This window comes from Kluyvera ascorbata (genome assembly GCF_023195735.1).
GTDB classification, from domain to species: domain Bacteria; phylum Pseudomonadota; class Gammaproteobacteria; order Enterobacterales; family Enterobacteriaceae; genus Kluyvera; species Kluyvera ascorbata.
In genome coordinates, this window is the sequence record NZ_CP096201.1 from 1494991 (window position 1) to 1552661 (window position 57671).

A 57671-nucleotide genomic window follows, 5' to 3' on the forward strand; every position below is an offset into this window, starting at 1 on the left:
TACAGATTATGATGGCAATCAACTTTTGGTCGATAAAATGATTGCTGCTTTAGGTGTTGAGCAATGTCCTGATGATCTTAACGAACTGGATGCCAGGCTAAGTCAGCTCTTTTTTGCGTTGACGGGGAAAGAGATATCAACGGCTGAAGCCATTCACTTTGATGTAGCAGAAGGTTTTACATACACGGTAGAGGCTGATTTTTTCAGGCTGATATTTTTCCCGTTGGTACATCAAGTAGCGGCAAAAAAGATTAGCTTTCTGGAACGCGAATGGGCCGTTGTATCAGACTTGTTTGACCCGGCCCCATCTCAATGGGGATCGCGTGGGAGCCTCTTCTTATGGCTGGAGATGCGCAAGGCATTATGTCAGGTAAGTATCTCGGAAGATGAAGACGAGTTGGCAAATATCATTGCGGCGGCATTTCAGGCATTGACTGGAAGATCATTAATTCATCGGGTAGGGGAAGATGAGTTTTTTGTAAAACGGTTTAGCCGTGGCGGCGGATCTTCAGGCTATGTTTCCTCCTTGTATTGGCTGAATAATGTCATCCCCCAGTTGCAAAAAAGACTGACCTGGATGCAGGCTGTTTGGTTGACCTTACCTCGTGAGGCTTAGTGCTTTTTTTTATTAAGTGCTGAAAGTTGGTTTTGTTGTTTTAGATGGTTATCTCATCGCTGCAAATTTGCAGCATTTACTGATTTTTTGAATCGTTTGAGAGAAAATTATGAACACAGCAGAATTAGGGCAGTTAGCGGTATTGCACAAATTAACCAGTCTTGGGGCCAGAAATGTTGCCATTCAGAAGGAAGGCAACAAGTCTTTCATCCTATTTGAGGCCCCCAACGGTAAAACGTGCAAAGTGACGACTCGTTCGAAAAAAGCGGGAACATGGCAAACCACAACCAACTATGCTGCCCAATGTACACTTGATAAAAAAGATAATGCGTTTTGGGTGTTTGTTGATCTCGGACAAGAGCCGAATACTTTCTATATCACGCCGCTGTCATGGATCAGGAATGATATTTATGAGGCTCATGTGGAATATCTGGATAAACACGGTGGGCACCGTGCGCAGAATGATGAGTCAACGCATCATTCTATTTCGGTAAAACGCATTGCTGGCTGGAAAAATGCTTGGGGAGAAATGGGCTTGAGTGAGTCTGTAAATAATTCTGCATAACTGGCATCACCTGAAAGGTTACGTTGAGCAGCTATCAGCCATTCGTATGCTGAAATCTGTGTGGCCATTTTTCAAAGCCGTCATATCTCATCTGACTTTTACTGATAGTAAGCAGAATAGGGCTGGTTCCGTTGGTTTAGTCGGTTCAATGCCCGCCAGACCTTGCCAACACCGGGTTTTGCTGAACCAACATTGGTGATGTTGAGCTGGTTCAGCGGGACTTTCTGTTGGTTTACTGCCTGCCAGAGTGAATGTCAGTATTACCAATTGTTGGTTCAAACGGGTATTTGTTGGTTCAGCGCTGGTTCAATATGCGAATTAAAATCCTTATAAAACAATGAGCATTGCATATTGAACAGACTGAGCTAACTGAACCAACACCCTTTTTACGTATGTGAAAAATGCTATTCCTCAGATGCGGCGTAGTCCTCTGTCTGGAAGGTCAGGACGTAAACGTTAATCTGCCTTCCGTCGATACGAGGTGATTTGCGCTGGTAACCTCGCCCGCTCGTAGGAGGGGTCAACATCCCTGAATTTTTCAGAACTTCAGCGAACTGCTTCGGGTTAAAGTTCCGGGCGATTTCATTTTCAAATGTGCCCCGGAAGGTGTAGTAGATTGTCGGATCGTTTTCGTGCTTCCCTTTCTGACGATACCCCGCCAGATCCTTAATCGGCATATCGGCTGAGCTATAGGGGAACGGTGCAAACCGGCTGAATCCATAGGCATTCAAAAACGCCTCGCACTGTTCAATTATTTGCTGGTGTTCTTTGTTGCCGGTGCCGAACTCGCGTAGCCACGCGTTGTAACTGTGCTGTATTGCATCACGGCAGGTCTGTGCATCCCATCCCGTGACCGCTTCACTCAGCTGTAACGCAGCCTCCAGAATGGCAAATCGTGCGGCCACACGATGCACCTGCTCGCCATAGTCGGCAGGAATAAGATTGCGCCAGTGTGCTTCACACTTACGCACGGTATCAATCGCCTGTTGCGAGTGGTCTGCCAGCCATTTTAACCACGACCTTCCAGCAGAACCGTGATGGTGCTGGTATGCTTCTTTGAGTGCGTCGGCATGTTGCTTGCCGTTCGCGTACTCGTGAAAGCGCACAGCTTTACTCAGCGGTATATTCAGTAGGCGCACCAGTTGCCCCGCTTTGGTTTTGCGCCCCGCACTGGCTATGAATGTTTCTAAATCCATTTCGCCTGTACTGATAGCCACGGTTCGCCAGCGTTTTAAATCGCGGTTGCCGCCTTCCTTCGCACCCTGTAATTTCCCTACACCGTTAAATAGCGCATAGGCAGACTGCGATACGCTCACCGGATCAGCCCCCTGTCCGACTTCATCCAGTGGCATCAAGCCGTCATTGTGGGCGGCGGCTTCGTTTGCCAGCCCCAATGCCGTTCCGTACCACGTCAGGCGTAATAAATCCGGATCGCCGTATAAGCTGCTCGCCACGTTCGCGGTGGTGGTTTTGCCTGCGCTCGACTGTTCATAGAAGTGAATGCCGAATCCGTCTGCACCCGTCAGGCCGATTAATGGCGCTGCCAGTGCGGCAGCGACGCCGGTCATCATTGCATAGTTGCCGTATGCCAGACGCGCCACACTGCCACGCCAGCTCTCAGTCGTGCCCTGTACGGCATAACCTGCACTTGCAGAGCTGCGACCGCTGAATAAAACAGGTCTGGCAGGTGTGCCGATGATTTCTCCGTCTGGCATGATATATGCCCCGCACTGCCAGCCAGTAGCATAGGTAACACGCCATAGCTCACGTGAGCTGTTGCACTGTAACCAGTCGGCCAGAATTGCTCTCATATTACTTTTAGCTGTGACTTTAACCCCGCCAGCTTTCAAAGCACGCCAGCCTTCTCGCTCTCCAATATCCGCCAGGGGAATGGCAGCTGTCGTCGGTACGTCTGAGCCAAAGGCCAGCCAGCGTAATATCAGATACTGGTCTTTATCGTCGCGTCCGGAGCCGATCACGTCCATTGCTGACGCCAGCCAGTTTTCGTTATTGATAATATTACCGCTTTCTTTGTCCACCTTTGGCACAATCCAGTACACACCATCCTCCCGACTCTCGATACGCGGTTTTAACGGGTCTCTTTCTGGAGGGCTAGATTTACCTTCCTCAATGGCCTGCAACTCTGGTTTCACGCTTTCCCCCTGTGTCTTGTACATCGAATCGGTAAACATGCGGGTGGCCTCAGTCAACCCGTATTGCTGGTGGATGTCGTTCCAGTCGGCTTTATGCTCCCCCGGCGGAAGAGCCACCCATCCAGCGATCAAAAGCGCCGCTTTATCTGCGGCCTCTTTCCCGGTGTTCGGCTGGTTGTTGTGGTGGTCGTTATCAGCGGCAATAATTATTTTTGCTTGTGGATACTGCTGACGCATCTGGATGGCGACGTGTAACAGGTTCCCGGCATCGACTGCACACACGGTCAGCGCATCCGGTCGCATTAAATTAACGGATAAGGCCGTTGCCAGTCCTTCAGCAAGGATCACTTCCTGCGGTTGCTCAGGTGCGTTAACGGCGTAGAATGCTCCGCGTTTGGCTGAATCCACTACAAGGCGCTTTTCCCCGCTCGAGGTAATGGTTTGTGCGGCAGTGACCGCACCGGTGTTATCCACCAGCGGCAGCAGGATCGCGCCATTAGTGAGAAGCGGATAGGTGAGGCCGTTCAGCCCCTTTGATTTCAGATAGTCAGATTCACCCTGTGTCACGTTCTGGCGCATCGAAGCATAGCGGCGAGCAAAGGCTAGGCGACGGTGCTCTGTGTCCTGTGCGGTCTGCCCCTGTCGCGTCTCCTCACGTTGCAGGCGCTCTGCCTCAAGGAATGCCCGGCGCTCGATAGCAGCGCTTGGATCGGTTTGCGTTGTCCGGTAATCAATACCTAGCACTTCCGCCACCAGCTGCGCGGCCTCTGTCGTGCCACAGTTATTCACTTTCTTAATCAGGTCGAGGCCATCGCCAGCGCCACACTGATTGCAGATATGCTTCCCGTGTTCGTTGTCGTCGAACCGGAAGCGATCTGTTCCTCCGCACGCGGGGCAGGCGGTATGCGTGAGCGGTGAACTAGGCACGGCTATATTCAGGCCAGCCAGAACGGATTGCCATTGCCCGGCAGCGGTATGAGTCACTTCGCGGATAAAGTCGATATTACGCATCGGATTTATCGCTCAAATGTTTGCTAATGATAATTAGCTGGTCACTTTTTTTAACGTGAGTTTGGCCACTGGCAGTTAAGCCAGAATTTTCTAATTTCATGGTTTTTACTCCAGGGGGTTAGCTGTGCTTCTTCGAATCCAGCCAGGATCGGATCTCTGCAGCGTCGTAGACAGTGACGCGTTCAGAAAGACGAATGGACTTCGGGAAATCGGGTTTGCTTGCTTCCCAGCGCCAAAGAGTGACTGTACTGACTTTGAGAAAATCAGCAGTAGCTCGTGGACGGGCATGCCCAGTTTGAGGGTAGGGATGTGTGGTCATGTGTTCTTACCTGCCATGTTGTGTTGCTTGTGTAATCGACATGGCAGATGTTAGGTGGGGCATTGAATGATTTAAATACAGGGTAAGCTTACACAGTAGCAGGGTAAGTTTACTCTGCATTATGTTGAGTAGTTTCCTCTTCCTGCATTTCTTTGAGTATTTTACTAATTCCTCTTTGGCTCGAATGAATAAATCCACCATAATTGTTTCTATATTTCAATGTGGCTGAAGCCCATTTTGTAAAAACCAATTTACCGCTTTTGTCGACACATTCATTCCGGTGGTTTGTGAGTACCTTTTTAGCAGCAGATTCGAGTCTCTGCCTATTTTTATCATGCCTAGCACTTTGTGTTAGCGATACAGGGTTTGGAAGAATAGGTTTATCTTCTCGAGGCTTACCCGTAAAGTAGCTATCCATAGGCTCGCCAAGGATTGTAGCTGCCCAGATTTTTTCGATATCTAACCTTGTTATGAAAAGCTCACTCAATTCAAGTGAAAACTCTTCTTCTCCTTTGTAAATAAAAAAGGTAGAGCAAATTTCATCGGATCTACTAACAGGGTGAAATAAACTATATCCTTTTCGGTTTTTATTTGTTATGAACACTCCATTGTTTTCATTTATAACTCCGGAGCTAACAATCCACAATCCATTAATGTACCCTGAGAAATTAAATCCATAACGGGATTGATGAAAATAAACACCTTCTTTATGTCCTCGCTTAGAATTAAAAACTGAACCATAAAAACGCAAATCGGCTGTGATATTGTACGAGAGGTTGTATCTTTCGATGTTATCAGCGGCATTTTCGTAAAAGCTAACAGACAAATCACCAGCTAGATTTTTTGGCTCAAAAGCTATTGAGATAGCACCTATTTTATTCCAGTGAATTAAGTCTTCACATTCGCAATTGAGCAATTTAGCCGCTCTTTCGAATGAGCAGTATTCTAAAGGCGCAATTCGGTTCTCTTTCCAGACGTTGCTATCCATCACCTCACCCTCGTGCTCACCTGATGAAAACTGAGGCAGGCGACAGGTGTTAATGCTTATCTCCTGACCGGGCTAGCCTCAGCCTCTTCGTTTAACTACCAACAACCCGTAATTTCTTCATGTCATATGGTGCAATATGTTGATCAGAGTTTGCTTCAAGATAGTCCGACCACCACTGCATCATTCGGCGGCGCTCTTGCATGTGCTGCGCCAGATGAACATAAGCCGCACGTACCTCATTACGTTCCTGATGGCTCATTTGTCGCTCTACTGCATCCCGTGACCACAAACCTGATTCGGTAAGAGCAGAGCAGGCCATTGCCCGGAAACCATGTAGACAAACATCGACCTGAGTATCATAACCCATAGTACGGAGCGCTTTATTAACCGTGTTCTCACTCATAGGCTTATAGGGGTTGCTATCGCCAGGAAAAATCAGCGTGTATTCATTGCTGATGTTTTTAATCGATTTCAATACGTCAATTGCCTGCGAAGATAGTGGTACTGCATGCCCACTGCCCATTTTAGCCCCACGTTCAGAAAATTTTACGCCTGCAATTTCTTCTCGCTGACCAGGGATTGTCCACATGGCAGTTTCAAAATTTATCTCGTCCCAGCGAGCATGTCGAAGTTCGCTGGAGCGAACAAACGTATGAAGAGATAGTAATACTGCGAGTTTGGTGAGAGATCTGCCTGTGTATGTTGCAGTTTTCGTCATCAATTCTGGCAGGCGATCCAGAGGAAGGGCGGGGCGGTGTTTAGTTTTAGGACTCGTCAAAGCACCTTTCAGGTCGTGAGCTGGGTTGTACTCGACTATTCCACGCTGAACCGCATAGCGGAATACGCTGCTCATCGTTGTCTTTACTCTTCCTGTCGTAGCACCAATACCTTGTTCGTTCATGCTGATAAGCAAGGGTAGCAGATCCCGTGTTTTTAAGTTGTCGATGGGTTTGCTACCGATGAGAGGAAATATGTGGTTTTCCATTTCCCTCAATATTTTCTTACGGGTGATCTCTTTCCACTCAGGATGTCCCATCGTTCCGCCGTGCCACTCACGGGCTATAGCCTCGAAAGTCGGTGACGTTGGTTCAGTGCTTTCAGCTTTTTTTGATTCACGTGGATCTCTGCCGTCGGCAAGAAGCTGTCTGGCTTCGTCTCTGCGTTTACGTGCCGTTGTCAGTGGAACATCTGGATAGACTCCCAACGCTAATGTCACCTGCTTACCAGCAAAGCGATAATTCATGCGCCAGTATTTGCCACCCGTTTTTTTGACCAAGAGATACAGACTGCCACCATCGGTTATTTTGTAATCGGTGTCTCGTGGCTTGGCATTCTCGATCTGTTTGGGTGAAAGCTCGTTTATAGCCATGAATGGCACCCCTCAAGAGGTAATTGATGGTATCTGGATATCGAACTGATGAATACCATCACTTATACCATCAGAGTGCTGTAATGTCATGAAGGTAATTGAACGTTGTGTAAGTGTGGTTTCTGCTGAAAGGGCTGGTATTGCTGATGTTGTGAAGTGAACTGAAGTGGTGTGAAATGACTCAATGGTGTCCCCTGCAGGAATCGAACCTGCAACTAGCCCTTAGGAGGGGCTCGTTATATCCATTTAACTAAGGGGACAAAGTGGCGCCGAGTATAGCGTTTTTTGCCCCCAGGGGTAAGTATGTCGTTGTTTAACTGCTCAAACCGTCGCCACTCAGGGATGATTCTTCTCACCTTTTGGCTGTATTTCTTTCTGTTCTGCCTGTAAACGCGTTTTTTCCTTACGCGCATTGCTCATATCATTGCGAATCTGTGCATGGCTCATCAGGGCGAAAATAAAGGTCCCGCCGCAGATATTGCCCGCAAGGGTTGGCAGGGCGAAAGGCCAGATAAAATCACTCCAGTGCAGCGTGCCGCTGAATACCAGATAGAGTATTTCGACTGAACCGACAACAATATGCGTGGTATCACCCAGCGCGATAAGCCACGTCATGAGGATAATGACCACGATTTTTGCCGCCCCCGCAGAGGGGAACATCCAGACCATCGTCGCAATCAGCCACCCTGATATAATGGCGTTTGCAAACATCTCTGTCGGGGTATTCTTCATCACGTCCATGCCGATTTTGGTGAAGGCATCGCGCGTCGGTTCATCGAAAATAGGCATGTACTCAAATGCCCATGCTGCGATGCCCGTGCCGATAATATTCCCAAGAAGTACTACGCCCCAAAGTCTCATCAGTAAGCCAACATTCCCCAGGGTTGGTTTTTGCATCACGGGCAGTACGGCGGTGACGGTATTTTCGGTAAAGAGCTGTTGGCGGGCCATAATGACGATGATAAAACCGAATGTATAGCCAAGATTCTCAAGAAGAAAACCGCCGGGCACGCCGTCTAGCTGAACATGAAAAATACCTTTTGCGAGTAACGATGCCCCCATCGATAGCCCCGCGGCGATGGCGGACCAAAGCAATGCCATCGCATCGCGTTCCATCTCCTTTTCTCCTTCCTGGCGAATATGTTCATGAATCGCCATGGCGCGGGAAGGGAGCCGGTCTTCATCTACTTCTATTTTTTTCCCTTGCTGTTTTTCTTCGCTTTCTACTGCCAGGTCATCATGGTGGCTAACCATGGTCTCTTTTTTGATTTCGTCCATCGCGGTGGCCCTGAATAAGCACGTATAGCCTAAGCGTAGCGGGTTACAGACAATGCAGGGTTGGCGCTATTCTGAAATACTGGCATGACTGCATAGATTTAATTGGTTTAGTCAGGCGTGGCACCCCACAGCCTTGTCTTTGCCAGGCTATGATAAAAACAACAAAACTTGGCTATATAGACATCGACCGATGGGCTGTTACAATCGCTCACATCTAAACAGGCGGATACGTAAACGTGCCGCATGGATGGCAATCTGCGATAGCCATAATCAACAGGGAGACATTTATGAAGCTTCGCCTGTCGGCGCTTGCGCTCGGGACGACACTGCTGGTGGGCTGTGCGAGTTCCGGTACTGAACAGCAGGGGCGTTCAGACCCCTTCGAAGGTTTTAACCGCACGATGTACAGCTTCAACTTCAACGTGCTGGATCCTTATGTCGTTCGTCCAGTGGCAGTAGCCTGGCGTGACTACGTTCCTCAACCAGCGCGTAATGGCCTGAGCAATTTCACCAGTAACCTGGAAGAGCCAGCGACGATGGTGAACTACTTCTTACAGGGTGATCCGTATCAGGGGATGGTTCACTTTACTCGCTTCTTCCTCAACACCATTCTGGGGATGGGCGGCTTTATTGATGTGGCCGGTATGGCTAACCCGAAACTGCAGCGCGTTCAGCCGCACCGTTTTGGCAGCACGCTGGGCCATTATGGCGTAGGCTATGGCCCGTATGTACAATTGCCGTTCTACGGGAGTTTCACGCTGCGTGAAGATGGCGGTGATTTCGCCGATACCACCTACCCGGTTCTTTCCTGGCTGACATGGCCGATGTCTATCGGTAAGTGGGTGGTGGAAGGGGTAGAAACGCGCGCTCAACTGCTCGACTCTGACGGCCTGCTGCGTCAGTCTTCCGACCCGTACATTATGGTACGTGAAGCCTACTTCCAGCAGCATGATTTTATTGCCAACGGCGGCAAGCTGAAGCCTGAAGAGAACCCGAACGCTCAGGCAATTCAGGGTGACCTGAAAGATATCGATTCTGAATAAAGAATCGGCGGCAATAAAAAAGGGTGAACATGATGTTCACCCTTTTTTTATGTCGGTTAACTATCAGAAGCGATAGTTGAAGTTAGTACCGAACAGCCAGGCTTTACCTTCGGATTTGAAGGTGTAACCGCCTTCTTCAATCGTCACGTTCTGGCCGTGCATATAGGATGCGCCGAAGTCGAGAGAAGCATCATCGTTAAAGGCGTAGGTGGTACCGGCGCTAATCCAGAAACGGTCCTGATCCGGAATGGAGATAGAACGGTTATCTGCCGGAACCGGGCTATCATCAAATGCGATACCGGTACGGAAGGTCCAATTTTTATCGTAATAGTAGGTGGTACCCAGAGCGATGCGGTACGCATCTTTAAAGCCTTCTTCTTTATAGAAGAGCTGCTGGCCGTTTGAACCGGTTGCTTTCAGCTCCTGGAATTGACTCCAACTGGTATACGCCATGCTGTAGTGGATAGCCCACTTCGGCGCAACGCGGTTATAACCGGATATTTCCCACATTTCAGGCAAGTTCAGGGTCAGAGAACCTGGGACGGTAGCGCCGTTGGTGCCGTATGGTGCGGCAATGCCCAGGCCTGGGAATGCTACATTTCCCCTGGAGGTAATTGAGCTTCTGTAGTCGCCATCGAAATCGATTTTCACTTCGGAGCGATAGGTCAGACCCCAGCGGTTGTTTTTATCCAGCTCATACAAAATACCTGCGTTCCAGCCGTAGCCCCATTCATCGTCCTTCAGGTGAGCAATCTGGGAGCTAGTTGAAGGGACACCCAGCGCATTTGCAGTTGGTGCACCACCGATAGCGGTAACGGCTGTGCTGATATCACCTGCCGTACGCTCGATTTTCGCTTTGGCATACACTGCATCAAAACCGAGACCGAAGCTCCAGGCGCTATTCAGTCGGTAAGCACCGCTCAGATTCAGGTTGATCGTTTGCAGATCGGTAGTGCCGCCAAACGGACCCGCTGCGTAGTTATCATTAAACTCCGTAGCCAGGCCATAGTTGGAGGTTACAGAAGCCCCCCAACCAAACTGTTCGTTAATAGGCATAACGAAGTGCATGTTAGGAACCCATGCCGTTGGCGCAATATTATCCGCATCGGTGCTTTTTTTGGTTTTTGGCGAAGTGCCTGAAATGTTCACATCAGGATCGATAAACACCGCACCGGCAGAAAACGTCGGGCGGTCGAACATCATAATCAGCGCCGGGTTACGGCTAGCATTACCCGCATCATCTGCGATAGCACCTTCGCCGGAATAGGCACGGCCCAGACCAGAGGCTGAGAATTCATTAAGCTGGAAGCCTGCTGACCAGGCTTGGGTTGAAACAAGTGCCACTGCGACAGCAAGAGCAGACTTCGTATAACGGGTTTTCTGGCTCATGACCATAACCTCATTGAGTTATTTTTATACAAACAATGTTACATGTAGTAACAGAAGCGCGAAGTGTAGGGGCTGGACTACAACAGAGAAATCAGACCAGTGACGAGAGTATAGGTCTGACCAGATGGTATGTTGCAATATTGTTTATTAAGTTTTTCAAAGATGTTGTTTAAAACGAGATCTGGTTGGCAAAAATGCGGGGGTGGTCATAGGGTGTGAAACACCAAATTTGTTTTAGATCATTTTTAATTGTGATTTCGGTCACTTAAGGGTTTAGATCTCATTATCGACTGGAGGCGTAAAGCGGGCGGACGTAAAATAGGCTCATCGTTTATCTGGCACCTTGAGTGCACAAAACAGAGGAAATCTACAATGAGCAAATGTAGTGCTGATGAAACCCCAGTTTGCTGCTGCATGGATGTGGGTACCATTATGGACAACTCCGACTGCACAGCCTCTTACAGCCGCGTGTTCGCAAACCGTGCTGAAGCTGAAGAGACGCTGGCGGCGCTGTCAGAAAAAGCGCGTAGCGTAGAATCTGAACCGTGCAAAATCACCGCTGATTTCAAAGACGTTGAAGGCGGCGTGCAGCTGGATATTGATTTTGTCTTCGCCTGCGAAGCCGAAACGCTGATTTTCCAGCTGGGCCTGCGTTAATCGCGCCTTTCGCACAACGGCTTTAAATAACGCCCCTGTTACCTGCGTAACAGGGGCGTTTTCTTTTGTTCTCAATGTGTTTTAGCTCTCAATTTTTTCTCTCCCCGATTGGCTAAGTGTAATAAATTAGTTAAAACTGTTATCAGGTCAGACCACTTAGATTTATTTCGTTAACAGGGGAGAGTTATGAGTCAGGCGTTACCGCTTATCACCCGTCAGGGCGATCGCATTGCTATAGTCAGTGGATTACGTACCCCGTTTGCCCGACAGGCGACCGCGTTTCACGGTGTGCCGGCCGTCGACCTCGGTAAAATGGTCGTGGGTGAAATGCTGGCCCGTAGCGAAATCTCCCCTGAAGTTATCGAACAGCTGGTATTTGGTCAGGTGGTACAGATGCCTGCTGCACCCAATATCGCCCGTGAAATCGTGTTGGGCACCGGCATGAACGTGCATACCGATGCCTACAGCGTCAGCCGTGCCTGCGCGACCAGCTTTCAGGCGGTGGCGAACGTTGCAGAAAGCCTGATGGCGGGGACGATTCGCGCCGGGATTGCGGGCGGTGCTGACTCTTCCTCGGTTCTTCCCATTGGCGTGAGTAAAAAGCTTGCGCGTACGCTGGTAGATGCGAATAAAGCCCGCACCCTGGGACAAAAACTCAAACTTTTCTCTCGGCTGCGTCTGCGTGACCTGATGCCGGTACCTCCTGCAGTCGCGGAGTATTCCACCGGGCTGCGGATGGGCGATACCGCGGAACAGATGGCGAAAACCTATGGCATCACGCGTGAGCAGCAGGATGCGCTGGCGAACCGTTCGCATCAACTGGCATCCCAGGCCTGGGCGGAAGGGAAGCTGAACGATGAGGTCATGACGGCCTACTCGCCGCCGTACCGTAATCCGCTAGAGCAGGACAATAATATTCGCGCAAACTCTACGCTTGCCGATTACGCCAAACTGCGTCCAGCATTTGACCGCCAGCACGGAACGGTAACCGCGGCGAACAGTACGCCGTTAACCGACGGCGCTGCGGCAGTTATCCTGATGACGGAATCCCGCGCTAAAGAGCTGGGGCTGGTGCCGTTGGGTTATCTGCGCAGCTACGCGTTTACTGCCATTGATGTCTGGCAGGACATGCTGCTTGGCCCGGCATGGTCAACGCCGCTGGCGCTGGATCGCGCAGGATTGACCTTCGCTGACCTTACGCTTATCGACATGCATGAAGCCTTCGCGGCGCAAACGCTGGCCAACATTCAGTGCCTGGCGAGTGAAAAATTTGCGCGCGAAGTGCTCGGGCGCAGCCACGCTACCGGCGAGGTTGACGAAAGCAAATTCAACGTTCTGGGCGGCTCAATCGCTTACGGTCACCCGTTTGCGGCGACGGGCGCACGCATGATCACCCAAACGCTGAATGAACTGCGTCGTCGCGGTGGCGGTTTTGGGCTGGTGACCGCCTGTGCGGCGGGTGGGCTCGGTGCGGCAATGGTCCTGGAGGCAGAATAATGGAAATTAAATCCGCATTTACGCTCATCGTGCGCCCGGACAACGTGGCGGTAGTGACCATCGACGTACCCGATGAAAAGATGAATACCCTGAAGGCCGAGTTTGGCGGTCAGGTACGCGCTATCCTTAAGCAAATCAGAGAAAACAGAGCCTTATTGGGCGTAGTACTGATTTCCGCAAAAACGGATAACTTTATTGCCGGGGCTGATATCAACATGATTGGCCGCTGTCAGAGCGCCCAGGAAGCGGAGTCCCTCGCGCGTCAGGGGCAGCAGGTAATGGCTGAAATTCAGAGCCTTACCATCCCCGTGGTGGCGGCGATTCATGGTGCCTGTCTGGGCGGTGGGCTGGAGCTGGCGCTGGCCTGTCATGCGCGTATCTGTTCGGATGATGGGCGGACGGTGCTGGGGCTGCCGGAAGTGCAGCTCGGCTTGTTACCGGGGTCTGGCGGCACTCAACGTTTACCGCGCTTAATTGGCGTGAGTACGGCGCTGGATATGATCCTCACCGGTAAGCAGCTTCGCGCCCGTCAGGCACTGAAAGCGGGGCTGGTGGATGAAGTGGTTCCGCACTCAATCTTGCTTGAGGCTGCTGCGGAGTACGTGCGCAAGCCGCGCCATGACCATCGCCGCTTGCCGGTTCGCGAACGTATTCTGGCGGGGCCGCTGGGGCGCAATTTACTGTTTAGCATGGCCGCTAAAAAGACCGCGCAAAAGACGCAAGGTAACTATCCGGCAACGGATAAAATTTTAAAGGTTGTTGAAACCGGCCTGGCGCAGGGTCTTAGCAGCGGTTATGAGGCTGAAGCACGCGCCTTCGGCGAGTTGGCCATGACGCCGCAATCAAAAGCGCTGCGTAATATTTTCTTTGCCAGCACCAATATCAAAAAAGATCCCGGCGCTACCGTAGCGCCTGGCCCATTACGTTCTGTGGGCGTGCTGGGCGGTGGGCTCATGGGCGGAGGGATTGCCTACGTCACGGCGATAAAAGGCAAACTGCCGGTACGTATTAAAGATATTAATGCCAATGGTATTAACCATGCGCTGAAATACAGCTGGGATCAGCTTGAACAAAAAGTGCGTCGCCGTCATATGAAAGCGGCGGAGCGCGACGCCCAGTTGGCGCTGATTTCCGGCGGTACAGATTACCGCGGCTTTGCCCATCGTGACCTGGTGATTGAAGCGGTTTTTGAAGATTTAGCCCTCAAGCAGAAGATGGTTGGCGAGGTTGAACAATATTGCGCACCTCACACCATTTTTGCCTCGAATACCTCATCTTTGCCGATTGGCGATATTGCTGCCTTTGCTCAGCGGCCTGAACAGGTTATCGGTCTTCACTTCTTCAGCCCGGTTGAAAAAATGCCGCTAGTGGAAGTGATTCCCCATGCAGGAACCTCTGAGCAGACCATTGCCACCACGGTGAAGCTTGCCAAGAAACAAGGGAAAACGCCGATTGTGGTGGCAGATAAGGCGGGATTCTATGTAAACCGCATCCTCGCTCCCTATATCGCTGAAGCCATGCGCATGCTGGTGGAGGGGGAAAGCGTCGAACATATTGATAATGCGCTGGTTAAATTTGGTTTCCCTGTCGGGCCGATTCAGTTGCTCGATGAGGTAGGAATAGACACAGGGACAAAAATCCTGCCGATTCTTGAAACCGCTTACGGCGAACGTTTTAGTGCGCCTGCAAGTCTGATTCAGGCGATTTTGAATGACGATCGCAAAGGCAGAAAAAATGGTCGCGGTTTCTATCTTTATGGGAAGAAAGGGCGTAAAAGCAAGAAACAAGTTGATAGCGCGGTCTATTCCCTGGCGGGAATGGCGGCTCGGCATAATCAATGCTCCGCAGAACAGGTGGCGGAACGGTGCGTTATGCTGATGCTCAATGAAGCGGCACGCTGCATGGATGAAGGTATTATCCGCAGCGCACGTGACGGCGATATCGGCGCAGTCTTTGGCATTGGTTTTCCACCGTTCCTCGGTGGCCCGCTCCGCTATATGGATTCACTGGGCGCGGGTGAGGTAGTTGCCCGGTTGCAACGATTGGCTACGCAGTATGGCTCGCGATTCACCCCAAGTGAGGCACTTTTACTTCGGGCAGAGCGCAGCGATACCTTTTGGCCAGGTGATGAAACAGATTTACCGAACTGAGGTCAAAGAATGTGATCCCAGATGAAACGCGCGGTTTTTGGTTATTTTGTAAACGGATGTTGACTATACTTACGCCAGTAAGGTAAAAATCAGCGTTTCATTCAGTGAATGGATAAGGCACAATGCCCGGCTACCGCGTCACCGTCATGGTGACGCAGGTGCTTCTGGTCAACAAAAGCGGTGCAATATGCAAGTTTTTATTATGCGTCACGGCGACGCTGCCCTCGATGCAGCCAGTGACTCGGTTCGTCCTCTTACCGGTTGCGGTTGTGATGAATCTCGTCAGATGGCAACCTGGTTTAAAGACCAAAAAGTGGATATCGATCGTGTTCTGGTGAGTCCGTACCTGCGTGCGGAACAGACACTGGAAGTGGTGGGGGAGTGTGTAAACCTGCCAAAAGAGGTGGATGTCCTGCCTGAGCTCACTCCGTGTGGCGATATCGGGCTGGTTAGCGCCTATCTTCAGGCGTTAGCGAATGAAGGTGTTTCATCGGTGCTGGTGATTTCCCACCTGCCGCTGGTTGGCTACCTGGTCGCAGAACTCTGCCCGGGCGAGGTTCCGCCAATGTTTACCACTTCAGCTATTGCCAGCGTCACTCTGGACGCAAACGGACAAGGTGTCCTGAACTGGCAAATGAGCCCATGTAATCTGAAAATGGCGAAAGCGATTTAATCGCTTTTTACCCGGCTTATGGCCGGGTGACGTCGATTTTTCCTGTAGCCCGGACGAGGCGTTCATGCCGACTCCGGGAGTCTGTCAGGGCAGTTCTGGCGGCAGCCACTCTTCTACTTCAATCAGCACCAGCAACGCGGCATCTCCGCCGTACTCTTTTGACGCCTGATGAAACGCCATCACGTGCGGATGCTGAGCCAGCCACAGCGGCGTTTGCTGCTTCAGAATATGTTTGCCGTGCCCGTGCATCACGCAGGCGCAGAACACATGCTCACGACGGCAGGCGGCAATGAGCGCACCCAGCTCCTGCTTGGCCTGCATCTGCGTTAACCCGTGCAGGTCAAGAAACAGCTCAGGGGAATAATCACCGCGGCGCAGTTTTTTCAGTTCAAAATGGCTGACGTCTTCGCGTACGTATTTGACCGGGCCGTTAGTGTTGAGCAACGGCTGGAACTCATCGGAAAAATAGTGGCTATTGTCGGCCTGCTCCTGGAGCAGACGCTTTGGCGGCACTTCGCTGATTTTTTTTCGTACGGGACGATGAACGATAGTGTCCTGCTTAATTTTACGCGTGCCCGTCATGAGCTGCTGGAAGAGTGCCTGATCCTCCTCGCTCAAAGCGTTTTTGTTTTTCATTGATTCTTCTCAATTCATCTTTTCTCCTAGTTTACCTTTTCACGCCGCTCCCTGCAGCGAAAACGCTTTTTTCCCCGCGGCCTACGCAAGAATGCTGATTTATCGCCGCCTTCATGGCAAACTAGCCGCCGAATTTACCCCGACGCATGCCCCTGGAGGACAATGTGGATAAGATTTTTGTTGATGAAGCAGTCAATGAGCTGCATACCATTCAGGACATGCTCCGCTGGGCGGTAAGCCGCTTTAGCGCGGCCGAGATCTGGTACGGTCACGGCACCGATAACCCATGGGATGAAGCGGTGCAGCTGGTACTTCCTACGCTCTACCTGCCGCTGGATATTCCAGAAGATATGCGCAGCGCGCGCCTGACTACCACGGAAAAACAGCTGATCGTTGAACGCGTGATTCGTCGCGTGAACGAACGTATTCCGGTGGCCTACCTGACCAACAAAGCCTGGTTCTGCGGTCACGAATTCTACGTTGACGACCGCGTACTGGTGCCGCGTTCGCCAATTGGTGAGCTGATTAACAACCGCTTTGCGGGCCTGATTAACCATCGCCCTGAGCATATTCTTGATATGTGCACCGGCAGCGGTTGTATTGCGATTGCCTGCGCCTACGCTTTCCCGGAAGCGGAAGTGGACGCGATTGACGTCTCTCCAGACGCATTGGCCGTCACCGAGTTCAACATTGAAGAGCACGGCATGATCCACAACGTCACGCCGATCCGTTCCGATCTGTTCCGTGATGCGCCGCAGCTGCAATACGATCTGATCGTCACCAATCCGCCGTACGTGGATGAAGAAGATATGTCCGATCTGCCGTCAGAATATCGCCACGAACCAGAGCTGGGTCTGGCTTCCGGTGCTGATGGTCTGCACCTGACTCGTCGTATTCTCGGCTGTGCGCCGGATTACCTCACCGATGACGGTATTCTGATTTGTGAAGTGGGTAACAGCATGGTACATCTGATGGACCAATACCCGGATGTTCCGTTCACCTGGCTTGAGTTTGATAACGGCGGTGACGGCGTCTTTATGCTGACCAAAGCGCAGTTGGTCGCTGCACAGGATCACTTCGCACAGTACAAAGACTGAATAATCCAGCACGCAACAACAGAACAACGATAACGGAGTCGTGATGGCAGGAAATACAATTGGACAACTCTTTCGTGTAACGACCTTTGGCGAGTCGCACGGTATTGCGCTGGGCTGCATCGTTGACGGCGTGCCTCCGGGCATCCCGTTAACCGAAGCGGACCTGCAGCATGACCTTAACCGCCGCCGCCCGGGGACATCGCGTTACACCACCCAACGTCGCGAACCGGACCAGGTGAAAATCCTCTCCGGCGTGTTCGAAGGGGTGACCACCGGTACCAGCATCGGTCTGCTGATTGAAAACACCGATCAGCGTTCCCAGGATTACGGCGCGATTAAAGACGTCTTCCGTCCAGGACACGCAGACTACACCTACGAACAGAAATACGGCCTGCGCGACTATCGTGGCGGCGGTCGTTCTTCTGCGCGTGAAACGGCGATGCGCGTAGCGGCTGGGGCGATTGCCAAGAAATTCCTCGCGGCGAAGTTCGGTATCGTTATTCGCGGTTGTCTGACCCAAATGGGCGACATTCCGCTGGTGATCAAAGATTGGGATCAGGTCGAGCAGAACCCATTCTTCTGCCCGGATCCGGACAAAATCGAGGCGCTGGACGAACTGATGCGCGGCCTCAAGAAAGAGGGCGATTCCATTGGTGCGAAGGTCACCGTGGTGGCTGATGGCGTTCCTGCTGGCCTCGGTGAACCGGTGTTCGACCGTCTGGATGCGGATATCGCCCACGCGCTGATGAGCATCAACGCGGTGAAAGGCGTGGAGATTGGCGATGGCTTTGAGGTGGTAAAACTGCGCGGCAGCGAAAACCGCGATGAAATTACCAAAGCCGGTTTCCAGAGCAACCACGCGGGCGGCATTCTGGGCGGTATCAGCAGCGGTCAGCAAATCGTGGCCAACATTGCGCTGAAGCCGACTTCCAGTATTACCGTACCGGGCAAAACGCTGAACCGCTTTGGCGAAGAAGTGGAGATGATCACCAAAGGTCGTCACGACCCTTGCGTGGGTATCCGTGCGGTGCCGATTGCCGAAGCGATGCTGGCAATTGTGCTGATGGATCACTTCATGCGTCAACGCGCGCAAAATGCCGATGTGACGACGTCTATTCCACGCTGGTAAACATGAAAAAAACCGTTATTGCGCTGCTGGCCCTGGCGGTCAGCGGCACGGCGTTGGCAGCAACGCCGTGGCAGAAAATCACTCAACCCATCAGCGGCAGCGCCCAGTCGATTGGCGCGTTTGCAAACGGCTGTATCGTGGGCGCGCAGGCGCTCCCGTTGCAGTCTGAAACCTATCAGGTGATGCGTACCGACCAGCGCCGCTACTTTGGTCATCCGGAGCTGGTGCAGTTTATCCAGCGCCTGGGTAGCCAGGTGCAGCAGCATGGTATGGGCACGATGCTGATTGGTGATATGGGGATGCCTGCTGGTGGGCGCTTTAACGGCGGACACGCCAGCCACCAGAGTGGACTGGATGTTGATATTTTCCTGCAGCTACCGAAAGCGCGCTGGAGTTCGGCTCAGTTGCTGAAACCCCAGGCGCTGGATTTAGTCAGCGCGGATGGCAAACGTGTCGTTCCAACACTGTGGAAGCAGGAAATTGGTCAGCTAATTAAGCTCGCCGCCGAAGACCCGGAAGTGACGCGCATTTTTGTTAACCCAGCGATTAAACAGCAGCTTTGCCTCGATGCGGGTAACGACCGTGACTGGCTGCATAAAGTTCGCCCGTGGTTCCAGCATCGTGCGCACATGCACGTACGCCTGAAGTGCCCGGCGAACAGCCTCGAATGTGAGGAGCAGGCACCGCCTCCGGCTGGAGATGGCTGCGGCGCAGAACTGCAAAGCTGGTTTGAACCGCCAAAACCTGGCACCACTAAACCTGTGAAGAAGACGCCTCCTCCGTTGCCGCCTTCCTGCCAGGCGCTACTGGACGAACACGTACTCTAATGGACAGCTTCTCCGCGTTATTTATGGTTGAACCACTGATGCTGGTGGTCCTTTTCTTTACCGCGATTCTGGCGGGTTTTATTGATTCATTGGCGGGCGGCGGTGGTTTGCTCACCGTCCCGGCGCTGATGGCCGCGGGCATGCCGCCGGCACAGGCGCTGGCGACCAACAAGCTACAGGCCTGCGGTGGCTCGTTATCCGCCTCACTCTATTTTGTTCGCCGCAAAGTAGTGAATCTCGCGGATCAAAAACTCAATATCCTGATGACCTTTATCGGCTCGATGACCGGCGCGCTATTGGTACAGCACGTGCAGTCAGAGATCCTACGCCAGATCCTGCCGCTGCTGGTGATTGGTATTGGCCTCTATTTCCTGCTGATGCCTAAACTCGGCGAAGAGGACCGTCAACGACGTCTGCACGGCCTGCCGTTTGCGCTGGTAGCCGGTGGCTGCGTTGGCTTTTATGACGGCTTTTTTGGCCCCGGCGCCGGTTCGTTCTACGCGTTAGCGTTTGTGACGCTGATGGGCTTTAACCTTGCTAAATCTACCGCGCATGCCAAGGTGTTGAACGCCACTTCCAACGTGGGCGGGCTGCTGCTGTTTATTATCGGCGGCAAAGTTATCTGGGCAACCGGATTCGTCATGATGGTCGGGCAGTTTTTCGGCGCGCGGATGGGTTCCCGTTTAGTGCTCAGCAAAGGGCAGACGCTGATCCGCCCGATGATTGTGGTGGTTTCCGCGGTGATGAGCGCGAAGCTGCTGTATGACAGCCATGGACAGCAAATTTTGCATTGGTTAGGGATGAATTAATGACGAACACACATGATTATCAGCAGTTAGTGACGATTTTTGACGGCTGCTTTGCCGATGAGTTTAATACTCGTCTGATTAAAGGCGACGACGAACCCATCTATCTTCCGGCTGATGCTGAGGTGCCTTATAACCGCATCGTTTTCGCACACGGCTTTTTTGCCAGCGCACTGCATGAAATTTCTCACTGGTGCATCGCCGGAAAGGCCAGGCGTGAGCAGGTTGATTTTGGTTACTGGTACTGCCCGGATGGGCGTGACGCTAAAACCCAGGGCCAGTTTGAAGACGTTGAGGTGAAGCCGCAGGCTTTCGACTGGCTGTTCTGCGTGGCGGCGGGTTTCCCGTTTAACGTCAGCTGCGACAACCTGGAAGGTGACTTTGAACCGGACCGGATCGTATTCCAACGACGCGTACATGCGCAGGTGATGACCTATCTTGCAGAAGGTATTCCGCCGCGTCCGGCTAAGTTTATCGAAGCGCTACAGAATTATTACCATACGCCGGCTCTAACGGCGGAACAATTTCCATGGCCGGAAGATCTCTAAAGCCATGTTACCGAAAGAGGAAAGAAGATGATCGCGGAGTTTGAAGCACGCATTCTGGCGTTAATTGATGACATGGTGGAGCACGCCAGTGATGATGAGCTGTTTGCCAGCGGTTATCTGCGTGGCCATTTAACGTTGGCTGTGGCTGACCTGGATGAAGGTGAGGTCCACACTGCCGATGCGCTGTATCGCAACGTGACACAGAGTCTTGAAACGGCAATTGGCGCCGGCGAGCTCTCTCCCCGTGACCAGGCGCTGGTGAAAGATATGTGGGATAACCTATACCACCAGGCCCAGAAGTAACGCACTACACAGTGGCATCATCAGTATGCCACTTTTACCAGACCCCCTCTATTTTCTCAACACGCCATGTTAGTTAGCCTAATTGTACGGTGGTATCTGCTAACAGCTGCCTGATAATGCCTGGAAATGACCACTAAATATAAAGCGTGGTCCTGGATACAATACAAGCATTAACTAATATCAATTCGTAAAATGAATGCAATATGAATAAATATACCAAATGTCGTTTTTGGTCTGGTGTATGATTTTGCTATTTTATTTGATGATTTTATTAAATTATTTACATTACTAATAATCTGCGTGAATGAATGTGTCATTTTTACATTTATACCTAGAATAATATCGATATATATTCAACGCTTTATGTACATGGTGTGAATATAAATTAAATCCTAAAGCGTGAAAATGTTCTTATTTTTTTTGACGGCCAGCTCTCATAATGTCATCGCTGATTTAGCATGAATAGAAAACATATCGTTTGTTTATGATAAATCATCAGGATGGATGTTTAATATATTTATGGATAGAGATTAATATAATGAATGATTTAGTTATTAAGGCATATGTCAAAACGACAATGGGTGTTGAAAAAGTTCGCGGCTTTATAAAGAGCGAACAGGGTGTAACTGCGGTTGAATATGCGATTGTGCTTGCAGGCGTTGCAGCTGTTGTGGCTGTTATATTTGGTAAAGATGGCACAGTACAGCAGTTGTTGACGAGCATCTTCAAAACCGTTTCATCGCAGGTTCAGGAATCCTTAAAATCGAAAACTACACCTTAAAATCGAAAGCTACAGGTAGCTGATTGATAGAAAAGCAGGCAGGATATTATTCCGCCTGCTTCTCATTATACTGAATTTAAAGAAAAAATTAGCCGGCTGATTACCTATAATCTCCACACTCCATGACTGAATCATCGGTTCAGTTAGTGCGGTAGCTATGTTTTAAAATATACATATCCAGTATGGGTTTTTCTCTTTCCTAATATTCTTTTCGGTTTGTGAACTTAGATACCATTGTGTATTTAAAATGTGATTTTCCAAGCGCTCTACACAATTTTATCTCATGAATATTAACTGTTGCATCTATATAAACTCTGAGGGTATCAATGGGCAAGAAGTACACACTAATAATTAATATTGCCATGGTTATCATCGGCATTCTTGGTTTATCGTTCTACTTTCTGATGGAAAGAAAAGCTGCTGTAAAACCACAACAAGTACAACAGATCCAGCAGGTTGAAGCGCCAGCAGTGCCAACTGAAAATATTACAGTTGCAGTAGCGCAGAAAGATTTAACTAAAGGCATGCGTATAACTGGAGGTGATTTTAAACTAGTCACTTTAAATATTGCTGAAGGGAGTGACGAAAAAAATAGCCTATCTATTGTCGATTCAATCGATAGCTGGATGATTAATAGTGATATAGCTGCAGGGGCATACATTCCAAAGGCGGCTTTAGTGGAGCCTGGTAGCGACGAGTATATAACGATGTCGGCTACGCCAGGTAGCATAGTCTATGGTTTTTCAATTAAGAATTCCGATAGCTACCTTTTCACAAATGCACATGCTGGTGGCGGCCTGGATATATATCTTTCATATAATCTGAGAACGACGGTAGGTAATAGCGGTGATACAAGGACAACACCAACTATAAATACTGATAATGATATTAATAGTCGACACTTTAAGCTGTTAATGAAAGATAAGAAAATACTCGCCATTTCTTCAACAAACATGAAGAATGTTGGAAAGAGTAATCCGTTAAAAAATGAAGGTTATGTATTAGTTGAGCTAACACCAGCTGAAGTTCGTATATTAAAGGGGCTGGATGGAGCCAGATTATATATTTTTCCGACAACAGCGAACCTTACCGAAAATGATTTGACACATTCAGTTCTTGTTGGTGATGAAGGTCAGTGGCCAATTGATAATCGAGATATTCTGTCAACAGAAACATATTCCGGTGGGGATAATAGCATCAGAGAATATCGAGGCCCAGGTACAGCAAGCACGAAAGTACAAAATGAATAAGCTGAGTGATATTTCAATAGCAATTCGGCCTATAGGGGCTAGAACTGTCTTTACATTTTATTTTTACTGAAATTTCTATACACATACTTTAATAAAAGGACTGATGTATGTTAAAGATAGCCAGGAAGTTTATACTATTGTTGACATTGCCTTGTATGGTATCAATGGCATCAGCAGAGGATGTCGTGCTTAAGGAGGGACAAGCTCGTAATATTTCTGTTTCACAGGCCATTGATACGGTATTCATTTCTAACCCAGACATTGCCGACTACAAAGTTATTGACAATAAAAAAATTGTACTTTTTGCAAAGAAAGTGGGTGTCGCTGATTTAACGGTATATGGTAAAAAAGGCAAGGTGCTCAACAAAATGAGTATCGCTGTCGATAGTTTTGGGAATGCATTGACTGATAAAGTTAATAAACAGTTTCCCGGTACAAATATCCAGATTGAACGCTATATGAGTGGTGATAAACTTACTTATATTCTCAAAGGTGATGTTGCAACAGAAGAAGTTCGGGACCAAATATATAATACGGTGGGGAGCCTGGTCGGCACGGATAAGAAAGAAAATCAGGTTTCTCACGGTGATGATAACGTGGAACTACTATCAAAAACTCGATGGGATAACGTTATTGATCGCATGACAATCCTATCCTCTCCACAGCAGGTCAATGTGAAGCTGACTGTGGTTGAAGTTACCAAACAATTCACTGATGCCTTAGGCATTGAGTGGAGCAGCTTAACTTTGGATAGCATTATCAACGGCGGTAGTGCGGCAAATAGTGCTGGGGTGTTTAGCTTGATTGGTTTTAAAGGGGGATTTGACGCCGGTAATATTAGTACGGTTATCAATGCCGTAAAAAATGACAGTATTGCCAGAGTTCTTGCCCAACCAAATTTAACCGTTCTTTCTGGTGAATATGCAACATTTCTGGTCGGCGGTGAAATACCGATTGTGGTAGATAGTGGTGGTGACAGCAGCACGAGCGTACAGTATAAAGAATACGGCATTCGACTGAATATTGGTGCAAAGGTAAATCGCACAGATAAGATTCGCTTATATATATCAAATGAACTCAGCAATGTGACAGGCAGCTATACTTACAACTCTTACGCTATTCCAACAATTAATACCAGGAAAACGCAGTCAACTATTGAACTAGCAGATGGTGACAGTTTTGTTATTGGTGGTCTGTTAAGTGAGTCTGACCGTGAGTCTTTGTCAAAGGTTCCTTATGCAGGTGATATTCCTATTCTTGGCGCATTTGCGCGCAGTTCACAAACGGAAAGAGAGAAGAGTGAACTCGTTGTTTTTGCTACGGTAAAATTAGTTAAGCCTATTCCAGCATCAGAAAATTATAAATTACCAGTACCGGAGTTTCACAAAACAACGGTAGATAAGCTGTTCTTCAACATTGGTGTTGCTGATGAACATAATGATGAATTAGATAAAAATGAAGGTATTGGCTTTATATCTCGTGGTGGATTCATCCGATAATTAAGGGAAGAGTATGCTAGATCTAACAAAAATAAACAAAAAAGGAACTGAGGGAAAAATAAGTGACTCATCTGTTGGTACCATAACGATAGTCTCTGCCCGCTCTCATATAGCATCTGGTCTATCGACTCAGGCACGAATGAATGGCAATCTTGATATAAAACTCGTGAATTGCTTTTTTAATGATATCGTGAATGACGATGATATTGCATCAAGTGAGTATGTTATTGTTGATATCGAGGACTACCGAGAAATATCTGAAATTGAACAAAAGATAAAATATTTATTCCCAGTCAGAACAAAAAAAATATTTGTCGGTGACGTTGATTCAATCAGTTTTTGCGATGGAATGAAACGGATAGGTGCAATATATTTACACCTTGATTCCCAGATGATGATGCTAGGTGAAGCGCTAAAAAAAACGGGAGATAGCAATGAAGTAACTAGCTATACCCAAAAGATGAGCGTACTAGGATGCAAAGGTGGAAGTGGGACATCGCTAGTAACGTGGCGGCTATTTCAGGCTTTTGGTGAATTGAGCAGTCTGCCAACGTTGTTGGTTCAGGGCCATACTGGCACACCGGATCTGGATTTATTATCTGATATCACATTGCATCGTGACGGCGTAATTACACAGATAAATACACATCAAGGGATGAAGATCGCCACTGATGAAGAGCAATGGCAATTCGATGCGCCAGATTTCCAGAACTACAATATTGTTATTTTTGACCACAATGTAACTACCCAAGTCATGGATAAATTAGCCTATATAGCTCCTGGTTCTGATTTTATATTTATTGTTGTAACTCGAGAATTATCATCAGTACGTAATGCTCGATTAGTTATTGATGAGCTAGAACGAACATCGACGAATCAGGATGGCGCAAAAGACACATCAAAAAACATCATTGTATTAAATGAAAATCATGCGACTAAACCAGACGAATTGACAAACGAAGATATTGAAAATTACCTCGGTAAACGTATTGATATTGTAAATCCTTACACGAAGGACTTAAAGAAAGACAAGGTGAAGTCTGAACTCTATTTTTTTGCCGCTAAGATGTTAGGCAAAAAATTGAAAGAAGATAAAAGTGGAAAAGGGAAAAAGGGTTTAAGTTTACCAATGTTATTCAGGAAAAAATGATTCTTAGTGGGAAATAAATATCTTCATCATAGTTTATAAATTTTCAGTAATGTAATGAATTAATCATGGACGAGCTATGAATAAATCGAGTTCCTTTGTGTATTTTAGACAGGAAGTGCTCAAAAATATCGATTTAGAGCAAATAGAGAGTATCAAGGACGATAGGGGAGAGCTTGTTAATGAGGTGAACTCTGTAATTCGAACCGTAATTAATGGTAATCGTACCGAAAACTACTTATCAGCGCCAGAACGACAGGAACTATGTGAACTGGTTGTTGATGAAATTACGGGGTATGGCCCATTGCGAGAGCTGATGGAGGATGACTCCATCAGCGATATCTTGGTTAATGGCCCCGATCGTATTTTTGTTGAACGTAAGGGGCGTTTAGTTCTGTCCGATAAACAGTTCATAAATAATGAACAATTAACCGATATTGCCCGTCGTCTTGTGGGTAAGGTCGGTCGCCGTATCGATGATGCACAACCGCTCGTCGATGCGCGTATGCCGGATGGTAGCCGTTTGAACGTTGTTATTTCCCCGATATCCATTGATGGCACATCAATGTCAATTCGTAAATTCGGGAAAGGTAATATTACTTTAGGCGAATTGATTAAATTCGGCAGTATCAACGAGATGATGGCTAATTTTTTAGTTATAGCCAGCCGATGTCGAATAAATATCATTGTCTCTGGTGGTACTGGTTCGGGTAAAACAACGCTGCTAAATGCTATGTCACAGTATGTTGATGAAACTGAGCGTGTTTTGACCTTAGAAGATGCGGCCGAATTACGCTTGCAGCAGACGCATGTGCTACGACTGGAAACTCGACTTGCCGGTTCAGAGAACCAGGGGCAGATAACCATGCGTAACCTGGTTATTAAGTCACTACGTATGCGACCTGATCGCATCATTATAGGTGAGTGTCGTGGAGCAGAGGCTTTCGAGATGCTACAGGCAATGAATACTGGCCATGATGGTTCCATGTCTACACTCCACGCAAATAACCCACGTGATGCGCTTGCCCGTCTGGAAAGTATGGTCATGATGGCCAGTGCGGCATTGCCGTTAGTGGCTATCCGACGAAATATCTCTACCGCAGTTAACATCATTGTACAGGCATCTCGCTTACCCGATGGTTCAAGAAAAGTAACCAATATATCTGAGGTTATGGGTATGGAAGGGGAAAATATTATATTGCAGGATATTTTTGCTTTTACCGCAAATCCTGAAAGAGATAGCAACGGAATGATCACTGGTACATTTACTTGTAATGGGCTTTTGCAGCGTTCTGCGGTTTATCGGCAGGCCCTTGTGCATGGCTATCTAGAGCCTTTACGCCAACTTTTTGGGAATAAAGTATCATGATAATGATTGCTGTGTTTGTCTTTATTCTTTTTCTCGGAAGTATACAGATTTATTTTTCAATTAAAAAAGCGAGAGATATTAAAGATAAAATATTATCTACAAATGTCATTGCTAGCCAGGAAAGAGCAAATAAAAGAGTTGCGTTACGAAACATAACTTCTTCTATATTTAACGTTGTAAATAAAATTAATAATAATTTGATTGGTGAAAATAGAGAGCTTTTGGGTAAACATGTCGGCATAATTATAATAGCATGTGCCGCATTTCTCTACATCAATATGGAGTTCTTAAATTTCGACAATACTATTATTATCACCGGCGTTATTATTGTAGGGCTATATATACTATATGTACGGCAAATTAAGAAAAAGAGGCGTGAGTTTGAAAGAGATTTCTCTGAAGCGCTAAATATTATTAATAGCTCAGTACGAGTAGGGCGCCCAGTGATGCAAGGATTTGAAGAGTGTTCTAGGGTTATTGATAGTGATTTTGGTAAAGAATTTAAACGTATACTTATGCGCCTTGATATCGGCGATGAACCTGAACGTGTTTTCATGGAATCCTATGCTCGCTATCCCTACAGTGAGTATTTTTCTTTTGTAATAACCGTGCTTATTAATATGAAAGGGGGCGGACAGGTCAGTGAAGTGATGTCTCGTTTAACAATGTTAATATCTGCAAGCAAGACGTTAGATCGAAAAAAGATTGCGATGACAGCTGAAGCGCGTATGTCAGTAAAAGTCCTGGTAATTATACCTGTTTTTTTCTTCCTGTTCTTAAAATTTGTAGCTCCTGATAACTTTGAAATATTGATCGGAACTGATTCCGGTAAATATATTCTTTATTATGCTCTAGGTAGTATTATTACTGGTCTATTAATTGTTTGGTCAATGATGAATAAGGTTGGGTGATATGGTATATATAATATCATTTGTGCTTTTTTTGATTGGGGTCAGAAGCATACTTCTGCTTGTCTATAGAAACCGAAGAATTAAGAAGGTTGAAAAATTAATTAATTTCTCAAATACTAATGCTGATAAGAAAAACATTTTAACCTATGGTACTAATTTAATAGAAACACAGCTGGATAAGACTTTCAAAAAAAATAGCAAAGTAGTTTCGATGTCCTCAGCGTTAGACCAAAACGTCAAAGTTAAAGCTCTCCTTTTCGCTATTATGGCTGGGCCAATTCTTGGTTTAAGATATTTTGGATGGATTGAGTTAGATGATCAAATGCTACTGATCGTCATGTTGGGGATTTTGTCTGTCATTATTATCGTTCCTGCGCGAGTACAGGCAGCAGTAACACAACGCCATTTTCGGCGAATATCAAATGATATTCCATATGCAATCGATCTTTTAGCTGTCTGCATACAATCTGGTATGACAGTTGAAGCATCGCTCGGATATATTGCGCATAAAATGGAAATGATCAATAAGGATCTATCATCACTATTGATCCGTACTGTGCTTAGAGCTGATGTGAGTGGTATTAATACTGCACTAGAGCAACTTTCTTCTGAAATTAATAATGAAGAAGTAAGAATGTTATGCTCGGCGTTATTGCAGAGCACAAAATTTGGTTCATCAATTTATGCGGTGCTAATTGATTTGTCGAAGGAAATAAGGCAGATGCAATTGCTCTCGATGGAAGAAAAAGTTGCTGCTTTATCTGCTAAAATGACATTCCCGATGATCGCCTTTATTCTCTTTCCCCTGATCGCGATCGTCGCGGGTCCGGGCCTGATTAAGATGAGCTCAACATTGTGAAAAAGATTCTATCCATAGTTATGCTTGCTGTACTTACTGGTTGTTCAGGTGGATTATCAAACGCAACTGACGCAGATCAGAAAGAGTATATACTCACTCAACTAAATGATTACCAAGGATTGATTGAGATATATCGAAATAAACTGAGTGTGAAAGACAATGATGATGAACGTTATCACTTATCCCAGCTTTATAACAAAATTGGCGATTATAGTTCGTCTAATATATATTTAGCACCTCTGGTAGAGAAGAATAAAGATAAAAAGTATTTGCTATTGCAAGCAAAAAACTACATTGAGTTAGGTCAAGAAGATAACGCTGAGCCAATCCTGAAAGAGTTGTTATTAAAAGATGGTTCGAATGGCGAACTTTGGAATTTGCAAGGTGTGCTATTTGCGCAGCAAGGACATTATTCTGAGGCTACAACCTCCTTTGAAAAGGCTCGAGGATTATTTTATAACGAAGAAATTGTTATTAATAACATAGCAATGATGGCGATATTGCAACAAGATTACCAGAAGGCAAGAGATTATTTATTATCACTATATTCCAGAAAAAAATATCAGCCACAAACTGTTTATAATCTTGTTTATACTTTGGTGAAAACAAATGATTATACAAGTGCAAGAAAAGTCATCCTTGATGAAAAACTATCACCGTCTAATCCTGATGCATTAATCCATTCGTTAGCTAATCTTTCACCCAGAGAACAGTTACATTTAGGGAACCCGGCAGCATCGGAAATGAATGCGCAAGAAGTTGATATTCCTGCTTCCATAGCACAGCCACCACAAATCGTGAGTAACCCATCGTCAGAAAATTTACCAAATAAGAGCAAAGATGTTATACCCTCGTTTGAATCAAGTGGCGATATGTCAATTTCCGGAACGTGCTCAGAGAAGGAGTTATTGGAAGGTCCTATAGCTTCTTTTGTGGGAAATATTCATGGAGCGAAAGAGATTGCGAAGTTGACATCGGCTCATACTACCAGTGGCGATCGATTGGCGTTATATTCTGCATATCCAATCAATTTTATTGTTATGCCAAAAGTCAAAGGTAACGTCCTCGAACTTGAACTTTTCAACTCACAACCAGTGAAGTCCATTTATCAATCGCAAATGAGTATTCTCAAAAATCATCCTGGAATACATAGAATCGAATTTGTTAATAATAGAAGTGGCAGTACAATAATGCGTGTTGTGGCGAAAGAATGCAATGTGCTGACTAATGTTACACGTGCTTCAGCCAACGGTAAGTATAAAGAGAAAATCATAATTGACTTGTCTTACAAATAGCCAGATATGCTTTGATAGTTGTCGTGCAATAATTTATCTTCTTTTCTTATGTTAGCCAAGATAAAGAAGTTAGTGGAGTATATATGGAATATGAAGTTGATAATTTGTTGAATGAGCTGTCTCAGATTGATGGTATATTAAGAGTGGCAGTAATCAATAATATAAATAAAAGAATTGAACGTAGTATTAACATGGATGGCAAGTGTGATTCTTTAGTTCAGGCAATGAGTGACGTTGTAAGAGCGAATATGAAATATTCGCGTCTATCATCAAAGCGGAATGAAATTGAAGATGTTTTAATTACGTACTGTGATGAAATCCATCTATTGAAACCTCTTATAAGAACCGCGAGATACTTTATTTATATAAGTATTCTGCGAGATGCAAATATTGCGCTAACTAGACTTAAGTTAAACGAAAAGTTGAAAATATATTTAAAATAGTCTTATTTACATCATGGTGGAATATATTCATCGTGGTCAAATAAATCAATGTTAACATGCTCATTTTGGTGAATTATTATGGATTTACATAAATTACCTTTTGAAATAAATAGCACTCTAGTTGATGGTGCTCCAGCCGATAATGACTTAGTCGACAGTACCTCAGTCGATAACTTACCTGTAGAACAGAATGAACTAATTGCCGAAATTATTGATGAATACCCCGTTGATAACGATGTCGGTCATATTCCTGAAGAGTTAATAAGTGCATTGCAAGTGGAATTGGAATCTTTCTCTAAAGAAAATGCAATACTAAAAAACATACTAATTTCAACTGCTGATGGATTTGAAGTAGCATCATTATTAATGCCGGGTTATGAACTTCATGTACGAAAGGTTTCGGCATTAACTAGCTCTTTATTGGGAATTAGTTCCGCCATGCTACAGGAGGTTGGTGAAGGGGAGCAAAATGCTGTTTTCATGGAAAGTGATGACAGTATGATTCTTTTTAATCGCGTTCCAGCAGCCCAGAAAATGCTTTGCTTGATGGCCGTCACTAGTAAAGATGAATCGATAGGGCAGATTTTCTGGCGGGTACGTAAGCTTTCAGACAGTGTTATTGAAATTTGCAACAAATACTTCTAAATATTAGCGGGATTATATAATGAACGATTCTTTTATTTTTGATTGTGCCATTAAACTGTGCTCTGCAGATCATGTTAGTGGATATGTTTCAGCAAACCCAGTAATTGATACTCGTGAAAAAATAACGGAAAAAAGGCTTTCTTTCATTTACCAATTATTAAACGATGTGAAAAATAAAGTTTTGCAGCAATGTGAAAATAAAAATGAAGATGAGATCGAATATTGCTTTGAAAAAGCAGTTCAGTTGACTTCTTCTGACATTTCATGTGGTGTTATTGCAGTAGAACCAATTCTCTATGATCGTGACCAAAAAATTTGTGAAACTATAGAGTTTTATTTTTCAATGGTAATTAAAGCAGTGGCAAGTTTATCAATTAGTTTAGTTTCAAAAAAAGGGAATATAGAATTACAAAATACTCAGGAAATTATCAAGCCTCCAGTTGAATATAAAACAGTAGTTATTCCTGTATATCAAAAAATGAAAAAGAGCAAAATTAAGAAAGGTAAGCGATAATATAACCCATGAAGATGTTCTGTTCCTGATTTAAAATACAGAACATCTTTTTTTATATTCCTGATTGTTTATCACATTATGGCTATAGTAATTTGTTCTATATTTTTAACTTTGTTCTATTGTTGTGTTACGGATATATTGTATAGAGAAATAAGGAATGGCAGTGTATTGCTGGTATTGATATGTGCTGTTTCTTTGGTTGGTTTTACTCATGATTTTAATGTTATTATCCCAACTCTTGTTCTCATTATTGGTTTTTTCTTGACATTAATCGGTGTTATTGGAGCTGGGGATATAAAATTACTTTTTGCGCTATGTATTAGTGTTCCCAGTGAACTGATGGGGATATTTTTCTTTGCTATGTGTTGCTTCGGTGCGCCAATATCAATACTAGTTCTTTTAATATCAAGGTTTATTTTTAAGATTAAAGTAAATACTGTGCCATTTGGTATCGCAATTTCAATTGGATATATAATGACAATGTGGAGATTTATTTGATATGTTCAGCGTTAAAAAATTATTATCCAGAAGTGAAGGTGCGGTGGCGATAGAGTTTGCCTTTGTAGTTATCCCGTTTATCATTTCTATCCTTTTTATACTGGAACTCTGTCGTGTTGTCTACATAATGTCATCGATTGATCTTATATTATCTGAGGCAAGTAGCGCGACGGCAACCAGAAGAAGTATTGTTGATAATAATGATTACTTCGAAAAGATGGTTAATAATATGTCGAATGGATGGGCGTTATTATTAGTTGGTAAAAATGTAAAAGTAAATACTAATATAGAATATTGTGCGACGATGAATGACCTGACAAGCAGACACTGTTCAACTGTCGGTTCAAATACGTCGCCGCTTGCCATTTATGAAGTAAATATACCTTATAGCCCTATTTTTTTTGTTTTCCCATCATCGCTTGTTCAAAAGCAAATGACACGTCGGATTGTTCTTGTTCAGGAACATAATTTAGCAAGGTAAATAAAATCAAAGGATGATTGGTTGTGATTATTAAATTTGTAAAATCGAATAATGGAGCCGCTGCCATTGAGTTTGCATTCTATATTTTTGTTTTTGTTCTGATGTGTGGTTTTATGGTAGATATGAGTTTTTTACTGATAAAAAAGAGTCAAGTAGAACGTGTAAATAATTCTTTAATAGCTGTACTTCGTGAAAGGGCGAACTTTTTTAATGGAAGAACGGACCTTACGAAAGATGATCTTAATCAATTAGAAAGTATTGCTGATATTCTCTTAGCCAATGATGACGGCACTGTCGCTCCGTATCAATTAGGCCTCAAGATGGTATCATTTTCGTCCAACTCAACACAGAAAAAACCTATTCCAATAGAGACTCATGTCGTTACTCAACCAGTTTCGCGCTGTGATCTAAATAGTGAATTTACATCAACCGCTGAGTTGAGTGCCCTTTCTGCCTGGGGGATCCCTCCTGCCTCCACGGCGAATACTCCTGCTTCCTGGTATCCAGTATATGAAGTGACTCTATGTGTTCCTGGCACTGTCAGTTGGTTTTATCAGGCAATGGGAACGTTCAACAGGAATCTAAGCAGCATCTACATAAGAAACGCCACTATTCCTCGTCTTTAATATTATATAGTTTGGGACAGTATAATGAAAAAGATAGGCTCATATCCTATAAATTTTTTTCGCCAGCACCAAGGTGCTATCACAGTTTCCGCAGCGCTTATGATGCCGATGTTGATCGGTTTTTTCTCTGTTGCCGTTGATGGCGCTCGTTTTAACTCAGAACGTTCAAGGTTGACGGATGCGTTAAATCAAAGCGTTTATGCCGTCGCTGTGATGGATAACAGAAATGCCACCACGGCAGATAAGAAAGATAATATTAATTTAGTAGGAGGCTATTTATCTTATTATTTCCCTACTAACGATGTGGATATAAACAATGCGAGTATTGAGGTCAACGCAAAATCAATTTATGATAATAAAAATGTTCTCCAGGCTGTTGATTATTCTGTCAATACCAGCCAAATAGCACACCCTATTTTTAATTCATCACAAGGCGATAGCATCGGGTTCCAGAAGGATGTCACATTACGTGGAAATGGTCTTTCGGGTTCCGTACGTCGTTCTACTGTTTCTCAAAGCATTCCAACTGATTATGCATTTGTAGTAGATTTTTCATCATCGATGACAGATGATTCAGCAGAATGGGGCTTATCACGTGAAGAATTACTTAAGAAAGTCGTAAGAACGCTTGGCCAGAAAGTTTTTAATTTAAAGGATGGTAGTACAATAGGACTTGTGCCGTACTCTACTGGTGTTACCACTGTTCTTAATAAAAGCAACTATGTAACTAGTAATAGTAAGGAATTTGGTTGCACCTATGCAGGGAAAATGAAAGATAAATATAATAATATAAATTGGGATTTTTGGTATAATAAACCAAACTCAAAAACTTTTGCCAGAAAGTATTCGTCGACAAGTCAAAATGCAGACACATTTACTGTATTGACAGATGATTTTTTAGAAAAATATTATATTAATATTGTCGCTCTGGCTAATGGACTTTCCGATAGTAACAAAAGTCCAGCTGCTACAAATTGGCTTGTTAATAAAGGTTATTGTTCTAAGTCTTCTAATGATAAATTAATTTGCGATGCCGATAGTAAATCGTCAATACATAACCCTGATAATGCCCAGGAATTACGAGAGAATCTAAATAATTACCTTGATGTGAGCCGCTCTGAAGCGGATTATTATGGGATCATTAACCCAACAACAATGGATATTGATGGTACGCTCTCTGGTGACTACCTCTTTGATGAGGATAATGTCAGAACCTTTGTAGCTTTTCAAAATTACCCAATGAAAATTGATGTGTTTGGCGGTGAATATGTATCCGTTCCATTTAGTCAGGCGTGTTACTATGCATATGGCACCTCTAATGGGGCATATTCTCATTCTGAAATTTTTTATAAAAAAGCTGATGAAGTAACGAAACCATCATATTATCTTGTTGACCTGACAGATAATGAAAGTGTACTTGATGAATTTGATGATATGCACCCATATGGTAATACCGATAGTCTCTCTGGTTTGCTGCGCTCGGTGCCAATGTTAGCAAAAGGCATGAACACCCGAAAAATTATTTTTGTTATCACCGATGGATTAGATAATAAACCTAATTTCCGACAAGAGCTTATGGCCCGACATGGATTATGTAATGTTATTAAAGAGGGGTTAAAAAAATATCCATACGGAACTCCGACGACTGACTCTGATATCTATTATATCTCTTTAGTGAGAAATACCTCAGCAGATGAGTGGGCTGATTATTGTGTTGGTCCCGAAAATGCATTTATTGCCACTAATCTAGATAGTTTATTAGAAATAATAGGTAATGTTATGTTCAAAAATACTATCGAATATATCAACCCTGGTGAATAATAGTTTCGGATCTATCGATGATTGATTTCCCTGCTATCGCTTTACAATGCGGGCCTGAGGTTGCGACGGAAGTGATTCAACGCATCGTTACCGTTGAGTCATCTTTCAATCCCTATGCCATTGGTGTTGTTGGTGGGAGACTAGAAAGACAACCTAAGACGGAAGAAGAGGCCGTGGTGACAGCTAAATATCTGGCTAACCATGGTTGGAATTTTTCTATGGGACTTGCACAGATTAACCGCTACAACTTACAAAAGTATGGCCTTGACTACCACTCTGTTTTTGATGTGTGTTCTAATTTGCGTGCTGCGGCTTCGATTTATGATGAGTGTTTTAACCGTGCCCTAAGCAACTCGGATTTTTCCAGCGCTCGACTCAAAGCATTCTCATGCTATTACAGTGGAAATTTTAGCCGAGGGTTTATAGCTGATGGTACGGGTAATACCAGTTATGTAGACAGGATCGCGAGTGCCAAAGTAGGTGATGGAGCTAGCAACAGTATAGCCCCGATACCTATCATTTCTAATGATGCAAAAAAGGGAATGTAGGTAAGACTAATCGCCAGGATTCGGGGGGAAATGCATCCAGAATGGATTCAGATAACCGACGCCTTCGTAAATTCAATGTTCAAAATGATGATTCAGGAGGAATAAAGCAGCTTCGAGGTAATTAATATTCATGTGCTAAATGCAATTATTCTTGTTACTTATGAAAGATGTGTTTGTATTCTCTGTTGAATATTAAATCTTCTCAGGTGATATGATTCTCATGGCTTTTTGCTTTGCTGTAATCATCAATTTTTTGTCTATAATTTGAATTTCAAATGTTATTGTTTGGATGTATTTTTCTCACCTTTTGTTTTATATTTTTATTATATTATTTGTCTTTTTCACTAGTCATAGAATTTTTTATAGCTATAATCACCGCCATGACATGAGATGTTTGTCAGCGTGAAGGTGCCCTTATTTATTATCTGGTGCTTTTATATATGGAAGAATTTAAAATACTTTTTGCAGGGCCTACTGGAGCTGGTAAAACTACAGCTATTGGTACTGTAAGTGAGATCTCGGTTGTGAGTACTGAAGTTCCTCGCTCTTCACTCGATATTGAGTCGGAGAATACTCAGTTGATACCAAAGAGCACGGTTACCATAGGTATTGATTACGGGGAATTTAGTTTTGATGATCATACCCGTGTAAGGCTCTACGGAGTCCCGGGGCAGGCGCGCTTTGAGTTTTTATGGGATCTTATCCATGAGGGCGCAAGCGGAACAATTATACTTTTTGATATAACCAGTCGAGCGTTTATCAATGAAGTTCAATTTTTTATTAAACGTTTTCGTGAAGTTTTGCTCACTGATAAATGTATCATAGGAATAAGTAAATATAGTGATGATTATTCTGTCAGAGTTACAGAACTTCTCTCTCTATTGAGAGAGTCTACTATTGATGTCCCTGTTATTGCTGTTGATATCAGGGACAAGAGAGATGTGCTGAAATTATTGGCTATGCTCATTAAGTAAGTTGTTGTTTGGAAATTAATCTATTTAATAAGGGATTTATCATGAGTAATATCACAGAATCATTGGAATCATTAATGACAGTTTCTGGTGCAATTGTTGCGTCTGTTGTTGACTCAAATAGTGGAATGATGTTAGGCCAGGCAGGTTCTGGCATCAATCTGGAGTTAGCTTCTGCAGGTAATACAGAAGTAGTTCGTGCTAAGTTGAGAACAATGGAAACCCTTAAGCTTAATGATAAAATTGATGATATTCTGATTACTTTAGGGAAGCAGTATCATATTATTTGTCCGATCGATAGCAACCCTGGCCTGTTTATTTATTATGTTTTAGATAAATCAAAAGCAAACCTGGCACTTGCCCGCCACCACGTCCAGGAAGTTGAGGCTCAGTTAGTCGTCTAACGCTAGCTATCCCCTGCTGAATATTACTTGCAGGGGATATTTTATTCCCTTCTTTAGCTATTTTTATATTCACAAACATCCATTCAACTATCCTCATTAAAATTATCATAAATTATAATATTGATGATATAAACATATCGTGTTATCTAAATATATCTGATGTTATTGTATTCATGTTAAATTGATAGCATGGGGAATTAAGATGTATTGTATTAACAAGGAATGATTTATCATGGCTATGGGAAATGATTCTTGGTCATTTTTATCTATAATTTTATATTTTTGTGCGCTTTATTTTTTCTTTAAAGGAATCAGGCGAGGCATACTTGGCACTATTGTTGTTATTGTCGTTGTTGTGGTTTCTCTTGTGTTTAGCTTATTGACCAGTGGTTACCTTATAGCTGACTGGTTCACAGGTATAGGATTTGATGATTCTGTTTTTTATCATCTACGCTTTGGTATCACTGGTGCAGGGCTTAGTGATTTTAACTTCCTGATATTCTATTTTGTGTTGGCACAACTATTTACTCTCACAATAATCCTACTATACTTAAAAAGATTTCATCATTGCCATAATTCACAAGCAGCAATTGTGTCCGTTTTTCAGGGGGGGATTATGGTATTTTGTGCTTTTGCCAGTGCTCCTGCGACATCTAATTTAGTCTCCTATCTTTTTACTACTCAGACAATAGATGATTTCCCAGAATACTTCATTAAGCCGAAAGTTACCATTACAAACAAGAAACCCCCAAATATCATATATTTTTACCTTGAGAGCTTAGAAAAAAACTATATGGACGAAAACCTGTTCCTAGGTTTACTTCCTGAACTACATAAAATAGAAAAAGAAAGCGTATCTTTCACCAATGTTGGTCAAACAATTGGCGGCTCCTGGACAATGGCGGGTATGGTTTCCAGTCAATGCGGACTACCGTTACTTTCCGCATTTACTAATAAAGATTTCCGTATGAATAACTTTATGCCTAACGCTGTATGTTTAGGTGATATTCTGAAATCTAAAGGTTATCACCTTGAATTTATGGGTGGTGCAGAAATGGAGTTTGCGGGGAAAGGCCTGTTTTATAAAGATCATGGTTTTGCCAGTATAAAAGGTAAAGATGAATTTATCGAAGCGCATGTTGGTAATAGTTATATCAACAACTGGGGATTGTATGATGATACGCTGTATCAGCAGTTACTGAAAGATGTTAACGCCCTGCGGAATACTCAGTCGCCCTGGGGGATCTTCTCAATTAACATTGGTACCCACCAGCCTGAAGGATATCTCTCACATCAATGTGAAAATGTGAGATATGGTGATGGGAGCGACCGTCTCCTTAATGCCGTGCATTGCACCGATCTATTGATTGGTAATGTTTATAAGGCATTGAAGGCTGTTGGTGTGTTAGAAGATACCATCGTGGTGTTTGCTTCCGATCACCTGGCACCTGTCATGGTTAAACCCTATCAGACGCTGGAGAAAGCTGAACGCCATAATTTACTGATGATAACTGGGGCTGGTGTTAAACCAGCACTGAATGGGCGTCAAGGAACTACATTAGATGTGGCCCCAACGGTATTAAATTATCTACAGTATGGCTCCAATCCGATTGCGCTTGGCCGCGATCTAAATGGCCCTTTACCTACGCTTGCTGAAACGTTTTCTTATCAAAGTATATTGGATAAAAAACTCGTCTCATGGCGCACAGTGATTGATATGGCATTTTGGGGGTATCCTGAACTCAAAAAGGAGATAACGATTGATTCCCGAACTAAGCTGATCAATATCGGTGGCCAGTCGTTAACTTTCCCATCTGTTGTTCGGTACTCGGCTGAAGGTAAAATTGTCGAAGTCTCTTATCGTAGCGAAAACCCGATATCCGGAGGTGATAATCGTTTCCTTCCTGAGTTTTATCTTGTTAATTTTGCCAGCAATACTCAACTGTTTTTATGGGTAGATCGCTGCCGCGTATTAGCGACCATTTCCCCTGATTTGGCTAAGTTTGGCGAACAGTACTGTTACTATAATGGGGCTTTGGCATCAATACATCATGCATCTGGTGTGCTCCCAGATGGTGCGCAAACTCTGAACATTAAGAAAGGTACTGATACAGAAGTTTCGACTACACAAGCTAATGCTTTACGCAAAGCCTTGGCTGATAAAAATTTGATCGAATGGGGTCAGGTACTGCTTAAATCGATTGAAACTTCAAGTTTTCCTTTCTCTGGCGTTCAGGCTTCAGGTCGAGATTCAGTTGTAAGGCCCTCGAATATTGGCGGAGAACAGATTGTCGATTCTGGACTGTATTTATCCCGATTATCGTATACTAAAGACCCCGATATCGGAGTGACTTTCTATGTCGATATTCTTGGCAAACTTCCCGTATGTAACAAAAATCAGGGACCGGTATTGGTTGATCAATACATTAAAAAATCGCCTTTAAAGCCAAAAGCTAAACCACTTTTTTATTCTGTTGTTGGTAATCTTGAAGCTGAATGTAAGGACGGTATTGTTAATCCACCTACCGACCTTGCACTACGTAATCTAAACAAGATTGCGGTGGGAAATCCCTATATTGCGGTTATGGATGCTCAGTTGAATATAGTCGAAGAAAAATCGGCAGGTTCTGACAAAACGATCGCGATTAAAGTTGATTTTAACGACGAGTAGTTGATTGAGGGTAAGTCAGGGTACGCCGTACGTACCCTGACTTTAAATCATAGTTTTCCTTTCAATAGCTTTCTTATCCACATCCGGTTTGGGTTTAACGCGTTCAGCGTTTCTCTATCAAGTGGAAGTGGCTCACTGGACATTTGCGCCGCCAGAATTTCAGCTGCTAACGGCGCTGAACACAGACCCCGTGACCCAAGCGCCCCCAGCATAAACAGATTAGGATAAACCGGTGCGTCAGCGTGGGCATTCGGGATATCACCTGGCATTGCATCATATTGTTTGAGCGTCTCGGCGTAGTCCGGAACATTGCCGACCATTGGGCGATGATCGCGCGTCGCACAGCGAACGCCACAACGTGCTTCGTTGGCGCTGATGTCTACCTCTTGCGTCCACATTTCATGTGGGAAGCAGTCAACCAATCTCTGCCTATTGCGATGCTGGTCTTCTTCATTAAACGCCATATCACGTTGTCCGCGATGGTAGCTTGCTCCAATACAGTGCTGCTGATTGCTTGGGTTTTGCGGTGTTAAATAGCCGTCGTAGCACAGTACCTGACGCAGGTTTGCTAGATTTTTATTTGTTGGGATATGGCTGACCTGACCGCCAACAGCGTAGACCGGTAGTGCTTCGGTCTGCATAAGCTGATTGATGTTATGCCCGGTCGCTAGTACTACAGCAGGCGATGTTACCGTTTGCCCATCTTCAAAGCCGAGCAGCCAGCGGTCTTCTTCTCGGGTGAGGGCGGTGAGTTTTTTCCCAAAGTGCGCTTTCATTCCCTGCTGTGCCGCGAGATCAAATGCGCCGGAGGTGAGTTGAGCCGGACACAGCCAGCCGCCAAGCGGATATTGAATACCGCCGCATCCTGTTTCGAGACCGACGCTATCGTGAACCTCTTTAGCGGTTACCGGGTGAGCAATTTCGGCGGGTAAACCCATTGCTAGCATGTTGGCGATTTTCTGCGCGCTTTTTTCATCATAACCAAGTTGGGTGACGCCACACCATTGATGATCGAAATCTACGGACAGGGCATCGTAGAATCGCCGGGCATAGAGGAATGCCGCTGGGAAAAACTGCGTCAGGGCGGCATCCTGAGGACTAAGCAGGGGATAGAGCGCGCCCTGGCGATTGCCTGATGCGCCATGAGCAGGGGCTTCATCGGCACAATAGAGCGTCACCGCCCAGCCACGACGCAGCAGGGCGAGCGAAAGCAGGGCGCTGGCGATGCCGCCGCCGACGATCGCCACTTCACGCGTCTCGCTAGCTGTACGTGCAAACCACGGCGTGCGCTTCACGTTGGGTTGTGCGGTGGTCATTTCGCCGGTCAACATTTCGCGTTTGCGGCCAAAGCCCTTGGTCTTATGCATGGTGAACCCAGCTTCCTGCAAGCCACGGCGGACAAATCCTGCCGAGGTGAAGGTGGCGAGCGTGCCGCCTGGTCTGGCTGTTCGCGCCATTGCGGCAAAAAGCGCCGGAGTCCACATATCCGGATTTTTGGCGGGAGCGAAGCCATCAAGGAACCAGGCATCAACCTGCTGGTTAAACGTATCGTCAAGCTTATCGGTCAGTTCATTGATATCGCCAAACCACAAATCCAGCGTAACGCGCCCCTCATCGAGCAGCAAACGATGACAGCCTGACAGCGGCAGCGGCCACTGCGCTTGAAGCTGTTCGGCCCAGGGTGCCAGCTCCGGCCAGTGCTGATGCGCCAGGCGTAGGTCGTCTGCCTTCAGCGGAAATTTTTCAAAACTGACGAAATGTAATCTTTGTAGCGTAGCGTCAGGATGCTGGCGGCGAAAGGCGTCAAACGCCTGCCATAGCGTCAGGAAATTGAGACCGGTACCAAAACCACTTTCTGCCACGACAAACAGCGGGCGGGGGTGGGTTGGAAAGCGTTCATCCAACTGGTTACCACCGAGAAAGACGTAGCGAGTTTCTTCCAGACCGTTGTCATTAGAGAAATAGACATCGTCGAAATCTCGGGAAACAGGTGTACCCTCACTGTTAAATTCGAGGTTGGCAGATTGTATGGTGTTATGTTTCACGTAAGTTACTCGTGCGGCAAGGAGTCTGAGGATCTTAACGATGCGGGCTCGAAGGCGCAAATTTCTGCATAAAATTGCTGATCGGACTTGTTCGGCGTACAAGTGTACGCTATCTTGCGACTCGAAACTTTAAAATAGTGATGACTTACAGAGGTATTGAATGAAACGTGCAGTGATTACTGGCCTGGGTATCGTTTCCAGCATCGGTAGCAACCAGCAGGAAGTCCTGGCATCTCTGCGTGAAGGACGCTCGGGGATCACTTTCTCTCAAGAGTTCAAAGATTCTGGTATGCGTAGCCACGTATGGGGTAACGTCAAACTGGACACCACCGGTCTTATCGACCGCAAAGTGGTCCGTTTCATGAACGATGCCTCTATCTACGCTTATCTCTCCATGCAGCAGGCGGTTGAAGACTCTGGCCTGAAAGCAGAAGATTATCAGAACAACCCGCGCGTAGGCCTGATTGCCGGCTCCGGTGGTTCTTCTAAAGCTCAGGTATTCGGTGCTGACGCAATGCGTAGCCCGCGTGGCCTGAAAGCGGTTGGTCCATACGTTGTGACCAAAGCGATGGGTTCTGCGGTTTCCGCGTGCCTCGCAACACCGTTCAAAATTCACGGTGTGAACTACTCCATCAGCTCCGCATGTGCGACCTCCGCACACTGCATCGGTAACGCGGTAGAGCAGATTCAGTTGGGCAAACAGGACATCGTTTTTGCTGGCGGCGGTGAAGAGCTGGGCTGGGAAATGGCCTGTGAGTTCGATGCAATGGGTGCGTTGTCCACCAAGTACAACGACACTCCAGAAAAAGCGTCCCGTACCTATGACGCACACCGTGATGGTTTCATCATCGCTGGCGGCGGCGGTATGGTTGTGGTTGAAGAACTGGAACACGCTCTGGCTCGCGGTGCGCATATCTATGCAGAAATCGTTGGCTACGGTGCAACCTCCGATGGCGCAGATATGGTTGCTCCATCCGGTGAAGGTGCAGTGCGTTGCATGAAGATGGCGATGCACGGCGTTGATACCCCAATCGACTACCTGAACTCCCACGGTACTTCTACTCCGGTAGGCGACGTGAAAGAACTGGGCGCCATTCAGGAAGTGTTCGGCGACAACAGCCCGGCAATCTCCGCAACTAAAGCAATGACCGGTCACTCTCTGGGCGCTGCTGGCGTACAGGAAGCTATCTACTCGCTGCTGATGCTGGAACACGGCTTTATCGCTCCAAGCATCAACATCGACGAGATGGACGAGCAGGCTGCTGGCCTGAACATCGTGACTGAACCAACCGAGCGTGAACTGACTACCGTCATGTCCAACAGCTTCGGTTTCGGCGGCACCAACGCCACGCTGGTCATGCGTAAGCTGTAATTTTACAGTTGGTGAGAAAAAGGAGCCTTCAGGCTCCTTTTTTTTGCGTTGACAATCGCCTGAAATAACAGGCAAACTCCTGGCTCAACATTATCATCACGATAATGCGTAAGCGTTCAACGTCAACCAACGCACCTTAATCCTGATTCACAGGTAGAGGGGGCGTGGCTATAGCACCTCGCCTTACTCGTTTTCTGGAGTAAAGCATGACAGCAGTAACTCAAACTGAATCAACATCTTCCTCGAACGGGGCGCTGTTTCGCATCGCTTTTGCGGTGTTTCTGACCTATTTAACCGTCGGTATTCCGTTGCCGGTCATTCCGCTATTTGTGCATCAGGAGCTGGGCTACGGCAACACCATGGTGGGTATCGCCGTGGGCATTCAGTTCTTTGCGACCGTGCTGACGCGCGGCTATGCCGGGCGCCTGGCGGACCAGTATGGTGGTAAGCGTTCGGCATTGCAGGGCATGGCCGCCTGCGCGTTTGCCGGCGCTGCCTGGCTTGGTGCGGCGCTGCTGCCGGTGGATGCGATGGTCAAATTTGGCCTGCTTATCGTCGGGCGCTTGATTCTGGGCTTTGGCGAAAGCCAGCTGTTAACCGGCACCCTGACCTGGGGCATGGGGCTGGTGGGGCCGAAGCAGTCCGGCAAAGTGATGTCCTGGAACGGCATGGCTATTTTTGGTGCACTGGCCGCGGGCGCACCGCTGGGTCTATTTATCAACGCTCGCTACGGTTTTGCCGTGCTGGCCGGGGTCACCATGGCGTTGCCGCTGCTGGCCTGGGCCTTTAATGGTTCGGTGCGTAAAGTCGCCGCCATGGCGGGGGAGCGCCCGTCGCTGTTCAGCGTGATTGGGCTTATCTGGAAGGCGGGTATGGGGCTAGCGCTACAGGGCGTGGGCTTTGCGGTGATTGGCACATTTGTCTCGCTCTACTTTATGAGCAAAGGCTGGTCGATGGCTGGCTTTACGTTGACGGCATTCGGCGGCACTTTCGTGCTGGTGCGTATTCTGTTTGGCTGGATGCCGGACCGCTTCGGGGGCGTTAAGGTTGCGGTGGTTTCCCTGTTAGTCGAAACGGTGGGCTTGTTGCTGCTATGGCAGGCGCCGAGCGCATGGGTGGCGCTTTCCGGCGCGGCGCTGACCGGTGCAGGCTGCTCGCTGATTTTCCCGGCACTTGGCGTGGAAGTGGTCAAGCGAGTACCGCAGCAGGTTCGTGGTACGGCGTTGGGCGGCTACGCCGTGTTCCAGGATATCGCACTGGGCGTATCCGGGCCGCTGGCGGGGATGCTGGCAACTTCGTTCGGTTATCCGTCCGTCTTCCTCGGCGGGGCCATTTCTGCTGTACTGGGAATTGTGGTCACCATTTGGTCATTCCGTAAGTAATCGTTATTGCCCGGCTCTGCGCGTCTGGGAGCCGGCAATCGTTTTACGTGGCAGGAAGTACTTCACCTGAAATTCAAACATATTGGTGTACAGAATCGAGTAATCGATAGGGTTTGACTGTTCATCAATAGCCTGTGTTTGCATTCGAATAATCGGGTCTAACGCGCTGATATGCAGCAGGTTGGCGACATCCGGTGACGGCAGAATGGGCTGAATTGACTCATAGCAGCCAAGAATTTTCACCCCGCATTCGTTCTCAATATACGCAAACTTCGACTTCTTCATATGCGCAATCGTCAGGTCCGGGAAGCGGCTGGCAGAGAGCCACGTTTCCTCAATCTGCATGGCAATATTGTCGATTAAGCGCAGGCGTTTGGCGTAATAAACCGGTTCGCCGTGCATTACCCGCAGGTTATTGGCGATTTCATCAGAAGCCGTCTGAAGCTCAAATTTTAGTATCTGGCTGGTGGGTGTTTTACCCTCGTTGCGGGCGATTTCGGTAAAGCTATCGAGATGAGTCACTGAGGCTTGAAAATGCTTGTTTCGCAAATAGGTGCCTGAACCATGCCGCCGTTCAATCATCCCTTCCTCTTCCAGCGTTTTTAGCGCTTTGCGTAAAGTATTGCGCGAAACATCATAATGCTCTGCCAACTCTTTTTCCGACGGTAGAAGATCGCCGATATTGTAGATCGAGCTATTTAATCTGTTTTTAAGCAGATTAATGACGTTCTGGTAGATCACTTTTGAACCTCCTTAAATCCTTTTTAAACAAAAGGTTACGAATCCGTTTTCGCAATAATGCACCAACACGTCCATCTATCAGTCAATTGTTGAACAACTTTGACACCGTTAACTGTGATCGGAATGCTGGTTACGAAAATTAACAATTATTAAAGTGGTCGTCAATTAATGGCATATTTTATTGAGAAAGGAAGATGGGGATGCAAAATATATTATTGGTCTGTGCGGCGGGAATGTCGACGAGCATGCTGGTGAAAAGAATGCGCGAACATGCTGAGGCGGTTAATATTCCAGCGAATATTAATGCGTTAGCTATTTCTGAAGCTAAAGAACAAATTAAGAAAAATGCCGTAGATGTTGTGCTGCTAGGTCCGCAGGTTCGTTTTCAAAAGAGTGAAATTGAAGCAATTGCACAGGGGAAAATTCCTGTTGCGGTCATTGATATGAAAAGTTATGGCCAAATGGATGGTCAGGCGGTGTTTGAACAAGCTCGTCAGTTATTAAATCAATAATTATTTTTTATTTCATTCGAAAATTAAGGGACCATTATGGGGTTAATGAATTCATTTGAACGCGGGATGGAGAAAATCCTCGTTCCGATAGCCATTAAATTAAACTCTCAGATCCACGTTTCGGCCATTCGTGACGCCTTTATTCTGTCATTCCCAATTGTCATGGCCAGCTCGCTAATTATTCTGATTAACTTTGCCATCCTCTCGCCGGACGGCTTTATCGCCAGTATCCTGCATCTGGGGACGATATTCCCGAACCTCGCCGATGCACAGCAAATTTTCACTCCGGTGATGAACGGCTCGGTCAATATCATGGCGGTGCTGATTACCTTCCTCGTGGCGCGTAACATGGCGATAAGCTACCAGCAGGACGACCTGCTGTGTGGCCTGACCGCGATTGGCGCGTTCTTCGTGGTCTATACCCCGTATACGATTATCGACGGGCAGGCTTATCTGAGCACCAAATATCTGGGACCGCAGGGGCTATTCGTAGCGGTGATCGTTGCTTTGTTGGCGAGCGAAATTTTCTGTCGTCTGGCGCGTAACCCGAAGGTCACTATCAACATGCCCGCGGCGGTACCGCCTGCTGTGGCACGTTCTTTCAAAGTGCTGCTGCCGATCTTCTTCGTGATGATCTTCTTCTCTGTACTGAACTACCTGCTATCTAAAATCTCGCCAAACGGTCTGAACGACCTGATCTACACCCTGATCCAGGCACCGCTGAAGGATATGGGCACTAACATCGTGACCGTACTGATTCTGGGGCTGGTGGCGAACTTCCTGTGGATCCTCGGTATTCATGGGCCGAACACTGTGGCGGCGATTCGTGAGACTATCTTCTCGGAAGCGAATCTGGAAAACCTCTCCTATGCCGCCTCTCATGGTTCCACCTGGGGTGCGCCGTACCCGATTACCTGGACCGGTATTAACGACGCCTTTGCCAACTGCGGCGGCTCCGGGATGACGCTGGGCTTGCTGCTGGCTATCTTTATTGCCTCTCGCCGCAAGGACTACCGCGATCTCGCCAAAATGGCCTTTGTGCCTGGTCTGTTTAACATCAATGAGCCGGTGATGTTCGGCCTGCCTATCGTACTGAACCCGATTCTGGTGATTCCGTTTATTCTGGTGCCGTTTATTAACTCACTGATTGGCTACTTCTTTATTACCCTGGAAATCATCCCGCCGATTGCCTACGCGGTACCGTGGACCACGCCCGGGCCGCTGATTGCCTTCTTTGGTACCGGCGGTAACTGGATGGCGCTGTTCGTCGGCATACTGTGTCTGGTCGTCGCAACGTTAATCTACCTGCCGTTCGTGATTGCCGCCAACAAAGTGAATATGTCGGCCGCTGCGGAACAGAATTCGTAATTCCTCAAAGCATATTTCCCTCGCGGAAGGGCGAATTATTTAAACCATCCTCTGTATTAGCACTTCACCTTCAGCCAGCAATGGCTGAAGGAAATATTATAATTATATTTTAAGGGTACCCTATGAATTCAAGCACATTGAAGGTTAGCTTATTGTCCTTATCTATCCTGGCCGCATTATCTCCACGTGATGTGATAGCAGCGAAATTAACTGTTGAACAACGTCTTGAAATGCTCGAGGCGGAATTATCTGCAAATAAAACGGCATTAAAAAAAACGCAATCAGAATTATCGAATTATAAAGATAGAGTCGCGACGCTGCAAAAAAGTATTCAAGAGAACGAGCAGCGTAACGTCATGGCTGCCAACGTGACGGCACAATCACCGGTGGCAGAAAATATTGAAAATGAGAATAGCGAAAAAGTTAAAAACGCGCCTAAGCCTGAGGTGAAAGCGACTCAACAGGTGGCGGTGATTAATACCGAAGGTAAAAAGCCGACGGTGGAAAGTGTCACCATGAAGGACATCAGTAAATTTGTTAAAGAGGATATTGGCTTCAGCTATGAAGGCTATTTCCGCTCCGGCTGGGGAACCTCTAATCACGGTTCGACGCAAACCTATGCCGCAGGTTCGCTCGGTCGTTTCGGTAACGAAATGAGTGGCTGGTTTGACCTGACTCTTAATCAGCGGGTTTACAACCAGGACGGGAAAACGGCGAACGCCATCGTGACCTACGACGGTAATGTGGGAGAGCAGTATAACGATGCCTGGTTTGGCGACAGTGATAATGAAAACATCATGCAGTTTAGTGACATTTTCCTGACCACCAAAGGTTTCCTGCCGTTTGCTCGCGAAGCCGATTTCTGGGTTGGTAAGCATAAGCTACCGGAATACGAAATCCAGATGCTGGACTGGAAATCGCTCACCACCGACGTGGCGGCGGCGGTGGGTATTCAGAACTGGAATCTGGGGGTAGGTCAGCTTGATGCCTCGTTAAGCCGCAACGACGTAGACGTTTACTCACGCGATTTTAATAACACCACCCAAATGAACACCAACTCGGTGGATCTCCGTTATCGTAATATTCCGCTGTGGCAGGATGGTTCGCTGTCGTTAATGGGCAAATATGCCTTTGCGAATAAAACCGATGACCAGAAGCGTAACGAGAGCAACAACAGCTATTTTGAGATGAAGGATACCTGGATGGTGACGGCGATTGTCCGCCAGGAGCTTGACCGTAAAGGGTTTAATGAATTTACCCTGCAGGTGGCAAATAACTCCTACGCCAGCAGTTTCTCCAACTTCTCCGGTGCCAGCAACTCAATGGCGCAGGGGCGTTATTACTACGGCGATCATACCAACGGCGTGGCCTGGCGTTTAATTTCACAGGGGGAGATGTATCTGGCTGATCGCATCATCATGGCGAATGCGCTGGTCTGGTCGCACGGGGAAGATGTCTATAGCTATGAAAGCGGGGCGCGTAGCGACTTTAATAGCTTCCGCGCGGTTATCCGTCCGGCGTGGATTTGGGATACCTGGAACCAGACGGGCGTCGAGCTGGGCTGGTTTGCCCAGAAGAATACCACCCAGCAGGGGCAGGATCTGAAAGAGTCAGCGTATAAAACGACGCTTTATCATGCTCTCAAAGTGGGGGAAAGTTTGCTGGGTTCGCGTCCGGAAATCCGTTTCTACGGGACCTATATCAACATCATTGATAATGAGTTGTCGCAGTTCAGGTTTAACGACAACAGCAAAAATGAGTTTATGGCTGGGGTTCAGGCTGAAGTGTGGTGGTGAGTTTGCTGAATTAGCCGGGAGGTATGAGTTATCGTTTATACACAAATTCAGGACAAAACCTGATATTTGTTAGGACGGTGTAGTGGTGAGGTCATATTGGCCACGGTTCTACAGTAAAAATGGTAACTGTTCTCTGACTCTTCCGGCGTCAGCCCACCGTTATAGTGGTGGGATTTTCATAGCGTGCCAGCGGCGTAAAACTGCCCGGTTCATATATCCAGCGGATAGCGTTTTCATGGTCCGGAGTGCCATCCTGACTGACCGGAATTTCCTCGGTTAACTGGTCACCGTTCCAGTGAAAATCCATTCTTGGCTTATCCCGATTGGTGCAACGCTTGCTGATGCGCCTGCCAAACGGGTCGTATTTATATTCCCAGCGTTCACCTTCCGGGGTCTCCAGCCCGGTAAGCTGGCTTCTCGCATCCCAGCGGTAGCGCCAGAGGAGAGGGCGGTAACCTCCCTTATCAACCGCTTTCTCCACCAGGCGACCGTTGATATCGTATTTCCAGGTGGTGTGTTCATCCCGGATGACTTTGACAAATTTACCGGACTCCGGCATTCCGCTGTGCGGGTTTATCCGGTGCGTCGAGTGCAGCCACTCCTTATACTCCCGCGATGTCACCCGGCCATGCTGCTGGGGCTGATGCGCTTCGCTTTCCATCACTTCATTCACCCACGTCTGGCGGCGGGTGATGTTCAGGTTCTGGTCGTAGGTGAATCGTTCTTCACACATCGGCACCTGGCTGCTGCCCGTCCAGGTGGCGTGGTTAATCTGGTCGTTTGCCGTCAGGCTGTTAACCATCGTTCCCCGATGAGAATCGGCAATCATTGTCAGGTTGTAAGCTTTGTCGTACAGCCACTGGCGGCTCAGGGGGTTGTTACGGCGGTAGTGCGGATTCAGTTCTTCCTGGTTGCCGGGCTGCTGTTCTGTCAGCATCTCCGTCTGTGTGTTTCCAAGGTGCAGCGGCGCTATACAGTCAGTTATGTGACCACCCGACATGTCGATCCAAAGACGCTACGCACACGGTGTTATTCACGCTATCCGGCGCTGTTGATGAAGGGGAACTGGCTGAGGCGGGTTTGATACCGGGCACGGTGTGACAGTGCGGATTTCGAAGGGGGGCATCGTGCTGATCGCCGACGGCGACGAGGTACAGGAGCTGCGCGAGCAGCTTTATCAGGTGCGGCAGGTGGTGAAGGGGATAAAGGACGTGCTGGTTTAGTGTACTGAACGGGATTAAATAATAAAAAAGCCGGGAAGATTTGATTACTTTCCCGGCTTTTATTTTATTGACTGATATATACCGAAGGCCCCATCAATTGTATGTGAGAACACTTCAGATTTAAAAAAATATCAGTTCCCTTTATTATAACTTCATTATTATCAGTATATATTTCTATTTTTGCCAGCATATCTGTAGACATACCGTCTATTTTTAAATATTTAACTCCGCTACAGTTTATACCACACCTGCATCTATTGTAACCTTTAACCCATTTCGGCGGTGGGTTATCTGGTAATTCATTAACCAGGTCAAAAGATATTATTACTGTAGCGGCTTCACGATCTATTTTGATGTCAAAGACATCGATTTCATTTACTTCAATAGGTTTAGTGAAAACCTTGTTAAACAATATATTACCATCAATATCATTCCAGTACACGCTGCGCTCCTCAAAATTCATAATGATCAAATGTACCAGGAACTGACCCCGTTCGAGTATTCTCAATCGGTCTTACATTTAAATGAGAACCTTGATTTCCTATTCCACCAGGATAAGAGTGTCCAGCAGAATGATCCTGGATGATAATTTTAGTTCCATCCGCTCTGGTAAACTGATATTCCCTTGTCCAGACTTGATTACCATTGCTATCAAAAATAGGATTTTTTCTGGAGTCAGTCATTGGTATATTTCTGTGATCACCATAAAATCCAGTTTTAGAATTAAATATTCTATCTGGTTGTTGATTCATTGGAATACCGGCATCTCTTTTCGCAGCTCTGAAGGCTTCATTTCTTGATTTGAATTGAGCACTACATCCAGCTAATCCTAATGGATCTATCCACGTCAGCGGATTTTTGACATACGCATAGAGGTTTAACCCGCCTCTCAGCCCTATCGGGTCCGCACACACATACTGTCCACTTTCGCAATCATAGTATCTGAACCGGTTATAGTACAGCCCTGATTCCACATCCTCATACTGCCCCGGAAAACGTAACCGACAGGTAGGCGCATCTTCTTTGTTCCGGCTTTCCTCCCGGCCCCAGAGCTGTTGTCTGCCCCGCCAGACGATAGTGCCGTCTTCTGTCACCAGCTCCTGAATACGGCCTACGGTGTCCGTCAGGGCATAGTGCAGTTGCCCCTTCTCATAACGTGCCAGCGGCGTAAAACTGCCCGGTTCATATATCCAGCGGATGCCGTTTTCATAATCGGCTTTACCGTCAGCACTGACCGGGATTTCTTCGGTTAACTGGTCGCCGTTCCAGTGAAAATCCGTACCCGGCTTGTCGCGGTTGGTGCAACGCTTGCTGATGCGTCTGCCAAACGGGTCGTATTTATATTCCCAGCGTTCACCTTCCGGGGTCTCCAGCCCGGTAAGCTGGCTGCGCGCATCCCAGCGGTAGCGCCAGAGAAGAGGGCGGTAACCTCCCTTATCAACCACTTTCTCCACCAGGCGACCATTGATATCGTATTTCCAGATGGTCTGTTCATCCCGGATGACTTTGACAAATCTACCGGCTTCCGGCATTCCACTGTGCGGGTTTATCCGGTGCGTTGAGTGCTGCCACTCTTTATACTCCCTCGATGTGACCCGGCCATGCTGCTGGCGCTGATGCGCCTCGCTTTCCATCACCTCGTTCACCCACGTCTGGCGACGGGCGATGTTCAGGTTCTGGTCGTAGGTGAATCGTTCTTCACACATCGCTACCTGGCTGCAGCCCGTCCAGGTGGCGTGGTTAATCTGGTCGTTTGCCGTCAGGCTGTTAACCATTGTTCCCCGGTGGGAGTCGGCAATCATGGTCAGGTTATACGCTTTGTCGTACAGCCACTGGCGGCGGAGGGTATTGTTGCGCCGGTAGTGCGGATTCAGTTCTTCCAGGTTGCCGAGCTGCTGCTCCGTCAGCATTCCCGTCTGCGTGTAGCCCTGCCGCAGGTCAAATCCGGCTGAGCTTGTTCTGCGGGTTTCCTGGCCGCACAGGTCGTGTTCAAAGGTTAATGGCCCGTGGTTGTCTATCTGCCACGTTTTCAGTTCGCCCATCACCCCACAGCTGAAACGCTCCGTGATACCGGCGGTGGTACGCTGTGTGACATAATTCTGCTGCGCATCGTACTGGTACTCAGTGCGCCTGCCGTTGAGGGTTTCGGCGATAACCCGGCTGGCGTCATCGTATTCATACGCCACCGTGGCGTCAGTGTTTTTCACTTCCACCAGACGGCACAGATTGTCATAGCGGAAGGTGGTGTGGCTGAGCGTGCGGTCACTGTCGCCGTGCGTCACTTCTTCATTCGTCACCTGGTCAGTGACGTTATAGCGGCGGTTAAGGTGCGTGCCGTCCGGGAAGGTGGTGCGGATGCAGCGGCCTGCGGCGTCATACTGATAGCGTAGCGTGCGCCCGGTAAAGTCGGTTTCGGCGACAAGCTGTCCGGCTTTGTCGTATTCCAGACGGTAGAGTTCCCCCTCGGTATTGACGATTTCGGTCAGGCGGGTGAGCTTATCGTAGCGGCACTCCAGCCGTTCGCCATCGGGACGAATAATCGCCGTCAGCAGGTCAAACGCGCCGTATTCATAACGCGTGGTTTTGCCTTCGCCATCGGTGAAGCTCTGCGGCAGTTTTTCACTGTTCTGGCGCATCAGTTCGCGTACGCCATCGGGGCGATTGACTTCTTCCACGCTGCCCTGTGGCCCGGCATGCGTTTTACTGTGGCGGAACTGCGTGGTGAACCCCAGCGGGTCTTTCACACTCAGCAGACGGCCGAGAAAATCCTGTTCAGTCTCCGTCACGCCGCCATCCGGTGCGATGGTTTTACATACCTGGTGCAGCGCATCGTAATCCCACTGCCAGCCTGCGCCGCCCGGCAGAATGCGTTTAAGTAAATCCCCCTGTTCGCTGTAGCTGAACTGCTGCTGTCGGCCCTGCGGGTCGGTCAGACAGACCATGCTACCGTGGTCGTCGTAAGCCCACTGCCAGATTTGGTTACCCGGTGTGGTCAGCCGGGTAAGCTGTCCGGCTTCGTTATAGTCGTAATACAGGCTGTAACCGCCCGGCAGGGCAACCTGTCGGATATCGCCTTCATCGTTGTACTGATATGCCGTGGTGCGCCCCAGCGCGTCGGTGCGGGACTGGAGCTGTGTGTTTTCCCAGACGGTGATTTCTTCCCGGCCCAGCGGGTCGAGGCTGCGGGTGACCAGGCCGTCTTCGTTGTACCAGTAGCGCGTTTCACCGCCTTCGGCGTCGATGTAGGTGGTGCAGTGCTCTTCGTCGTTATAGACAAAATGGTCATCGTAATACCCTTCAGTTGACAGGGTGCTGATGGCCCGCCCCTGGCTGTCATAATGAATATCGACACAAGTTCTGGCCGTATCCTTCCAGCGGGTCATATACCCTTCCTGCGTATACTCATGCCACAGGTGGGTGAACTGGAAGGTGTCGCACTCAGTCAGATAGCCATTATTGTCATACCGGCAGGTCACCAGACGCTGGCGCTGCGGGGCGACCAGGTCAATACTCATCAGTTGTTGTTGCTGCCAGGTGAGTGCCAGCCTGTAGCCGTCGCTGTGGTGGATTTCCGTCAGCAGACCATCGGTGCGGATGAAATCAATGCGGTTGCCATAGCGGTCATACATGGCGGACAGCAGATAAATGCCGCAACCTGTTGCAGAAAATACCCGTGTTTGCTGCGAGCGGCGGTCAAAGACGGTGAGTTCCCCGTGCATATCGCCTGACAGCCGGTAATGTGCCTGACGGGAATTGCTGATATTGCGGAAAATACCGTCCTGCGGGATACGGTACCAGAGCACCACGCCTTCATGGTCGGTAAAGTGGAGGTCGTTATCGTGAACCGTCAGTGAGCAGGACCATTCATCCGTCCATTTTTTACCAAATATCCCGCCACCTGTAGCCTGGGAACGGTAGAAACGCGAGAGGGTCAGGGGAAGGGAACCTGGAAGTATAAGTACACTGAGAGACTGAATGAGGCTGCCGCTGGCCACATCCACCGGGTCGCCTGTACAGGTCATGTCGGACTGGCTGGTATTTTTTCCCTGGCCGTTGTTTGCCTGACTTTCCCCCTTGATTATTGCCCCGCTGTCACTGTCGGGGAGCACATCATCAGCCAGTTTTTCCGGAGCTGTCACATCACTGATGGCATTTTCGCCATTTTTAATTTTCAGTAAGTCAGCGGTGAACTTACCGGCATTTTCCCCTTCATTTGCGAGTTTCCTGGCAGCCCGAAGGGTTCTGGCGAGCGTGAATCCGCCTTTCGCAAGGCCAAATCCCCCCAGCGCCAGCGAACCATAGTCGTAGATTTTTCCGCCTAGCGCCTGCGTCTCATTGCTCATCTCCAGACGGTACCGATCCAGATTAAAATCACTGGCATGGTCGCGGATATTACCTCCCATGTTATACATGTCTTCCCCCAGGTCTTCCTGACCCATGGCAGACAGTATGGCCCCGTTCATCTGCATTTCCCCGGCATGCTGCATCACCGCACCCTGGCCCAGCATTGTGACCATATCGGGAAACTGGTTCCAGAACGTTTTGGCGGCACCAATCGTCAGATCAAGCTGTGCGGGGGCTGAATCCATCTGCGCCTGGTTTCTGTCCCTCTCGACCATCAGCATCATGTCCCAGAGGCTTTGCTCCTTCTCCGTTTCCGGTACAGGTTGTGGGTCAGCCTCTTTTGCCTTAACACTGGCAGCGGGCGGCTGCCCGATAATCAGTCCCGTGGTATTACGGGCGTTCATCCAGAACTTATCAAAGTGACGCAGAACCGGCTTGCTACTGACTCTGAAGGTGGTGCTGTGCTCCAGCGGCTCGCAGATATCCCCTACCGTGCCGCTTTTCACTCCCTTAGCCACACCCGGCTCGTCGCCTTTTGTCGAGGGAACGAAACTTTGATCGAGAACCAGTACCGGATGCCGGTTTGCGTTGACTGACGGTACAACCTGGACGGCATCACCCAGTCTGGCGGTGACAGGGTAAGGAACCGGTGGTGTGGAGGGCCCCATCGGGGTTTTACAGACGTCCGGCGTCAGGCTGACGACTGTCCACTGCCCGTCCTGACGGGCGATATAGTTCTCCGCCATCATTGTTCTCCTGCGACGTGATAACGGGCTTCCATCACCCGCACTGACGAATTAACGGGCAACAGATAACGCCAGGTCTGCTCAACAGTCAGCGCATCCGTGTCAATGAGCAGCGTGTCGGTCCACATCAGCTGCGGAACACACTCACCGGAGACCATCCGCAGCAGAATACCGGCCTGGCTGGCGGGTAATGTAAACGTGATGTCGCCCTCAGGATGAAGGCCACTCAGGGTGAGCGTTGTTCCGGGACGGGGGAAAGGAATTTGCTGGTCATGGGGTGCCGCGTTCCAGTAGCGGAAATCAAAATCTTCCGGCAGGCCCGGATGGCGGTTTTCCAGCCATTCCTGATTGTAGGTTCCGGCCAGCGGCAACCGGGGGAGCCAGGTGCGGCCGGTGGCACCAAAACCGGCGGGCTGGTATTCCGGGGCCGACCAGTCAGCGTTATCGCCGGAAACGGCAATAAAATGCGCAAGGGTGAACGGTGTGTCCGTGGCGATAATGCGCGGGGCTTCAACCTGCTGTACTTTGCTGGCCCGCAGATACCAGGACGGCGCATAACCCAGCCCCAGCGGGTTAACCGGACAGACGGTGTGCGCCAGCGGTGGATTCTCTTTATCAGGATGCCCGCTGCGCTGTGTCTCAGTCAGGCGATGGGCTTCCGGGATGCGGTCAGCATAATCGCAGTCCGTCTCCACACGGCATTCCCCCCCAAAGGCGTAGCGATAGTTCAGTGGCAGCGAGGTGAAGGGCTCAGGTTCCGTTTCGTACCATTGCCCGGTTAACGCCTGATGCTGGTAAAAGCGCTGACCGGTTATGCGCAGCCTTTTGTCCAGTATCACGTCGCCGGATGGGGCGTGTATTGATACAGCCGCAGTCATTTCCGGCACAGCGATGCCATCCGGTGTGTAAGCCGTGCCATTGACGAGGATATCGCAGGCGGGTTTCAGCGGAGCGAGGTCACTTTCCTATCTGACCGGAGAAATATTTATTTCCCCGAAAAATTTATCTTCCAGGCATAACGGCAGCGCCGGATATTCCATCAGCACCGGCTGCAACTGACCCTTATCGCCCGGTACAAGACGAAAGCCGGTTTTCATGGCAACAACGTGATGCCGTTTGCCATAAATATCTTCCATGGCGTACGCCATCACGGAGAATGGCGTCAGATTACGAAATTCCATTTATTACGTTCCTGACCAGTAAAATAAAGCGTGTTTATTTATATTTCCTGGTTATCTGATATATGAATGGAAATAATTTAATTGCAGCGAGCTGTTGATTAGAAAGTCTTTTGAATGCAGGTGTTGTGAGGTGTGTCAGTATTATCGGATTTTATATTATATTTATCATATGGTTTTGTTTGCATGAGTGAAATCATTATTCAATGTGGTGATTGATATTGTTAATTATATTTGTGGTTTTATATTTTGTGACTTAATTAATATTTACTATGAATAATTGACAGCGCTCTTTGCTCCGTTTATTACGCCAGAACGCGGGTCTGACTCTGCATCAGACAACTCAACTTTACCAGCTCATGGCTGGATTCTGACACTGCCTTTTCAGGCCATTTTAATCATATGGAGAACATGAACCGATAGCGAGGTGAATCTGGATGAATGTGATCCGTTCATACAACCGCATCCCCCTTAACAATCCCCGCTGCCCGCAGGGAAATCGGTGTTTCACACCGCGCTCACCTACGAACTCCAGCTTGCGGCACGGTGAAACTCGAGATTACTCGGCCCATTTATGGACCTTGCCCCTTCGGGGTCAACGCAAGCGTTGTTCAAATTTACTCCCGGTAATGTTGTTCTGTCTCGGTTCGTTTCAATCCGCCATCCCTGGCGCATTGACCTTGTCTTCCACTCTCCGGCTCGCCGGTTTCCAGCAGAGGCTTCATCGTTCCAGTAATCGATTAGATGATGCAGTGATGCCCAGATGCTGAGCTTACAGCAGCACCCAAAGTAGCACCGCCACCACAATCAGCACCACAAAGGCCAACCCAGGCCGTGCCGACAGCGACTTAATCGAGGTAATCATCGGCGCAAACGGGGCGTAAATCGGCTGAATATTACGCGCTTCCAACACCTGCGCCTCGGCATGTGCCACGCGCTCACGCTCAATACGCTTGAGGAAAAGCAGATTAAGCAACTCCTGAACCTGAACGGGGGTCAGCACCGTTTGCGGCGTAATATTCCAGCTCTGCTGCCCGTAATCACGCAGCACCTGAAACTCCTGATCGCCCAGCGGTTGCTTAAGCGCCGCCTGAAGAACGTTAAGCGTAGGCGCAGGGTGCGTGCTCAGCGTCAATCGTGCTTGCAGCAACGTCACCAGCGAAGTGAAATATTTAGC

The 57671-nt window shown here is 47.4% G+C and carries 52 protein-coding genes, 1 tRNA gene and 1 pseudogene (2 of these 54 only partly in view); 38 read left to right on the top strand and 16 right to left on the bottom strand.

The window, feature by feature from the left end; all coding sequences use genetic code 11:
• Both MY052_RS07105 and MY052_RS07110 read left to right on the top strand, forming a co-directional pair.
• Positions 1-616, top strand: the 3' portion of a protein-coding gene (locus MY052_RS07105) for an ankyrin repeat domain-containing protein (RefSeq protein WP_248538433.1). It extends 347 nt beyond the left edge of the window; only the last 616 of its 963 coding nucleotides appear in the window; the start codon falls outside the window, past its left edge; it ends in the stop codon at positions 614-616.
• Positions 617-725: 109 nt separating this feature from the next.
• The gene (locus tag MY052_RS07110; protein WP_248538434.1) at positions 726-1181 is read left to right on the top strand and encodes a hypothetical protein; all 456 of its coding nucleotides are present in this window, start codon (positions 726-728) and stop codon (positions 1179-1181) included.
• A gap of 404 nt (positions 1182-1585) precedes the next feature.
• Here the strand turns inward: MY052_RS07110 and MY052_RS07115 are convergent, their stop codons facing one another.
• From MY052_RS07115 to MY052_RS07140, 6 genes are all read right to left on the bottom strand, one after another.
• Positions 1586-4345, bottom strand: a complete 2760-nt coding sequence (locus tag MY052_RS07115; RefSeq protein WP_248538435.1) for a TOPRIM and DUF927 domain-containing protein — start codon at positions 4343-4345, stop codon at positions 1586-1588.
• A 118-nt stretch (positions 4346-4463) separates the two neighbouring features.
• Positions 4464-4664: a helix-turn-helix transcriptional regulator gene (locus MY052_RS07120; RefSeq protein WP_248538436.1), complete on the bottom strand. Its 201-nt coding sequence runs from the start codon at positions 4662-4664 to the stop codon at positions 4464-4466.
• Between the two features lie 109 nt (positions 4665-4773).
• Positions 4774-5652: a hypothetical protein gene (locus tag MY052_RS07125; protein WP_248538437.1), complete on the bottom strand. Its 879-nt coding sequence runs from the start codon at positions 5650-5652 to the stop codon at positions 4774-4776.
• A 91-nt stretch (positions 5653-5743) separates the two neighbouring features.
• Complete coding sequence (locus MY052_RS07130) at positions 5744-7021, bottom strand: tyrosine-type recombinase/integrase (protein WP_248538438.1); 1278 nt, start codon at positions 7019-7021, stop codon at positions 5744-5746.
• A gap of 185 nt (positions 7022-7206) precedes the next feature.
• Positions 7207-7281 (bottom strand) — tRNA-Arg (locus MY052_RS07135).
• Between the two features lie 76 nt (positions 7282-7357).
• A complete protein-coding gene (locus tag MY052_RS07140; protein WP_202218077.1) occupies positions 7358-8275 on the bottom strand; it encodes a formate/nitrite transporter family protein in 918 nt (305 codons plus the stop codon).
• Between the two features lie 311 nt (positions 8276-8586).
• Here MY052_RS07140 and mlaA point away from each other — a divergent pair, with 311 nt between their 5' ends.
• Positions 8587-9342, top strand: a complete 756-nt coding sequence (mlaA, locus tag MY052_RS07145) for a phospholipid-binding lipoprotein MlaA (RefSeq protein ID WP_035895094.1) — start codon at positions 8587-8589, stop codon at positions 9340-9342.
• Between the two features lie 63 nt (positions 9343-9405).
• Here mlaA and fadL read toward each other — a convergent pair whose 3' ends face one another.
• Positions 9406-10731 carry a long-chain fatty acid transporter FadL gene (gene fadL / locus MY052_RS07150; protein ID WP_248538439.1) on the bottom strand — a complete coding sequence of 442 codons (1326 nt, stop codon included), beginning with the start codon at positions 10729-10731 and terminating at the stop codon, positions 9406-9408.
• Between the two features lie 372 nt (positions 10732-11103).
• On the opposite strand from fadL, the gene MY052_RS07155 reads away from it, so the two are divergent.
• The 4 genes from MY052_RS07155 (at position 11104) to sixA (ending at position 15708) form a co-directional block, all read left to right on the top strand.
• Complete coding sequence (locus MY052_RS07155; protein ID WP_248538440.1) at positions 11104-11388, top strand: YfcZ/YiiS family protein; 285 nt, start codon at positions 11104-11106, stop codon at positions 11386-11388.
• A gap of 186 nt (positions 11389-11574) precedes the next feature.
• Entirely contained in the window at positions 11575-12885 is a 1311-nt protein-coding gene (fadI, locus tag MY052_RS07160; protein ID WP_202217499.1) for an acetyl-CoA C-acyltransferase FadI, read from the top strand.
• Entirely contained in the window at positions 12885-15035 is a 2151-nt protein-coding gene (gene fadJ, locus MY052_RS07165) for a fatty acid oxidation complex subunit alpha FadJ (RefSeq protein ID WP_248538441.1), read from the top strand. The genes fadI and fadJ overlap by 1 nt, the downstream gene beginning before the upstream one ends.
• Positions 15036-15222: 187 nt before the next feature.
• A complete protein-coding gene (gene sixA / locus MY052_RS07170; protein WP_035895086.1) occupies positions 15223-15708 on the top strand; it encodes a phosphohistidine phosphatase SixA in 486 nt (161 codons plus the stop codon).
• 84 nt (positions 15709-15792) lie between these two features.
• On the opposite strand, the gene smrB is transcribed toward sixA, so the two are convergent.
• Positions 15793-16344, bottom strand: a complete 552-nt coding sequence (gene smrB / locus MY052_RS07175; RefSeq protein ID WP_123650194.1) for an endonuclease SmrB — start codon at positions 16342-16344, stop codon at positions 15793-15795.
• A gap of 164 nt (positions 16345-16508) precedes the next feature.
• On the opposite strand from smrB, the gene prmB reads away from it, so the two are divergent.
• From prmB to MY052_RS07300, 25 genes are all read left to right on the top strand, one after another.
• Positions 16509-17441 (top strand): 50S ribosomal protein L3 N(5)-glutamine methyltransferase, encoded by a 933-nt coding sequence (prmB, locus tag MY052_RS07180; RefSeq protein WP_035895084.1) that lies wholly within the window; start codon positions 16509-16511, stop codon positions 17439-17441.
• Between the two features lie 43 nt (positions 17442-17484).
• Positions 17485-18570 carry a chorismate synthase gene (gene aroC, locus MY052_RS07185; RefSeq protein WP_248538442.1) on the top strand — a complete coding sequence of 362 codons (1086 nt, stop codon included), beginning with the start codon at positions 17485-17487 and terminating at the stop codon, positions 18568-18570.
• 2 nt (positions 18571-18572) lie between these two features.
• A complete protein-coding gene (mepA, locus tag MY052_RS07190; protein ID WP_202217502.1) occupies positions 18573-19397 on the top strand; it encodes a penicillin-insensitive murein endopeptidase in 825 nt (274 codons plus the stop codon).
• Positions 19397-20206 carry a sulfite exporter TauE/SafE family protein gene (locus MY052_RS07195; protein ID WP_035895081.1) on the top strand — a complete coding sequence of 270 codons (810 nt, stop codon included), beginning with the start codon at positions 19397-19399 and terminating at the stop codon, positions 20204-20206. Before mepA ends, MY052_RS07195 begins: the two co-directional genes overlap by 1 nt.
• Positions 20206-20751, top strand: a complete 546-nt coding sequence (locus tag MY052_RS07200; RefSeq protein ID WP_035895080.1) for an elongation factor P hydroxylase — start codon at positions 20206-20208, stop codon at positions 20749-20751. The genes MY052_RS07195 and MY052_RS07200 overlap by 1 nt, the downstream gene beginning before the upstream one ends.
• A gap of 27 nt (positions 20752-20778) precedes the next feature.
• Positions 20779-21054 (top strand): YfcL family protein, encoded by a 276-nt coding sequence (locus tag MY052_RS07205; RefSeq protein WP_123650189.1) that lies wholly within the window; start codon positions 20779-20781, stop codon positions 21052-21054.
• Between the two features lie 538 nt (positions 21055-21592).
• Complete coding sequence (locus MY052_RS07210) at positions 21593-21835, top strand: Flp family type IVb pilin (protein WP_185064400.1); 243 nt, start codon at positions 21593-21595, stop codon at positions 21833-21835.
• A 326-nt stretch (positions 21836-22161) separates the two neighbouring features.
• A complete protein-coding gene (locus tag MY052_RS07215; RefSeq protein ID WP_248538443.1) occupies positions 22162-23085 on the top strand; it encodes a CpaB family protein in 924 nt (307 codons plus the stop codon).
• Positions 23086-23192: 107 nt separating this feature from the next.
• Positions 23193-24584: a type II and III secretion system protein family protein gene (locus MY052_RS07220; RefSeq protein WP_202217505.1), complete on the top strand. Its 1392-nt coding sequence runs from the start codon at positions 23193-23195 to the stop codon at positions 24582-24584.
• Between the two features lie 13 nt (positions 24585-24597).
• The gene (locus tag MY052_RS07225) at positions 24598-25734 is read left to right on the top strand and encodes a CpaE/TadZ family protein (RefSeq protein WP_248538444.1); all 1137 of its coding nucleotides are present in this window, start codon (positions 24598-24600) and stop codon (positions 25732-25734) included.
• A 76-nt stretch (positions 25735-25810) separates the two neighbouring features.
• Positions 25811-27100 carry a TadA family conjugal transfer-associated ATPase gene (locus MY052_RS07230; protein ID WP_248538445.1) on the top strand — a complete coding sequence of 430 codons (1290 nt, stop codon included), beginning with the start codon at positions 25811-25813 and terminating at the stop codon, positions 27098-27100.
• Positions 27097-28011: a type II secretion system F family protein gene (locus MY052_RS07235; protein WP_248538446.1), complete on the top strand. Its 915-nt coding sequence runs from the start codon at positions 27097-27099 to the stop codon at positions 28009-28011. The genes MY052_RS07230 and MY052_RS07235 overlap by 4 nt, the downstream gene beginning before the upstream one ends.
• 1 nt (position 28012) lies before the next feature.
• On the top strand, positions 28013-28870 hold the full coding sequence (locus MY052_RS07240) for a type II secretion system F family protein (protein ID WP_248538447.1): 858 nt from the start codon (positions 28013-28015) through the stop codon (positions 28868-28870).
• The gene (locus MY052_RS07245) at positions 28867-30165 is read left to right on the top strand and encodes a tetratricopeptide repeat protein (protein WP_248538448.1); all 1299 of its coding nucleotides are present in this window, start codon (positions 28867-28869) and stop codon (positions 30163-30165) included. Before MY052_RS07240 ends, MY052_RS07245 begins: the two co-directional genes overlap by 4 nt.
• Positions 30166-30248: 83 nt before the next feature.
• Positions 30249-30608 carry a hypothetical protein gene (locus MY052_RS07250; protein ID WP_248538449.1) on the top strand — a complete coding sequence of 120 codons (360 nt, stop codon included), beginning with the start codon at positions 30249-30251 and terminating at the stop codon, positions 30606-30608.
• 78 nt (positions 30609-30686) lie between these two features.
• A complete protein-coding gene (locus MY052_RS07255; protein ID WP_248538450.1) occupies positions 30687-31253 on the top strand; it encodes a roadblock/LC7 domain-containing protein in 567 nt (188 codons plus the stop codon).
• Positions 31254-31272: 19 nt separating this feature from the next.
• Entirely contained in the window at positions 31273-31767 is a 495-nt protein-coding gene (locus MY052_RS07260; RefSeq protein WP_248538451.1) for a hypothetical protein, read from the top strand.
• A gap of 78 nt (positions 31768-31845) precedes the next feature.
• Entirely contained in the window at positions 31846-32265 is a 420-nt protein-coding gene (locus MY052_RS07265; protein ID WP_248538452.1) for an A24 family peptidase, read from the top strand.
• Between the two features lies 1 nt (position 32266).
• Positions 32267-32746, top strand: a complete 480-nt coding sequence (locus MY052_RS07270; RefSeq protein WP_248538453.1) for a TadE/TadG family type IV pilus assembly protein — start codon at positions 32267-32269, stop codon at positions 32744-32746.
• Positions 32747-32769: 23 nt separating this feature from the next.
• Positions 32770-33372, top strand: coding sequence for a tight adherence pilus pseudopilin TadF (gene tadF / locus MY052_RS07275; RefSeq protein WP_248538454.1), 603 nt, complete (start codon positions 32770-32772; stop codon positions 33370-33372).
• Between the two features lie 24 nt (positions 33373-33396).
• Positions 33397-35193: a TadE/TadG family type IV pilus assembly protein gene (locus MY052_RS07280; protein WP_248538455.1), complete on the top strand. Its 1797-nt coding sequence runs from the start codon at positions 33397-33399 to the stop codon at positions 35191-35193.
• A 17-nt stretch (positions 35194-35210) separates the two neighbouring features.
• Positions 35211-35741 (top strand): lytic transglycosylase domain-containing protein, encoded by a 531-nt coding sequence (locus MY052_RS07285; RefSeq protein ID WP_248538456.1) that lies wholly within the window; start codon positions 35211-35213, stop codon positions 35739-35741.
• A 440-nt stretch (positions 35742-36181) separates the two neighbouring features.
• A complete protein-coding gene (locus tag MY052_RS07290) occupies positions 36182-36715 on the top strand; it encodes a GTP-binding protein (RefSeq protein WP_248538457.1) in 534 nt (177 codons plus the stop codon).
• A gap of 41 nt (positions 36716-36756) precedes the next feature.
• The gene (locus MY052_RS07295; protein ID WP_248538458.1) at positions 36757-37116 is read left to right on the top strand and encodes a hypothetical protein; all 360 of its coding nucleotides are present in this window, start codon (positions 36757-36759) and stop codon (positions 37114-37116) included.
• 232 nt (positions 37117-37348) lie between these two features.
• Positions 37349-39787 (top strand): sulfatase-like hydrolase/transferase, encoded by a 2439-nt coding sequence (locus tag MY052_RS07300; protein WP_248538459.1) that lies wholly within the window; start codon positions 37349-37351, stop codon positions 39785-39787.
• Between the two features lie 47 nt (positions 39788-39834).
• Here MY052_RS07300 and mnmC read toward each other — a convergent pair whose 3' ends face one another.
• On the bottom strand, positions 39835-41832 hold the full coding sequence (gene mnmC, locus MY052_RS07305; protein WP_248538460.1) for a bifunctional tRNA (5-methylaminomethyl-2-thiouridine)(34)-methyltransferase MnmC2/FAD-dependent 5-carboxymethylaminomethyl-2-thiouridine(34) oxidoreductase MnmC1: 1998 nt from the start codon (positions 41830-41832) through the stop codon (positions 39835-39837).
• Between the two features lie 160 nt (positions 41833-41992).
• Between mnmC and fabB the strand changes: the two genes are divergently transcribed.
• Positions 41993-43204 carry a beta-ketoacyl-ACP synthase I gene (fabB, locus tag MY052_RS07310; protein ID WP_035895077.1) on the top strand — a complete coding sequence of 404 codons (1212 nt, stop codon included), beginning with the start codon at positions 41993-41995 and terminating at the stop codon, positions 43202-43204.
• 206 nt (positions 43205-43410) lie between these two features.
• Positions 43411-44586, top strand: a complete 1176-nt coding sequence (locus MY052_RS07315) for an MFS transporter (RefSeq protein WP_248538461.1) — start codon at positions 43411-43413, stop codon at positions 44584-44586.
• Positions 44587-44589: 3 nt separating this feature from the next.
• Here the strand turns inward: MY052_RS07315 and MY052_RS07320 are convergent, their stop codons facing one another.
• On the bottom strand, positions 44590-45327 hold the full coding sequence (locus MY052_RS07320) for a GntR family transcriptional regulator (RefSeq protein WP_248538462.1): 738 nt from the start codon (positions 45325-45327) through the stop codon (positions 44590-44592).
• Positions 45328-45527: 200 nt separating this feature from the next.
• Between MY052_RS07320 and MY052_RS07325 the strand changes: the two genes are divergently transcribed.
• From MY052_RS07325 to MY052_RS07335, 3 genes are all read left to right on the top strand, one after another.
• Positions 45528-45839, top strand: coding sequence for a PTS sugar transporter subunit IIB (locus MY052_RS07325; RefSeq protein ID WP_035895075.1), 312 nt, complete (start codon positions 45528-45530; stop codon positions 45837-45839).
• 36 nt (positions 45840-45875) lie between these two features.
• Positions 45876-47207, top strand: coding sequence for a PTS sugar transporter subunit IIC (locus MY052_RS07330; protein WP_035895074.1), 1332 nt, complete (start codon positions 45876-45878; stop codon positions 47205-47207).
• A 122-nt stretch (positions 47208-47329) separates the two neighbouring features.
• Complete coding sequence (locus MY052_RS07335; RefSeq protein WP_248538463.1) at positions 47330-49003, top strand: carbohydrate porin; 1674 nt, start codon at positions 47330-47332, stop codon at positions 49001-49003.
• A 148-nt stretch (positions 49004-49151) separates the two neighbouring features.
• On the opposite strand, the gene MY052_RS24215 is transcribed toward MY052_RS07335, so the two are convergent.
• Positions 49152-49940, bottom strand: coding sequence for an RHS repeat domain-containing protein (locus tag MY052_RS24215; protein WP_227675140.1), 789 nt, complete (start codon positions 49938-49940; stop codon positions 49152-49154).
• A 6-nt stretch (positions 49941-49946) separates the two neighbouring features.
• Between MY052_RS24215 and MY052_RS07345 the strand changes: the two are divergent.
• Positions 49947-50226, top strand: a pseudogene (locus tag MY052_RS07345) (SymE family type I addiction module toxin).
• A 64-nt stretch (positions 50227-50290) separates the two neighbouring features.
• On the opposite strand, the gene MY052_RS07350 reads toward MY052_RS07345, so the two are convergent.
• The 5 genes from MY052_RS07350 to MY052_RS07370 all read right to left on the bottom strand — a co-directional run.
• Entirely contained in the window at positions 50291-50668 is a 378-nt protein-coding gene (locus tag MY052_RS07350) for an Imm50 family immunity protein (protein ID WP_202217513.1), read from the bottom strand.
• Positions 50669-50678: 10 nt separating this feature from the next.
• The gene (locus MY052_RS07355) at positions 50679-55319 is read right to left on the bottom strand and encodes a PAAR-like domain-containing protein (RefSeq protein WP_248538464.1); all 4641 of its coding nucleotides are present in this window, start codon (positions 55317-55319) and stop codon (positions 50679-50681) included.
• Complete coding sequence (locus tag MY052_RS07360; RefSeq protein ID WP_338033454.1) at positions 55316-56263, bottom strand: DUF2169 family type VI secretion system accessory protein; 948 nt, start codon at positions 56261-56263, stop codon at positions 55316-55318. The genes MY052_RS07355 and MY052_RS07360 overlap by 4 nt, the downstream gene beginning before the upstream one ends.
• A gap of 18 nt (positions 56264-56281) precedes the next feature.
• Positions 56282-56497 (bottom strand): hypothetical protein, encoded by a 216-nt coding sequence (locus MY052_RS07365; RefSeq protein ID WP_248538465.1) that lies wholly within the window; start codon positions 56495-56497, stop codon positions 56282-56284.
• 769 nt (positions 56498-57266) lie between these two features.
• A protein-coding gene (locus tag MY052_RS07370; RefSeq protein ID WP_202217517.1) for a flagella biosynthesis regulator crosses the window boundary here: on the bottom strand, positions 57267-57671 show its end. Its footprint extends 711 nt past the window's final position; only the last 405 of its 1116 coding nucleotides appear in the window; its start codon lies off the right edge, out of view — the gene reads right to left on this strand; the stop codon is at positions 57267-57269.

What these genes read in the sequence shown, in the direction of transcription:
- MY052_RS07110 (WP_248538434.1), top strand. Translation starts at nt 726, where the DNA reads ATGAACACAGCAGAATTAGGGCAGTTAGCGGTATTGCACAAATTAACC.
- MY052_RS07115 (WP_248538435.1), bottom strand. Translation starts at nt 4,345, where the DNA reads ATGCGTAATATCGACTTTATCCGCGAAGTGACTCATACCGCTGCCGGG.
- MY052_RS07120 (WP_248538436.1), bottom strand. Translation starts at nt 4,664, where the DNA reads ATGACCACACATCCCTACCCTCAAACTGGGCATGCCCGTCCACGAGCT.
- MY052_RS07125 (WP_248538437.1), bottom strand. Translation starts at nt 5,652, where the DNA reads ATGGATAGCAACGTCTGGAAAGAGAACCGAATTGCGCCTTTAGAATAC.
- MY052_RS07130 (WP_248538438.1), bottom strand. Translation starts at nt 7,021, where the DNA reads ATGGCTATAAACGAGCTTTCACCCAAACAGATCGAGAATGCCAAGCCA.
- MY052_RS07140 (WP_202218077.1), bottom strand. Translation starts at nt 8,275, where the DNA reads ATGGTTAGCCACCATGATGACCTGGCAGTAGAAAGCGAAGAAAAACAG.
- mlaA (WP_035895094.1), top strand. Translation starts at nt 8,587, where the DNA reads ATGAAGCTTCGCCTGTCGGCGCTTGCGCTCGGGACGACACTGCTGGTG.
- fadL (WP_248538439.1), bottom strand. Translation starts at nt 10,731, where the DNA reads ATGAGCCAGAAAACCCGTTATACGAAGTCTGCTCTTGCTGTCGCAGTG.
- MY052_RS07155 (WP_248538440.1), top strand. Translation starts at nt 11,104, where the DNA reads ATGAGCAAATGTAGTGCTGATGAAACCCCAGTTTGCTGCTGCATGGAT.
- fadI (WP_202217499.1), top strand. Translation starts at nt 11,575, where the DNA reads ATGAGTCAGGCGTTACCGCTTATCACCCGTCAGGGCGATCGCATTGCT.
- fadJ (WP_248538441.1), top strand. Translation starts at nt 12,885, where the DNA reads ATGGAAATTAAATCCGCATTTACGCTCATCGTGCGCCCGGACAACGTG.
- sixA (WP_035895086.1), top strand. Translation starts at nt 15,223, where the DNA reads ATGCAAGTTTTTATTATGCGTCACGGCGACGCTGCCCTCGATGCAGCC.
- smrB (WP_123650194.1), bottom strand. Translation starts at nt 16,344, where the DNA reads ATGAAAAACAAAAACGCTTTGAGCGAGGAGGATCAGGCACTCTTCCAG.
- aroC (WP_248538442.1), top strand. Translation starts at nt 17,485, where the DNA reads ATGGCAGGAAATACAATTGGACAACTCTTTCGTGTAACGACCTTTGGC.
- mepA (WP_202217502.1), top strand. Translation starts at nt 18,573, where the DNA reads ATGAAAAAAACCGTTATTGCGCTGCTGGCCCTGGCGGTCAGCGGCACG.
- MY052_RS07195 (WP_035895081.1), top strand. Translation starts at nt 19,397, where the DNA reads ATGGACAGCTTCTCCGCGTTATTTATGGTTGAACCACTGATGCTGGTG.
- MY052_RS07200 (WP_035895080.1), top strand. Translation starts at nt 20,206, where the DNA reads ATGACGAACACACATGATTATCAGCAGTTAGTGACGATTTTTGACGGC.
- MY052_RS07205 (WP_123650189.1), top strand. Translation starts at nt 20,779, where the DNA reads ATGATCGCGGAGTTTGAAGCACGCATTCTGGCGTTAATTGATGACATG.
- MY052_RS07210 (WP_185064400.1), top strand. Translation starts at nt 21,593, where the DNA reads ATGAATGATTTAGTTATTAAGGCATATGTCAAAACGACAATGGGTGTT.
- MY052_RS07215 (WP_248538443.1), top strand. Translation starts at nt 22,162, where the DNA reads ATGGGCAAGAAGTACACACTAATAATTAATATTGCCATGGTTATCATC.
- MY052_RS07220 (WP_202217505.1), top strand. Translation starts at nt 23,193, where the DNA reads ATGTTAAAGATAGCCAGGAAGTTTATACTATTGTTGACATTGCCTTGT.
- MY052_RS07225 (WP_248538444.1), top strand. Translation starts at nt 24,598, where the DNA reads ATGCTAGATCTAACAAAAATAAACAAAAAAGGAACTGAGGGAAAAATA.
- MY052_RS07230 (WP_248538445.1), top strand. Translation starts at nt 25,811, where the DNA reads ATGAATAAATCGAGTTCCTTTGTGTATTTTAGACAGGAAGTGCTCAAA.
- MY052_RS07235 (WP_248538446.1), top strand. Translation starts at nt 27,097, where the DNA reads ATGATAATGATTGCTGTGTTTGTCTTTATTCTTTTTCTCGGAAGTATA.
- MY052_RS07240 (WP_248538447.1), top strand. Translation starts at nt 28,013, where the DNA reads ATGGTATATATAATATCATTTGTGCTTTTTTTGATTGGGGTCAGAAGC.
- MY052_RS07250 (WP_248538449.1), top strand. Translation starts at nt 30,249, where the DNA reads ATGGAATATGAAGTTGATAATTTGTTGAATGAGCTGTCTCAGATTGAT.
- MY052_RS07255 (WP_248538450.1), top strand. Translation starts at nt 30,687, where the DNA reads ATGGATTTACATAAATTACCTTTTGAAATAAATAGCACTCTAGTTGAT.
- MY052_RS07260 (WP_248538451.1), top strand. Translation starts at nt 31,273, where the DNA reads ATGAACGATTCTTTTATTTTTGATTGTGCCATTAAACTGTGCTCTGCA.
- MY052_RS07265 (WP_248538452.1), top strand. Translation starts at nt 31,846, where the DNA reads ATGGCTATAGTAATTTGTTCTATATTTTTAACTTTGTTCTATTGTTGT.
- MY052_RS07270 (WP_248538453.1), top strand. Translation starts at nt 32,267, where the DNA reads ATGTTCAGCGTTAAAAAATTATTATCCAGAAGTGAAGGTGCGGTGGCG.
- MY052_RS07280 (WP_248538455.1), top strand. Translation starts at nt 33,397, where the DNA reads ATGAAAAAGATAGGCTCATATCCTATAAATTTTTTTCGCCAGCACCAA.
- MY052_RS07285 (WP_248538456.1), top strand. Translation starts at nt 35,211, where the DNA reads ATGATTGATTTCCCTGCTATCGCTTTACAATGCGGGCCTGAGGTTGCG.
- MY052_RS07290 (WP_248538457.1), top strand. Translation starts at nt 36,182, where the DNA reads ATGGAAGAATTTAAAATACTTTTTGCAGGGCCTACTGGAGCTGGTAAA.
- MY052_RS07295 (WP_248538458.1), top strand. Translation starts at nt 36,757, where the DNA reads ATGAGTAATATCACAGAATCATTGGAATCATTAATGACAGTTTCTGGT.
- MY052_RS07300 (WP_248538459.1), top strand. Translation starts at nt 37,349, where the DNA reads ATGGCTATGGGAAATGATTCTTGGTCATTTTTATCTATAATTTTATAT.
- fabB (WP_035895077.1), top strand. Translation starts at nt 41,993, where the DNA reads ATGAAACGTGCAGTGATTACTGGCCTGGGTATCGTTTCCAGCATCGGT.
- MY052_RS07315 (WP_248538461.1), top strand. Translation starts at nt 43,411, where the DNA reads ATGACAGCAGTAACTCAAACTGAATCAACATCTTCCTCGAACGGGGCG.
- MY052_RS07325 (WP_035895075.1), top strand. Translation starts at nt 45,528, where the DNA reads ATGCAAAATATATTATTGGTCTGTGCGGCGGGAATGTCGACGAGCATG.
- MY052_RS07330 (WP_035895074.1), top strand. Translation starts at nt 45,876, where the DNA reads ATGGGGTTAATGAATTCATTTGAACGCGGGATGGAGAAAATCCTCGTT.
- MY052_RS07335 (WP_248538463.1), top strand. Translation starts at nt 47,330, where the DNA reads ATGAATTCAAGCACATTGAAGGTTAGCTTATTGTCCTTATCTATCCTG.
- MY052_RS24215 (WP_227675140.1), bottom strand. Translation starts at nt 49,940, where the DNA reads ATGCTGACAGAACAGCAGCCCGGCAACCAGGAAGAACTGAATCCGCAC.
- MY052_RS07355 (WP_248538464.1), bottom strand. Translation starts at nt 55,319, where the DNA reads ATGATGGCGGAGAACTATATCGCCCGTCAGGACGGGCAGTGGACAGTC.
- MY052_RS07365 (WP_248538465.1), bottom strand. Translation starts at nt 56,497, where the DNA reads ATGGAATTTCGTAATCTGACGCCATTCTCCGTGATGGCGTACGCCATG.